Raw genomic sequence first — 41,787 nt, forward strand, 5'->3', positions numbered from 1 at the left:
TAATATAACTTTCAGTGATGAGTTAGCTAGAAAAATTTATGGAGCTTGTGATCTCTTTTTAATGCCATCTCTTTTTGAACCTTGTGGTATTGGTCAACTTATTGCAATGAGATATGGAACGATACCTTTAGTTAGAGAAACAGGTGGTCTTAAAGATACAGTTTCTAATTTTAATCCAGCAACACTTGGTGGTACTGGTTTTGTTTTCCAAAACTATAATGCTCACGATATGCTATTTAAAATGGAATATGCTGCCAAAATTTTCTATGAAGATAAAAAATCATGGACAGCTCTAATGAGATCAGCTATGAAGTATAACTCAGAATGGAAGGAATCTGCTAAAAAATACAAAGCACTTTATGGAGGTCTTTTATGAATTTAAATAAAAACCAATTTAAAGAGGATTATAAAAAAAGACTTATACTTACCTTTGCTCAAACACCTACAGAGGCTTCACCTGAACACAAATACTTAGCTCTAGGAAAACTTATCAGAGATTATCTATCTGAAACTTGGGCTGAAACTAACGCTTATTATACTAAAAAAGAGGTTAAACAGATTTATTACTTCTCTATGGAATTTTTGATTGGAAGACTTTTAAACACATATCTCTTAAATTTAGATATTAGAGAAACTGTCGAAGATGGTCTTAAGGATTTAGGCATTGATTTAAATGAGCTTCTTGCTCTTGAACCAGACCCAGCTCTTGGAAACGGGGGACTTGGAAGACTTGCAGCTTGTTTCATGGATTCTTTGGCTTCATTAGGATTTCCTGGTCACGGATGTGGTATTAGATTTAAGCATGGACTTTTCACTCAAAAAATTGTAAATGGTTATCAGAAAGAGCTTTTAAATAACTGGTTAAAAGAGGATTTTCTTTGGGAGATTAAAAAACCAGAAAAAAGTGTCATCGTAAAATTTGGTGGAAATGTTATTCTTACTAAAACACATGAAGGGCTTGAACCTATCTACTCTGGATGTGAAGAAATTGTAGCTGTTCCTTATGATATGCCTATACTTGGCTCTAACAAAGAGATTGTTAATACTTTAAGACTTTTTAGTGCTGAGCTTCCAGATGAAGATATTGATTTGAGCGGACTTCAAAAAGGTGATTATCAAAAATATATAGATAAAAAATATGCTGTTGAAGCTATATCACAAGTTCTTTATCCAGATGATTCAAGTTTTAGTGGAAAACTTCTTCGTTTAAAACAGGAATATTTCTTTGTGAGTGCTGGACTTCAAACAATTTTAAGAAGATATAAAGAGATGAAACAACCTATTCATAGATTCCCTGATTTTATTGGAGTACATATAAATGATACACATCCAGCAATCGCTGTTGCTGAACTTATGAGATTACTACTTGATGAAGAAGGATTAGATTGGGACACAGCTTGGGACATAACGGTTAAAACTCTTGCTTATACAAATCATACTATCCTAGCAGAAGCAATGGAAAAATGGCCATATGACATGTTCAAAAAAACTGTTCCTAGAATCCTTATGATTATAGAAGAGATTGATAGACGTTTCTGTGAAGAGGTATCTAAAAAATATGATGGTGATTCTAATAAAATCAACTCTATGAAAATAATAAATTATGGTGAAGTTAGAATGGCGAACCTAGCTATAATTGGTTCTCACTCTATAAATGGAGTTGCTAAAATACATACAGAGATCTTAAAAAATCGTGAATTGAGAGATTTCTATCTTCTTTATCCTGAAAAATTTAATAATAAAACAAATGGAATCACTCATAGAAGATGGTTAAAAAATGCAAATCCTGAGCTCTATAAATTGGTAACTGAAAATAGTGGTCCTGAGTGTATTGAAGACACTAATAAATTTATCAATTTTTTAAAGTGTATAAATGATGATGAAGTTTTAGAAAAATTAGATAAAATAAAGCTGAAAAATAAAGAAGAGGTTGTCAAATTTGTTAAAAGAAATTATAACGTTGATATCAATCCGTTTTCTATTTTTGATGTTCAAATAAAAAGATTACATGGGTATAAAAGACAACTACTAAATATTTTCCATATTATATATCTATATAATAAATTAAAAGAAAACCCTGAACTAGATATTGTTCCTAGAACATTTTTCTTTGGAGCTAAAGCAGCACCCTCATATTATTTGGCTAAAAATATCATAAAACTTATAACTTCAGTGGCTCAGGTTGTAAATAATGATTCTAGTATCAGAAATAAAATTAAAGTTGTTTTCCTTGAAAACTACGGTGTCTCTATTGCTGAGCTTATAATCCCTGCAGGAGATGTCAGTGAGCAGATATCTACAGCTTCTAAGGAAGCCTCTGGAACTGGAAATATGAAATTTATGATGAATGGTGCAATCACTTTAGCCACTTTAGATGGTGCTAACGTAGAGATTTACGATGAGGTTGGTGACGATAATATGGTCATCTTTGGACTTACTTCAACTGAAGTTATGGATTTAGAGAAAACTCACAGCTACAACTTTAGAGAGTATCTTGATTCAAATCCAACGCTACAAAAAATCATAGGGCAACTAAAAGATGGAACTTTCTCTCAAAACCATGATGAATTTAAAGATATTTTAAACCATATCTTTGGTGAAGGAGACCCTTATTTTGTGCTTAAAGATTTTTCAGCATACGTTAAAGCTCAAGAGCAAATAAATGCTCTCTATGAAAATAAAAAAGGATGGCTTCAAATGTCTCTTGTCAATATAGCTCATTCTGGTAAATTTTCTTCTGATAACAGCATCAACAAATATGCCGAAGACATCTGGCATATTAAGAGGGTGAAAAGAGATGAATAGTCTTTCATATTCTTTACCTAAAGATTCTATAATTTTTAATTCTCAAGATGAAAAATTTAAATCACCTTTTGGTGCTACTCCCTCTGGAGAAAAAGTTGCATTTAAAATCTTAACAGATACTTCTATAAATTGTTTAGAGGTATCCCTAATTTTAAAAAATGATACAGAATCTCAATTTGAATTTTCTCAAACTGAGATTGAAAAAATTGGAGACCGAGACTATAAAGTCTGGTCTCTTAATTTTATAACTCCTAGTGTCGCTAAAACAATTTTTTATCATTTCAAACTAAAAATTGGAAACGATAATACAATTTTTTATTACGGAAATAACCCTTTGGCTCTTGGAGGTATTGGAGAGATTTATGAAACCTCTCCTCTTGATTATCAAATAACTCTTTTTTATAAAAATAATCCTTCTCCAAACTGGTTTAAAGAGAGTATAGCTTACCAAATTTTTCCAGATAGATTTTTTAATGGAAATCGTGATGGAAAAATTAACTCTCCTAAAGATAATAGTTTTATATATGCTAAATGGAGTGATACTCCTATGTATATAAAAAATAGTAAAAATGAAATTGCTCGTTGGGATTTTTTTGGAGGAAATCTAAAAGGTGTCACTCAAAAAGTAAATTATTTAAAAAGCTTAAATGTTGGTTCTCTTTATCTTAATCCAATATTTGAAGCTACTAGTAACCACAGATACGATACAAATAATTATCATCAAATAGATCCTATTCTTGGAACTTTTAAAGATTTCAAAGAGATGATAAAAGAGTGTAAAAAAAATGGAATCTATACTATTTTAGATGGAGTTTTCAATCATACTGGTAAAAATAGTTTATATTTTAAAGAGGCCACAAAATCGATATCCTCTCCTTTTTATCCTTGGTACAGATTTCATAACTATCCATTTGATTATGACTCTTGGTGGGGAATAAAGGATCTTCCCTGTGTGAATGAGTTAGAACCTAGTTTTTTTAAATATATTGTTCAGGGAGAAAATAGCGTTTTAAGCCATTGGATGAAAACTGGAATTAAAGGCTGGAGACTTGATGTTGCAGATGAACTTCCTAGTTTTTTTATTGAAAGTTTTAGATACAAATGTAAAAGTATTGATTCAGAGGCTGTCATTATTGGTGAGGTTTGGGAAGATGCTAGCAATAAGATTAGCTACGGTCAAAGACGAGAGTATTTTAATGGAAAGCAACTAGACTCTGTTATGAACTACCCACTTAGAACCTATCTTTTAAATTTTTACAATGGTTCTATTGATAGTGAGACTCTATGCAAATATATGAACTCTTTAAAAGAAAATTACCCTAGAGAGAATTACTACTCACTTTATAACCTTTTAGGAAGTCACGATGTTAAAAGGATTAAGACCTCTGTCAAAGAAATTGTTAAAAATTATAGTATTGATCCTAAATATTATAATCCCGCTACTACTAGAATGTTAAAATCTTTAAGCTTAATTCAATTTACCCTTCCTGGAGTTCCTGTTATATATTATGGAGATGAAGTTGGATTAGAAGGAGAAAAGGATCCTGACAATAGAAGAACCTATCCTTGGGGAAATGAGGATAAAGATCTTTTAAAATGGTATCGAAAAATCTCTCTTTTAAGAGATGGATCGAAAGTTTTAAAAGAGGGTGAGATTAAATTTTTCTCACCTCATCCTGACGTTTTTGCTTATGTCAGATTTTTTCCAAATAGCAAAGATTTTATTGGAGTTATAAGTAATAGAAATCCTTATAAATCAAAAATTTTTAAATTAAATTTAAAGGAATTTCTGGGACAGTTTAGTAATAATATTACGACTGACATATATCGTTGGAATGACCCCCTAATCATTCCAACGGATTCATCTACTAATTTCCCAATAAAAATCCCCCCACTAAAGACTCTTTTATTCAGCAGTAAAAGGGTCTGACAAAAGAGCTGAGCACCCCCCCGCTCAGCTTTTTTCCTGAGGGTATATGTGATTGTTTTCTCATAGGTATTTTCAGGAAAAAATTTTCTAAAAAAAAAAGTTTGACAAAATAATTTTCATAGTTTATAATCAATCAAACTTTAGTAGTTAAGAATATTTTAAAGGGGGTCAGGTCATGTTATTCAGAAAAAATAGGAATAGGGTACAAAATAATAAGCAACTCTATATTCTGTTATATTCTTGGTAATTTTGATGCTGACCATCCATTTTCATTTATATATGGTTTTCTTTTTGAAATTATTTATCTTTGTATTTAAAGGTCTGAGAGTATAGTATACTTTTAGACTTTTTTTATATATTAAAATACTAATAAAGGAGATTTTTATGGGAGATTACTTAGCTGTACTTAAAACAATTTTTATCGATGGTTACAGATACCAGTATGTTCTACAAGGTTTAACATTCTCTGTTGGTGTAACTGCCTTTTCAGCCATTTTTGGTGTTATTCTAGGAGTTTTTATCGCACTTTTAAGATTATCAAAATTTAAAATAATCGCAATTTGTTATATTGATTTAATTAGAGGAACTCCTGCAGTTGTTCAACTTCTAATTCTTGCTAATATTGTTTTTGCTGGTTTCCGTGATATACCAATTTTCTTAGTAGCTGGTATTGCATTTGGAATAAACTCTAGTGCTTATGTTGCTGAAATTATCAGAGCTGGTATTGAAGGACTTGATAAAGGCCAAATGGAAGCGTCTCGTGCTTTAGGAATGAGCTATCCTATCGCTATGAAGGAGGTTATTATTCCTCAAGCTATCAGAAAAATTTTACCTGCATTAGTTAGTGAATTTATAACACTTTTAAAAGAAACTTCTATTGTTGGTTTCATTGGTGGAGTTGATCTTTTAAGATCTGCAAATATTATAACTTCTCAAACTTACAGAGGAGTAGAACCACTACTACTAGTTGGATTTATATACCTTATTTTAGTTGGAATATTTACAAAAATTATGAGAGGCGTTGAAAAGGGGTTGAATAAAGCATGATAAAAGTGGATGATCTATTTAAAAGTTTTGGCGATTTAGAAGTTTTAAAAGGAGTTTCAGTTCATATCAATAAAGGTGAGGTTGTTGCAGTTATCGGTCCATCTGGAAGTGGAAAATCAACGTTTTTAAGATGTCTTAATCGTTTAGAAGAGCCTACTCTTGGCCACATATATATAAGTGGAGAGGATATTATGCATCCAAGCACTAATATCAATGCTATGAGAGCTAAGGTTGGAATGGTGTTTCAGCATTTCAATCTATTTCCACATAAAACAGTTTTAGAAAATCTTACTCTTGCACCTTTAAAAGTAAAAGGAATGAGAAAAGAGGATGTCGAAGAAAAAGCTCTTCTTCTTCTAAAAAAAGTTGGATTAAAAGATAAAGCTTTAGCTTATCCAGAGCAACTTTCTGGAGGACAAAAACAAAGAATAGCTATTGCACGAGCTCTTTGTATGGATCCTGAAGTTATTCTTTTCGATGAACCTACTTCGGCTTTAGACCCTGAAATGATTCGTGAAGTTCTTGATGTTATGAGAGATTTAGCTAAGGATGGAATGACTATGGTTGTTGTTACTCACGAAATGGGGTTTGCTAGAAAAGTAGCAGACAGAGTTTTATTTATGGATGGAGGTTCAATTTTAGAGGATACAACTCCAGAAGAACTCTTCGAAGGAGTAAATCATTCAAGAGCAAAAGAGTTTATAGAAAAAGTTTTAAATCATTAATATATTTTATACTAGGAGGAGATTATGAAAAAGATTTCAAAAAAGTTGGTTTTATTTTTAATGTTAATTATGAGTTCTTTCAGTTTTGCTAAGGGGAAGCTTTATGTTGGAACAAATGCTGAGTTTCCACCTTTTGAATACCTTGATAAAGGAGAAGTTGTTGGATTTGATATCGATCTTGTTAAAGCCATTGGAGAAAAAATTGGAATGGATATTGTTATCAAAGACATGTCTTTTGACGGACTTATTCCGGCTTTAGAGATGAACAAAATTGATATTGTTATTGCAGGAATGACTGCAAATGAAGAAAGAAAGAAAACTGTTAATTTCTCAGAGCCATACTATACAGCAAACCAAGTTATAATTCTAAATGAATCTAACGAAGACATTAAAACTTTTGATGACTTAAATGGAAAATTAGTTGGAGTAGTTCTTGGATTCACTGGAGATGTTGTTGTAAGTGAGATGAAAGAGGTTAAAAGTAAAAAATATAATGCATCTTACGCTGCTATAATGGAGCTACAAAGTAAAAAAATTGATGCTATAGTTTTAGATTCAGAAACAGCTTTAAACTATGTGAAGCACAATAAAGCTCTAAAGCTAGCTCAAACTGCTGGTGAAGCAGAGGAATATGCAATCGCTATATCAAAGAAAAATGTTGATCTTTTAGAAAAAATAAACAAAGCTTTAGAAGAGATTAAAGCCGATGGAACTTATGATTCACTATTAAAAAAACATATGTAAAAAAATCCCCCTCTAGATATTTTCTAGAGGGGATATTTTTAATTATAAAAATCTTTTGTTGGTTTTCCTAAATAAAATCCTTGCCCATAATCTACTCCATTATCTCTTAAAAATTCCAACTCACTTTCTTTTTCAATTCCTTCAGAAACTATTTTAAGATTCAAACTCTTCATCATTTTTATAAGCCCTATATAGATTGCTTTTCCTTTTTTCTCATCCTCAATCATTGACAATATTAAAGATCTATCAAACTTAACTGTATCAACAGGAAGAGTTGCTAAAAGACCAGTTGTTGAATAACCAGCGGTAAAATCATCTATTGATACTTTAATATTTTTATTTTTTAAAGAATTTAATTTACCTATTATGTCTTTAATATCACTTATAAACATGCTCTCAGTTATTTCTATCTCTAAATATTTTCCATCAATATTATATTTTTGCAAAAGATTTTCTATATAAGAAACAATATCATCCCGCCTAAAGGTTTCTGGTGAAACATTAAAAGATATCCTAAAATCTTTGATATATATATTTCTATCTAAAATACTTCTAATTTTTTTTACTGCCTCTTCAGCTATTTTATAATCTATTTTAGACACTAAATTTATCTCTTCTGCAAGCGATATAAATTCCACTGGTGAAACAAAACCTAATTCTGAATTCTCCCATCTAGCTAATGCCTCTGCACCCTCTAAAGTATTCGTTTTTAAGTTAAATTTAGGTTGATAAACCGCAAAAAATTCAGTTTCTATTGCCAACTCTAAATTTTTCTTTATCGACTCTTTTCTTTCAATCGTTTTTATAAAATCATTAGTAGCTTCTTTATACCACAGACATCTATTCTTTTTTACAAAATACATCGCCAAATCGGCATTTTTAAATGCCTCCTTAAGTGATATTTTTTCATTCTTGATATAGTATCCCAAACTAAAACTAACACCTAGTCTTCTAAGTAATCTTGAACTTTTAAATGCCTCTTTTAAATTCCATAGTTTTTCTTCTATTTCATATCTCTCATATGAATATATGTAAAATTCATCTCCAGAAATTCTAAACACCTTATCTTTAGAAAAAATACTTTCTAAACATTTACTAGCTTCTACAATTACTTCATCACCCAAATTATGACCATATAAATCATTTATTTTTTTAAAATTATTTAAATCTAAAACTAAAATACTCCCCTCTATATTATTATTCTTATCGCAAAATTCATTGAATACTCTTCTACTTAAAAGACCTGTCAAATCATCCTTTAATAACTCCTTATTTTTATTTTCCTCTTTCATCAATCGATAACTTTGAATGAAAATTATTACAACAGTAAAAATTACAATACCTAAAATTTGACTATATCTTTTTCTTTCTAACTCTAATTTTTCTAGATTCTCTTTTCTACTTTCAAACTTTGCTTTTTCAACTATTTTTTCTTTAAACAATAAATTATCAATAGCCTTATCTAAAATATCCCTCAAGACAACATTTCTTTTCTTTAATCCTATATTCACAGGTACTGCCTCTAATACCTCTATTATATATTTACCAACCTCAAAGTTTTCAGGATTTATAATCACAATTGAGTATATCTTATGAGTTTCAAAATCTCTTATCATTTTATTATAATTATCATAAGTTATGATATCCTCTTCTAGATAATATCTTTTCAATATCTCTTCCTGTCTACTATCTTTTATTACACCAACTCGTTTTTTACCATCAGGCGGTTCTTTTAAACAGTTAACTTTATAGATAACTAAATCAAATAATTTTTTTGTAAATATATAATCTTTTTCTCTTTCTTTAGTTTTCGAAAGTACAATTATATCTAATTTTTCATCTTTAAATCGATTAAAAATACTGCTCCATTCCTCTTTTGGCTTACTTTTGTCATCTAAAATGATATTCATTCTCTCAAATAAAGTTCTCAATACAGCAGGAACTGCTCCCTCATATCTACCTTTTTTCGAAGAGAAATAACTTGTTTCTCCAAGTTCCTCGTATGCAATATTTATCTCTTTTAAATTTTTAAGATACGTTTTTTCTGCAATACTTAAAGAGTTCTCAAAATTCTTTTTAAATTTTTTACATTGTCTAGTTTCAAACCATTTTTCAATCCTCTCAGAATATCTCTCTTTTAATGCGTTATTTATTATTGGAATTAAATCTTTATATTCATTTATAACTGCAATTGAACTCCCTGGAACATTTCCTATTAATAACTTATTTTTTTCTACTGAATCATTTAAATGAGACTCTAATATAAACTCATCACCATAATGAATAATATCATCTACAAAAACTTTCTCAACATTCAAATCATTATTGTCTATAATGATATCTAAAAATTCTGCATAAACCGAACCTTCAACAATAAAAATTTTGCTATTCTCTAAATCTTTTATATTATTAAGTGGTTTACTTTTAGATGTTATACATAAATATTCATCATATACTTTTGTTGAAAATGACGCAAAACTTTGCCTTTCTGAGGTTTGAGTAAAATTTGTTAAAATCTGAATTTTGCCCTCTTCAAAATCAGATATTATATCTCTCCAGTCTTTTAATTGCATCTCTATATTCAAGCCTAAATAATTTTTTAACAAATCATAAATAATGTCATTGAAACTTTCACCATTTATTTTCTCAGCTGTAAAAGAATATGGTTTATCTCCTAAAATTAAAGTTTCTTTTCTATATCTTTCTAACACCTCTAGTTCCGAATTGTTTTTTGGTATATACACATCTTTTGAAAATATAAAATTAAAACTAACTAAAAAAATTAGTAATATTTTTTTCATTTAACCTCCGTTAATTATAAAATCCTTTATTAACTACATTATATATGCAGAAAATAAAGGATTCCTTTAAAATTTTCTAAATTTCATACTCTTTCGGGATAATCCCTTTCATTTTCCAATCTTCAAAAGGAATCTCCATCTCTTTTATCTTTCCATTTCTAATATCTAAGATCCACCCATGAATTTTTGGATATTTCCCTGTTTCAATTCTATTTCTTATCACTGAAAGTTCAAATATATGCTTTAATTGCTCTAATACATTTAACTCTGTAAGTCTATCTAATCTATCTTGCTCATTCTCAAGACTTTCTAACTCCTCTTTATGTTCAACCTCTATCTTTTTTATTGGCATCAACCAACTTGAAATTATAGAAGAGTGTCTACATTTATCATGAGCTGTTTTTATTCCTCCACATTCATAATGACCCGAAACAATTATATGTTCAACTTCTAACTGTTCTACTGCGTATTCTAATGTCGCTAAAAAATTCATATCATTTGAAAAAACTTGATTCGCTATATTTCTATGAATAAAGAAACTCCCAGGCTCACTCTGTGTGAATGTATCTATCGGCATTCTGCTATCTGAACATCCTATATATAAAAATGGGGGATTTTGCCCTTTTGAAAGATTATTAAAATAATCCTTATCTAAATCTAGTTTTTTTTCAACCCATTCTAAATTCTCTCTTAATAAATCGTTATAGTTTTGCATTATTTCCTCCTCAAATAAAATAGAGTCTTATTTTATATTTTACTATATTTTCCACTATATTTCTACTTTATTAGTGGTTTTTTTTGACCAGTTCCATATGTGGAACATTTTTATAAAACTAATATTGTTTATTTATTGCTTTTTTTATAAAATTTGCTTGTTGAATGAACGAAACGAATTCTGAGGAGGTTTCAAATTATGTTAAAAAAACACGAAATTATAGATAGAATTATTAGTACTGGAGTAGTTGCTGTTGTTAGAGCTGAAAATCTAGATGAAGCCAAGCGTATTTCTAACGCTTGTATCGCTGGTGGAGTTAATGCAATAGAAGTTACTTACACTGTTCCTGGAGCAACTGAAGTTATCAGAGAACTTTCTAAAGAGTTCCCTGGAGATGACTTTATTATAGGAGCTGGAACTGTACTTGATAGCGAAACTGCTAGACTTGCTATATTAGCTGGAGCAAAATATATTGTTTCTCCAGGATTTGATGTAGAAACTGCTAAACTTTGTAACAGATACGCTATCCCTTATATGCCTGGATGCATGACTATAACTGAAATGCTTAAAGCTATGGAGTTAGGTTGTGACATTATAAAACTTTTCCCTGGAAGTGCCTTTGGACCAGACTTTATAAAAGCTGTAAAGGCACCTCTACCTCAAGCAAACATAATGCCTACAGGTGGAGTGTCAATAGACAATGTTGACCAATGGATAAAAAATGGAGTAGTTGCTGTTGGTGTTGGTGGTAAATTAGCTACTGGACCAAGTGACGAGATCACTGCTGCTGCTAAAGCTTTCGTTGAGAAAGTTAAAAAGGTTAGAGAGGAGATCTAATTATGAGTAAAATAGTAACTCTTGGAGAGATAATGTTACGTCTTTCTACAGAAAACAACAATAGATTTGTACAAAGTAATACTTTCAGAGCCGATTATGGTGGGGGAGAAGCTAACGTTGCTGTTTCATTAGCTAACTTTGGAATTGAATCTGAGTATGTTACTAAGTTGCCAAACAATCCACTTTCTGATTCAATATTCAGATATTTAAAAGCTAACAATGTAGCTACTGAAAATATAGTTTTAGGTGGAGAAAGACTTGGAACTTACTACCTAGAGGTTGGAACAAGTGTAAGAGCTTCATCTGTAATCTATGATAGAAAATACTCATCATTCTCTACTTTAGATTATACTGAACTTCAAATTGAAAATATTTTAAAAGATTGTAAGATTTTACATCTTTCAGGAATCACTCCTGCTCTTTCAGATAGTTGTAAAGAGTTAATGGATAAAATCATGATAAAAGCAAAAGAGATGGGAGTTTTAATCAGTTTTGATTTCAACTACAGAGGAAAGCTTTGGACTTTAGATGAAGCTGCTCCGGTTTTAACTAGCTACTTGCCATATGTAGATATCTGTTTTGCTGGAGTTTTAGATGCTAAAAACATTATGAAACTGGGAGATCATTTAGATTTAACAGAGTATTATAGAGAAATCACAAAAAACTTCCCTAACATTAAGTTTTTGCTTTCGACAAAGCGTGAGACTCACTCGGTTAATGAGAACTCTTTAACTGGTTTCGTTTTTAAAGATGGTGAGCTTGTAAGCTCACCTAGATATACCTTCCAAATCGTTGACAGAGTTGGTGGAGGAGATGCCTTCGCTGCTGGTGCACTATTTGGAATCTACAACAACCTATCACCTAAGGAGATTGTAGATTTTGCAACTGCTGCTTCTGTATATAAGCATACTGTAAGAGGAGATGCAAACCTAGTTTCAAAAGATGAGATTTATAACATCATCAACAATGGTATTTCAACTGTTTCTAGATAATATATAAAAAAGGTAAGGATACTCACCCCTTACCTTTTTGCTTTTTTATATTTTTAAAACTAATTAGAATCTTTTTAAATCCTCCTCTACACTGCTTATAGTTCCAATGTTGAAGTTATCTATTAAAACTTGTAAAACATTTCCTGATAAAAATGCTGGAATTGTTGGTCCTAAGTTTATATTTTTAACTCCTAAATGTAATAATGCAAGTAAAACGATTACTGCTTTTTGCTCGTACCAAGCTATATTATAAGCTATTGGTAACTCGTTGATATCCTCTAATCCAAATACCTCTTTTAATTTCAGAGCTATAACTGCTAACGAGTATGAATCGTTACATTGTCCCGCATCTAAAACTCTTGGAATCCCTCCGATATCTCCTAAATCTAATTTATTATATTTATATTTTGCACATCCAGCTGTTAATATAACTGTATCTTTTGGTAGGTTTGCAGCAAACTCTGTGTAGTAATCTCTAGATTTCATTCTTCCATCACATCCAGCCATTACATAGAATCTTCTGATTGCTCCAGATTTTACTGCATCGATAACTTTATCAGCCAATTGAAGCACTTGGTTGTGAGCAAATCCTCCAACTATCTTGCCTGTTTCAATCTCTGTTGGAGAGGCACAAGTTTTTGCAAGCTCTATAACTTCACTAAAATCTTTCTTTCCATCTTTTTCAGCTACTCTTTTCCATCCTGGGAATCCAGTTGCATTTGTTGTGAATACTTTTCCTTCATAAGAAGCTCCAGCTTTTGGAGGAACAATACAGTTTGTTGTGAAGATAATTGGACCGTTGAATGTCTCAAACTCCTCTTTTTGTTTCCACCAAGCGTTTCCATAGTTTCCAGCTAAATGTTTATACTTTTTTAGCTCTGGATAGTAGTGAGCTGGTAACATCTCAGAATGAGTATATACATCCACTCCTGTTCCCTCTGTTTGCTCTAGCAATTGAACGATATCATTTAAATCATGTCCTGATATTAAAATTCCTGGATTGTTTCTAACTCCTATATTTACCTCTGTGATTTCTGGATTTCCAAACTTTCCTGTATTAGCTGAATCTAGTAAAGCCATTACATCTACTCCGAACTTTCCAGTTTCTAATGTAAGTCCAACTAAATCTCCTAACTCTAAGCTATTATCCAATGTTGATACTAAAGCTTTTTCTATAAACATCACAATCTCTGAGTTTTCATATCCTAAGTTTACAGAGTGCTCATAATAAGCTGCCATTCCTTTTAATCCATAAGTAATAACTTCTCTTAATGATCTTACATCTTCATTCTCTGTACTTAAAACTCCTATACTTAAAGCTTTTTTATTCATATCAGCTAAAGTTTCAACTCTAAATGTCATTGCATCATGATTAGCTAATCTTTTTATAGTTATTGAGTTCTCTTTTACAAAGTTTTCTAATCTATCTCTTAACTTTAATCCTTTTAAGATCTCTTCCGCTATCATATTATCATCAAAGTTTGCGTTTGTGATAGTTATGAATAGTGCATTTGTTATATAGTAATCTAACTCTGAATTGAATTTTTTATCCTCTAATCTTAATTCTAAAGCTATATTTTCTCTTAATATTGATATTCCTTTTGCTACATAAATTAGTAAATCTTGAAGGTTCGATGTCGTTGGTTGCTTTCCACAAACTCCAACTACTGAGCAGCCTTTATTCCCTGCTGTTTCTTGACATTGAAAACAAAACATTGGTATTTTTTCCATTATGTTAATCTCCTTTAATTTAATTTTTCTAAATAGATTATATCAGTATAGTTTATATTTTTCTGTAACATATGTTACAAAATAACTTTTTTTCTAGTAGATTAGAGATATTTGGGGTATAATTTGATTAATTCTTAAATTAATTTTTATTGGGAGGTTTTTATGAAAAAATATATATCTTTATTAACTTTTTTACTTCTTTTTATAGGATGTAGTAACAAGCAAGAATACAAAGTCTCTGATTTTTTTGTAGCTGGAGATTTTACATATAAAGGAGGCTTTGAAAACGCTGGTTTGAAAACTTCTAGTAAATATATTTATAAAAATGGGTATAGATTTATTGTAGAAGATACAATCGATACTGCAACTAGAGTTCAAAGAGTATACTTAATTACAAAGGATTCTATCGACCTAGTTTTTGTTGGAGAAAATATATCTGCAGATTTAAATGCTCTTGATTTTAATAAAAGAGAAACTATTTTAAAGGCTCCTTTTGAAATTGGAAATAAGTGGAACTCTAGAGGAAATCACTATGAAATTGTTGATTTTATTGATGCTGAATCTGGTCAAGAGGTAACTGTTGAAAAAACATATAGCAATGGAAATATTGAAAGAATCATATATCAAAAAGGTTTTGGTAAAATATCTAGAGTTTTAATTTTAGGGAGTTAAACTATGAAAAAACTTGTCCCCGCTATGGAAAAAATAGATAAAATTTTTAATTATCTATATCTAAAAGAGAGAGCTTCACAAGCTGAGATATCTAGAGATCTATCTATTCCTAAAGCTACTACAAATAGACTTCTTTATACTTTAGTGTCTATTGGGTATGTCAGTCAAAGTGGAAAAGAGTATACTCTTGGAAATAAGTTCGATTATTTTTCAAATAAAAATGAAAATTATAATCTTATTAAAAATGTTTCTTATCCATATTTAGAGGAGCTTTCTTTAAAATTTAAAGAAACATTTAAAGTTAGTGTGTTTGATAAAAATAAAATCAGGGTAATTGCATCTGTTGAGAGTAATGACTATTATAAAATCACGGTACCTGAAAATGCTATTTTTCCACTTCATGCTGGAGCTGCTAGTAAAATATTAATCTGCCAATTAACAGAAAAAAAACTAAACTCGCTTCTTCCAGAAGTTCTTCCGAAGTATACGGAAAATACTATTATAAATAGAGATGCTTTAAAAAAAGAACTTTTTAAAGTTAATATAAAAAAAATAGCTTTTGACAATATGGAACATTCAAATACAATCAGTGCTGTTGCTACACCTATATATGATCAAAATAATAAAATCATTGCTGCTGTTAGTTGTCCTTTTTTTAGTAGCAGTTCAAATGAACCACATATAAATGAAATTATTAAAGCTATGAAAGAAGTTTGTAACAAAATTAGTGAAGCTTTGCAAAAAATGTCCTATTAATTTAACTTTTTTAAAGGAAACATAATTTTTTCTCGAATAATAAAAGCGAAGTTAGTTAAGCTAACAAAAGTTTTTTCTTTAAAGGAGGATTTTTTATGGATAATATGGATTTAGTATTTCAAATGAACAAATTTGTTGGAGATTTACATGTTTTCAAAGCGAAAGTTCACAACTTCCACTGGAATTTGGTTGGAGAGCACTTTTTCGTTATCCATCCTATGCTTGATGGAATAATGTCAGAGATTGATGAACAAATAGATTCAGTTGCAGAAAGACTGCTTATGGCTGGACATAGACCACATGCGTCTCTTGCTATTTATTTAAAACATACAGTTCTTTCTGAGATTGAAAGTAAACCTTATTGTGCTAAAGAAGCTGTTAATCTTATGCTTGCAGATTTTAAAGTTCTTTTAGCTGAAATTAATATTATAATGAAATTAGCTGAAAAAGAGGATAATCAAGCCACTCTTTCTCTTATGACTGATATAGCTGCTCTTTACCAAAAACATATTTGGATGTTTGGAGCTTGGCTTGCATAATTAAGCTAACCACAAAAATAAAACCCCTTGAAATTTCAAGGGGCTTTTTATTATTTATTCTCTAATGCAAATAATCTTTTGTTTAATTTTATCATTTTCTTAATTAATTCTCTTTCAGAAAGAGCTGTCATTAAATGATCTTGTGCATGAACAAAAACGATTGATAAAGGAATCTTTTGTCCTCCCGCTTCTTTTTGAATCATATCTGTTTGAACATGATGAGCTTTTAATACTGCTGCATCACACTCTTTCATACACTCTTCAGCTTCTTCAAACTTACCCTCTTCAGCAAATGCTAGCGCTTGGTGAGCACACCCTTTAGCTTCCCCTGCATATGCAACTATTGAAAATATAATCTCTTCTAATTCATCTTCTGTAAAATCTACCATTTTAACTCCTCCTAAACCAATAATTATTTTTTTATTTTAATTTTGAATTTTTGCCAAGGTTTTACGCTATCTAATAATCCAATATAGTTCTCATCTAATTTCCCTACTACACTTGTCTTTCCTGAGTTTTTCATATCTTTTCTTGCAATATGTAACTCTCCTGCGTATTGACCATAAAGTGATGACTCTATTAAAACATCTCCTTTTTTAATATCTACTGCATTGAACAGTTCAAAGTGAGTTCCTTTATACTTTACTCTTGATTGAGTTGATCTTACAACATACTCTCCAATATCCCCTCTATGATAATGTAACTCTTTTTCTATAATATCCTTTTCAACTGATCCAACACCATCATAAACTTCACATTCAAACTCTAACATCTCTTTATTTATATCTGCAAGTCTTTTTAACTCCTCTTCTGTTGGGAAGCAATTAGAGATTATTACTACATCTATTCCCTCGTTGAATAACTCTCTTCCTTGAACCTCAATTGGTAAATCTCTATGCTCTTCTAAAGTACAAAGTCCATCATTTACTGGCCATGGTCCAAATGTTCCTGTTTGAGAAGTTACAAATGCTGCTGTTGTTAAAGAAAATCCTTTAAATCTCTTATTACAACTTCTAAAGTGCTCTCTTGAAAGTCCTGTATATCTATGAGGGTAGAAGTTGTGACATCCTACTAATTTTTCACTGTTTGGCATATAATCCATTATTGTATTAACGTAGTTTGTATCTTGGCTCATATTTATCTCTACTAATAAACCATGCTCATTGAACGTCATAACACTCTCTTCGTTTCCAGAGAATCCTAAGTCTAATCTAACTCCACAAGCCCCAATCTCTTTAAAGAAAGATAGATCATCATAACTAATATTTAACTTACTAAATATTGATGGAGCAACATCAACCATAACTTCCATTCCAAAGCTATTTGCATGTGCTATTGTTTCTTTAAACTCTTTTAGTATAACCTCTTTATCCCCATCTACTGATAATAAGCAAGTGAAAACTCTTTTATATCCATACTTTGCTGCTAACTCTATATAGTTTTTGTTCTCTTCTAAAGTAGCGTGAAATGGATATATTGAAATTCCTAATTGTTTCATATCGAATACCCTCCTGAAAACCTTTGTTTTACCTATTTTTTACTAGATTTCTCTAAGTAAGTCAAGAGTTTAAATTGTAGGAAAAATTGAATATATTTTTTCGTCTAACGGATGTAATAATATCAACTCTTTTTTAGATTTTTTTATATTTAACGCCTAAATTTATTTTTTTTCTCCAGTAGGATCTTCAGCTATTTTATATATCTCAATTGTACTTTCTCTACCTTTATCTAAATACAAAATATTAATTTTATGTCTTTCATCTTTATACTCTAAACTTTCTCCAACCTTCATGCCTCTTAAAACTTTTAAGAAGTTGTAGTTATAATAGAATTTACATTTTAAAAGTTCCTTATACAATCTTGATTCAAATATAAATCTATTTAAAAATATATCTGATGTTTTACTAATTAAAATATATTTTTCTGTATACTCTATGTTCGGTGTTTCTTTTAATGCTAAACAGATTGCATCATCTAAAGATCCTGAAATCCCTTTATCTAGATGATATAAGTTATTTCTAACAAAATCGACTCCCTCTTTTAATAGTGCTTCCTCTATTACCTTACTAATTTTCGAAATAGAATCCACTCTATCCCTTAGAGGTAATAAGAGTCTGTCTATCTCCTCTGCTAATATAGATGAAAGCTTATGATCAAATGAAAATTCTATCTCCATTATTTTACTTGTAAATCCATCACTATTTTTTATCTTTGTATATTCTATATTATATTTTGTAAGTTGGTTTATGTCATCTAAAGCAGGTTTTAGTATTGTCTTTTCAAAATCATAAAAACGTTCATAGTTTTCTTGTCCAACACCTAAAAGTTCTTTTAAGTTATCTCTACTTATTAAGAATCCACCTTGATTTCTATTTTTTATCATCGCTAAATATAGTTGGAAACTTTTCTTATCTTTAAATAGTAAGATTAGAAGTAAATCTATATCATCAAATATTCCACTCTCTTTTAGAGATTTTAAAGATCTTGAAACAAATAACCTATACTCCTCTCTATTCTTCAAATAAAAATCAAAAATTGGAAATGAAGAAAAAAATATCTCCTCTTCTTTTTCTATCAATTTTAAATAAATTCTTCTTTTGAAAAACTTATCCAAAAATTCTTGGATATTTCCTCTTTCACCAACTAAATTTCTTAACTCTTTTTCTGTAAAAATTATATATTTTTCATTTTTACCCTTATATCTCTCTCTTACAATCTCTAAAAAATCTCTTTCTTTCTTATTTAATTTTTTGTCGGTATCTATAAAAAGATCATTTTTAGAAAAATCAAAAGCCATTTTCTTCATATTTTCACCACCTTTTTTAATCAATTTTAAGTTTTTTTAAAAAAATTTAAAGTTTTTTTGTTTTTTTTTAACAGTTTTAGGTTAAAATTAGACGATTTTTTTTAGTTTTTTTTTCGTTCTTCATAAAGAATACAACATTTACAACTATTTTTCAAGTTTTTTTTTAAAAAAACATTTGTATTTCGACGAAAAAAGTCTTAAACTTGTTAAATTTGACTTTTTTTAAAACATATTCTATAATTATGGTGTCAGGTGAACGAATCACTCAAACAATTAAAAAACTAGTAAATCAAAAATTCAAAATATTTAGATTAAAAGGAGAAACAATTATGAAAAAAATATTATTACTTTGTTCTGCAGGAATGTCAACAAGTATGGTTGTAAAGAAAATGGAAGCTGCTGCTGCTGCTGAAAATATAGAAGTAAAAATCGATGCTGTAGGATTAGAGCAATTCCACGAGTTATTACCTCAATATGATGTATTCCTTTTAGGACCACAAGTTAGATTTAAGAAAGCTGAGTTAGGAGCTATCGCTGCTGCTGCTGGTAAACCATTAGATGTAATCGATACTATGGCTTACGGAACATTAAACGGAAAGAAAATTTTAGACTATGCTTTAAGCTTATCTAAATAGTAATAAAAAATAATACTTTATTTAAAACACGGGAGGGTAACAAAATGAAAAAATCACTTTATTTATTAGCTGCATTATCATTATTAGGTACAAATGTTTTTGCTAAAGAAGTTGTAGCAGAACCAGTTGTGTCTCCAGTTGTTAAAGAAACAGGAATTGTTGAAGAGGTTGTAAACGAAGAAACTGATATCATGACAGAGGTTGTAGTTCCTGCTAACAAATGGGTTGTTTCTGGTAATATTTATTTAGAGTCAGAGGATTTTGATAATGATTCTAGAGCAAATAGAGATATGACTGAATTTGGAGATGCTAACGATGCTGTATTCTGGGGAACTGGAGTTTCTGCAACTAAAGGAAAGTTAACTTTAGGGTTAAATGTTGAAAGAAGATACTTTAACGACTTCTCTTTAGATAAAGGATTCGATAGTTCAGCAACAAGAGTAGATTACAAAGTAAGATATCAACTATTTGAAAAGCAAGCTTTCAGTGCAAAATATAGAAATGAACCTTCTAAAAATAGATATGAAATCGGAACTGATTTTAATCACTTCAATGGATTATTAGCTGGATGGTTAGTAGTTGGAGAAGATAGAATTAAAGGAAATGACGGATGGTACTGGGAGGGTGATTTCGGACCTTCATTCAAATTAACTGATAAGTTATCATTCAATCCAACTGTTTATACTACGGGAGAATTCTATGATTCTTATGAAATGGTTGAAACTCAAATCAGACTTATGTTCCCATACCAAGTTAATGAAAAATTAACTGTTATGCCTAGAGTTAGAATTACTTTAGATAAAACTTGGGATACTAAAGATGCTGCAACAGATTCGTATGTTAGAGATTGGGAAAATTCAGTTGGGGATAGAATCAGATATGAGTTAATGGCTAACTATGTATTCAACGATCAATTATCTACATTTGTAGGAGTTGCTTATGAAGATGCTGATAGAGATATGAAAAATGCTAATGTTTTAGGTGGAAAAGATGGAAAAGAGGGGCTAGATATGATCTGGTCATATGTTGGATTCACTTATAACTTCAATTAATCAAAAACTATTATAAAATTATGGGGAGGGGAAGTTTTTTCCTCCACCCCTTTCTATAAAATTTGATATAATAAAAATACTAAAAAAACGGAGGAAAATATTATGAGTAACTTTATGAACATTATTGAAGAAAAACTAATGCCTGTTGCTGCCAAAGTTGGACAAAACAGATATTTAAATGCAATCAAAGACGGATTTGTTTATACAATGCCGTTCCTTATCATTGGTTCATTTATCCTTTTAATGGTTAACTTACCATTTACTGATCCTAACAACGTACTTTACATGGAATGGTACGCTAATTTAATGGGAGCTTTCAAAGGAGATTTAGTACAACCATTCTATGTAAGTATGGGTATCATGTCTTTATTCGTTTCTTACGGAATTGGAATGTCTTTATCTAATAGCTACGGTCTTAACGGTACAACTGGTGGATTCTTATCAATGTATGCCTTTTTACTGACATCTGCTAAGCTAGATTGGTTACCTGTTGGTCAGGCTGAAGGAGCTAGTGCTTTATTCCTTATCCCTGATGGTGGATGGATGCCAGTTATGGATGCTAGATATCTTGATGCAAAAGGGTTATTTACAGCTATATTAGGTGCTATTATTGCTATCGAAATCTTCAGACTGCTTGTACAAAAGAAGTTTGTTATTAAACTTCCTGATTCTGTACCACCTGCAATCGCTAAATCATTCGAGTTATTAATACCTATCGTATTCGTAACAATTCTTTTCCATGCGGTAAATATTTTCGCAATGAAGAGCTTAAACATCATGGTTCCTGAAATCATCTTAAAAGCGTTTGCTCCACTATTAAATATGTCTGATTCATTAATCTCTGTAATCTTCATTATCATAATCACTCACCTTTTATGGTTTGCTGGATTACACGGAACAAACATCGTTATAGCAATCATTAACTCTATAACTTTATCTAACCTTGCTGCTAACCAAGCTGCACTTCAAGCTGGAGAAGCTTTACCAAAAATATTCGCAGGTGGATTCCTTGATGCTTATGTTTACATAGGAGGAGCTGGAGCAACTTTAGGACTTGCCCTTGCTATGTCTGTGAGTAAAAATGCACACATTAAATCTATTGGAAAACTTTCAGTTATTCCTGCAGTATTTAACATCAACGAGCCTATTATGTTCGGAGCACCAATCGTAATGAACCCATTACTATTCATTCCATTTGTTGGAATTCCAGTATTAAATGCTTGTATAGCATGGTTTGCTACAAAGTTTGATTTAGTAGGAAAAGTTATCACTCTTGTTCCTTGGACAACTCCAGGACCAATCGGAGCTCTACTTGCTACAAACTTCAGTGTTGCTGCATTCATTCTAAGTTGTGCTTTAGTGGCTGTATCATTCTTCTTATACATGCCTTTCTTAAGAGTTTATGAGAAATCATTAAACGAAACTGAAGCTGCTTAATCGAAATAAATCTTTTTAAATAAAGTGCTAATATAAATAAAGAACCCCACGGTTGTATAACCGTGGGGTTTCCCCTTTATAAATATATCTATTTAGTAAATTCTAAAAACTCATCCTCTGTCAAAATCTTAACTGTTCCCAACTCTTCTGCTTTTTTCAATTTACTTCCCGCATCTTCACCAACAATCAAATAATCCAATTTCTTACTTACTGACGAAAGATTCGTTCCTCCTAAAGATTCAATTAAATCTTTGATCTCTTCTCTTTTGAATTTCTGAAGTTTTCCAGTAAATAAAAATGTTTTTCCAGTAAATTTACCTTCTGATACAACCTCACTCTTTTTATCATCAATTATTTTTCCAAAATTAACACCGTGCGCTTTTAATTTTCTAATAATATCTAAAGATGCCTCATCTCTAAAGAAACCATAAACAGATTCTGCAACCTTTTCACCAACACCATCCATAGCTAAAAGTTCATCTTTAGTCATAGTAGCCAATGAATCTATATTTTTACTTTTCTTAGCTAAAACATCTCCTAAGAATTTTCCAACAAAAGGAATTCCTAGAGCATAAAGTGTTTTTGAATATGGTCTAGATTTACTTTTTTCTATCGAAGCTAATAATTTTTCAACGCTCTTCTCTCCCATTTTATCTAAAGTCATCAGTTCATCTTTATATTTATCTAGCTCAAAAATATCTGTTATGTCTTTTATATATCCTAACTGAAGCATTCTTTCTACAATCTTGCTTCCGAATCCACTTATATTCATAGCATCACGAGAAACAAAGTATTCAATTCCTCCTTGAACAATAGCTGGGCAGGCTGGATTTATACATTTTAAATCTACCAATCCTTCCTCTTTTTCTAAAAGTGTCTGGCAGACAGGACAGTTAGTTGGTGCTACAACTTCCTTCTCTTCTCCTGTTCTTATCTCTTTCACAGAACTTACAACTTGAGGAATTATCTCTGCTGCTTTCTCAATAAAAACTCTATCTCCTATTCTTATATCTTTTCTTATTATCTCATCCATATTATGAAGACTTGCTCTTTTCACCTTACTTCCAGATAATTCAACCTCTTTCAATTCCGCTACTGGTGTTACTTTTCCTGTTCTTCCAACCTGCCACGTTATTCCCAATAACTCTGTTGTTACCTGCTTTGCTGGGAATTTGTATGCGATTGCCCACCTTGGGCTTTTCGTTGTATAACCAACCTCTTCCCATAACGTTATATCGTTTAATTTTATAACCAATCCATCTGTTTCAAAATCTAAATTTTCTTTTTCATTTTCCCAGAAGGCAATTCTTTTTTCCATAACTGACATATCACTAATTAAATCAGCAACACCTGTTGTTTTTATTCCAACTTTTTCTAAATACTCTAAACTCTCCTTATGAGTTTTAAATCCATACTGCTCAGCATCTACTACAAAATAAAAATATGCATCTAGTCCTCTTTCTTTAACTATCTCTGAATCAATCTGTCTCAAAGTTCCACTAGCCGCATTTCTTGGATTGGCAAAAATCTCCTCTCCTGCCTGTAATCTTTCTTCGTTTAAAGTTTTAAATCTACTTAAAGGTAATACAATTTCTCCCCTTACCTCTAAACTGACATCTTCTTTTAAAAAATTTGGAATACTTTGAATCGCCAGAATATTTTCTGTTACATCTTCACCCTCTATTCCATCTCCTCTTGTCACCGCTCTAACAAGCTCTCCGTTTTCATATGTCACACTTATACTAGCCCCATCAAGCTTTAGCTCTAATACATATTCTAACTCTTTATAATTCGTTTCTAAATTCTTCTGAACTCTCTCTGTAAAAGCTACAACATCCTCTATATTATAGGAATTATTTAAACTTAACATAGGTTTTTTATGAATTACTTTCTGGAATTTACTCTCTTTTAAATTACTCGCTCCTACAAAACTTGTTGGAGAATTTTCATTTTTGTACTCAGGATATTTTTTTTCTAATTCTTCGAGCTCTTTTAAAAGTTTATCAAACTCAATATCAGATATTAACGATTCATTTTTTGTATAATAATAGTAGTTATAACGTTCTATCTCTTTTCTTAGTTCATCTACTCTATCTTTGGGACTTTTCTCTTCAACTATATCAAATAATTTAAGCACTCTTCCACCATCCTTTTTCCATTCTTTTACCTTAATTATACCATTTTTCCATTTACAAATTAACAAAATAGTGGTAATAAATATATCAGTGAAATCTTTCAACTTAATTTTATGGAGGTTAATAATGGAAAATATTATTTTATCACCTTATAAGTATATTCAAGGTGTTGATGCTTTGAAAAGTATAGCAAAATATGCTAAAAAAAATGCTTTTGTTATTGCTGATGAATTTGTATTAAGTATTACCGAGGAAATAATTAATGAAAGTTTTAAAAAAGAAAATTTAGAGGTTAATTTTGAATTGTTCAATAGAGAATGCTCAAAAGTTGAAGTAAATAGATTAAAAGAGATTTTAAAAATTAAGAAATCTGAAATTGTTATTGGAGTTGGTGGTGGAAAAACTTTAGATACAGCTAAAGCTGTTGCCCACTATTCTAACTTGCCTGTTATGATTGTGCCTACTATCGCTTCTACAGATGCTCCTTGTAGTGCTCTTTCTGTTTTATACACTGAAGATGGTCAATTTGATGAATATCTTCTTTTACCTAATAATCCTGATATTGTTTTAATGGATACTAAAATTATATCTAAAGCACCTGCTAGACTTTTAGCAAGTGGAATGGGTGATGCTCTATCAACTTATTTTGAAGCTAGAGCATGTGAACGATCAAATGCTCTTAATATGGGTGGGGGATTAACTACAAAAGCTGCCATGGCTCTTGCTAAACTTTGCTTTGATATTCTTATAGCTGATGGTGAAAAAGCTATGTTTGCTGCTCAAAGGGGAGTTTGTACTAAAGCAGTAGAAAATATTATTGAAGCTAATACATATTTAAGTGGAATTGGATTTGAAAGTGGTGGACTCGCTGCTGCTCATGCTATTCATAACGGATTAACAATTTTAGAAGAGTGTCATGACTTATATCACGGTGAGAAAGTAGCTTTTGGAACGTTAGTACAACTCTTCTTAGAAAATGCTCCTATGGAAGAGATAGATGAAGTTTTATTCTTCTGTAAAAATATTGGTTTACCTACATCCTTAGAAGAACTAGGTGTTAGTTCACTTGAAACTGATCGACTTTTAGAAGTTGCAAAATTAGCTTGTGCTCCTGGTGAAACAATTCATAATATGCCTTTTGAAGTTACTCCAGAAAAAGTTTTAGCTGCTATTTTAGCTGCTGATAATTATGGTGGCATTTAATTTTTTATAGGACAAATAAAAACCCCTTGATTTTCAAGGGGTTTTTATTATATATCTTACTAGAATGTTACTTTCATAGCTGCGTATGCAACTGGTTGCCATCTCCAATCAGATGCAGAACTTTGAGCTGTATTATCCCAGTTTCTGTACTCTGCTCCAGCTCCTCCATTTATTGAGAAGTTTTCAGTTACTTTATACTCAAGATCTAATGTTAATAAAGTATATAAACTATAATCATTTTTCTCTATTTTAACATCTTTTTCAACATATTTATCATATTGTCCAAATACATATGGATCATATCCACCCTCAAAGTTGAAGTCTAATGCATAATTATCGTTTGCATATAGAGCGAACTTTCTTCTTAAGTAGATTTCCCACTCTGGTTCAAATGCTTTATCTTTATTATTTGTTAAATCAGGATTTGTATGGAAGTCCTCTCCATAGAAGTTTTGATTTAGGTAAATTGTACCATCCCAAGTAAATCCTAACGGTAAGTTACCTGCATAATCAATGTCAGCTCCTACAGTATTTTTGTAGTTTCCTCCATTTTCTGAATCCATTGTATGTTTAAATTTAGGTGCGAATACTAAATCACTTAGTAATCCTCCTTCATTTTTGTAAACATTTAATCTTGCTTGGTACTCAAATGATTGCTTTTCATCTGTTGCATCCTTATATTCTACTCTTGAAGTGAATAGATCATTGTGCTTATAGTAAGCTCTTAATCTTGTTTCAGTTCCATCTTCATTATTTATATATTTTTCATCATTTCTTTCTAAAGAGTTATAGTCTCTTATTCTTCCTTCAATTGAAAACTTTTCAGTTGCTGCAACACCAAATGTTGTTTCTAGTCTTGAGTATCTATTAGAACCGTTGTTCCATTTATCTTTTGAAGATTTTTTATCTCCATGCCCTTCAGTATCTCCATATGCTCTATATTCTAATCCTAAATATCCAGTTGGTCTGAATTCAGGTGTTAATTCTACTACTGCTACCTCTTCAACTACAGGTTCAGCTACAACTACTACCTCTTTTGATACCTCAACTGGAGCTACTACTACCTCTTTCGCTTGTACTGCAGTTCCTACAACAAGTAAAGATCCTAATAAAAGTGCTAATTTTTTCATAAAATCCCCTCCGATTTTAATTTATATTTTTAAAAAATTTATCAAGTAAAAAAAACTCGATTTCATTATATTCTTTATACAATATTTTTTTATTTTTGTAAATAAAATTTTTCTAAGTAAATTTTTTTATTTAACAATTTTTGCTATCTAAGCCTTGATTTTATAGGTTTTATTTGTTTTTAATCACAATTAAAAAAATTTTACTATTTAAAAATTTTTTTAAATAAAAAAGAGATAGGAATTCTATCTCTTCAAATTAATCTTCTAAGTTTTCTGTAAAATGATAATTATAAAATATATAATTTATTGGTAAAAATGATGCAATCAATTCTGACCTCTCAATTTTATCCTCTAATACAATTAAATTCTCATGTACTTCTCCTAATTGGAACTCTTGTAAATACATCTTTAAATAACTTAGAAACAGTGTACTTTTAAACACTCTTCCTGAAAGTAAAAAAGTGTCTAAAGGAAGTAAATTATTGTGATTAATCATTAAAATTGCTATATATTTTGCGACTTTTCTTAATGATTTACACTCCCTAATCTCTCCGCTTTCTGCTCTTTTTAAAAACTCATCTAAAGTCATATTTTTATACAAACTTTCTATTCGTGCTGAATAGTTATTTTCCTTTAAAATTTCTTCAAAAATATATTTTGGAGAAACCATTGTGTCAAAACATCCCTTTTTTTTACAAATTTCACAATAGATATCTGAATTAGGTTCAACTATAAAATGTCTTGTTCCCATTGATCTATAGTGCGTTATTGCTGGATTAACAAGTTTATTATCTATAATTATTGCAGAACCTCTTTTGTCTCCATACTTGATTAAAAAGAAATTTTTATATGATGGTTCTAAAAAAGCTTCGTATAAAGCCTGAGCTCTAATCTCAGTTTCAACAAAAACATATCCACAAAATCTTTCCATAATAGCTTTTTTCAAAGTTAAGAATCTATCCTCTTTAAACATATCTAAAGATTTTTTAACTATAAATTCATTGGTCATAACAATACCTACTCCCAATATTTTCTCTATAGACACCTTACTATTTTCTACAAAATTTTCTATATATTTTAATAAAGCTTTTAAATACTCTTCAAAATTTCCGTTATATCTGTTTTCAAATTCAAACTCACCAATGACTTTATTTTTTAAATTTGTTAATATTACTTTTGTTAAATTCTCTTCTATAAAGACACCAATCGAGAAAAATCTATCATAATTTATAATTAATAAATTTTTTTTTCTTCCGTTTTCATCAACATATTTTTTTTCTAAAAGTATATTATCCCCCAATAATTTTTTTGAAATTTTAGTTAAAGCTGCTGGAGAAACCATTATATTCTCAGCAATCTCTAACTTATTCGACCCTTCACGTTGATCTATAAATTTTAATAAATTCGTGATATTTTTATTTTGACTTTTAAAATCCATCCCCATCTCCTTAATTTTTATATTGACAAACCCTTCTTTTTCATGTATATTTTACCTTGTAAAAGATTTTTACTTAAAAACCAAATTTATTTTTAACTTAGTTGAATATAAATATGTGTTTTTATTTTATTATAACATATATTGATAATAAGGTGCTAAACTTATTATATAAATAACCAACAACCCTCCAGTTGAAGGTTAGAAATACCCGTGTGAAGAAGAGATGTTCCCGTCATCTCTTCTTTTTTATTGATTTTTTATTTTTTTTTAGCTACAATCTTAACAGACACAAATATTTTAGGAGGTAAAAATGAAAATAAAACCAATTGGAAAAAGAGTTCTAGCGGAAATCATCAATTTAGAAGAAAAAACTTCTACTGGTATAATTTTAATTCAAAATAATGAAGAAAAAAATTATAGAACTGGAACTATTATCTCTTTAAGTGATGACCTTGAAATTACTAAACAATTTAAAATTAATGACAAGATTATTTTCTCTAAAAAATCTGGTATAAAAATATCTCACTCATCATCAGAAAAAATGTTACTTGAACTCGATGAAATTTTAGGTATTATTGAGGAGTAAAAAAAGTCCCCACTATTGTAGGGGACTTTTTTATTAAAACTCTTTACCACCAGAAACTTTTACATCCACTTCATACTTTTTTAATGCTTTTACAGCACTCTCTAAAGCTTTCGTTATTGTTCCCACTTCCATATATGGCATATTTTTCTTATCTACAACTTGCTGAGTTATATAAGGAACATGTATAAATCCACCCTTTATATTTAAATTATTTTTAGAAATATAATAAAGTAATGAATACATTATGTGATTACAAACATAAGTTCCTGCTGTATTTGAAACCGATGCAGGAATATTTGCTGCTTTAATCTCTTCTACTATCCCTTTTATAGGAAGCGTTGCAAAATAAGCATTTTCACCATCCTCATAAACCGGCGTATCGATTGGTTGATATCCCTCATTATCAGGAATTCTTCCATCATCCATATTTATAGCAACTCTTTCAACAGACATATCATATCTACCACCAGCTTGTCCTATACACATAACTACATCGGGTTTATGCTCTTCTATTCCTGCAAAAAGTTTTTCTGCTGACTTTCTAAATACTGTTGGAATTTGAAGTTTTACTATTTCAATTCCATCAATCACATCTTGCATAGCATTTACTGCTTCCCAAGCTGGATTTATACTTTCTCCTCCAAAAGGATCAAAACCTGTAATTAAAACTTTCATAAAAACCTCCTAAATTTTAAAATGCTAATAAATACATAAGTATAATATGTATTAGTAAAAGAGGTACCGCCACAGCTATCTGCTTTAAAATAACTCCATTTTTATTTTTCATCTCTAAAATTGATGCTGGAACTATATTGAAATTAGCACCCATAGGTGTTAACAGAGTTCCGCAGAATCCTGCTGTAAGTCCTAACGCTCCAATTATTGCTGGATTTCCACCTTGAACTATAAGGAATGGATATCCTATTCCTGCTGTAATAACAGCAAAAGCAGCAAAACCATTTCCCATAATCATTGTGAATATAGCCATCGCTAAACAATATACTATAACTCCTGCTAAAATATCACCTTCAGTTACAAAACTTCCCATTATTGCAGCTATAACACTTCCCACTCCTGCTTTAGCAAAAACAGATCCTAAAGATCCTAAAAGTTGTGGTAAAATAACTGTTGGTCCCATTTGTTGTAAAATTCTACTTGAATCATAGGGAATATTTTTTAATTTCTCTTTTGTTACTAACATTGTAACTAAAAGAGCTACTAATGCCCCTAATCCAAGACCAATTAATCCACCTAAACTTGTAAACTGAGCAACAGCAAACGCTACAACCCCTATCAATCCAGCTGGAATAAATAATGTGTTACCTATTTTATGTGCTTGTTTTTCTCTAAACTCTTCACTACTTGTTGTAAATGTTGCAAGTGAAACTGACTTAGTTGCACTTAAAGCTCCCATTACTAAAAGTAATCCTCCTACTACTGCCGGACTTACATATGGTCCACCTATAAATAAGAATCCAAATATCATCCAAAATGCTGTCGATCCAAGTCTCTTTGGATTACTTTTATCTAAAAATGAATATACTCCACTAACTAATAAAATAACTCCGCAAAGTATATACATAAACTCTAATAACATTGTTGTATTCACTAAAATTTCCTCCTACTTTGCTCTTAATTTCTTAATTTTTCTATCTAGGTTATAATATTGAATATATGCTAATATCAATGTTATAATCGCTACTGGTATTGAAGCTTTAGCTACATCATAAGCTTCGACTTTTACTCCAAGTTCTTGTAATGTTCCAACTATTAGTAAAACACCCGAAGAAGCCACGAATACATTCTGACCAAAGAAGTTTGCATAGTTTTCCGATGCATTTGTGATTCCTTTTAGGTCCTCATCTAACTCTTCTGTTACAACTCCATCTTTTTCAATAGCTCCTTTTGCCATAGGATAGATTAATGGTCTAATAAATTGTACATGTCCACCTAATCTCATTGATAAAACTGCTGCCAACATTCTTACAGTTACATATATTGATAATACTTTACCTGCTGTAGCACCTTTCAATTTAGATATACAAATTGACGCTCTTTCTCTTAATCCATTTCTTTCTAAAATTCCAACTACAGAAAGTGTTAAAAGTAATAATGTCATGTATCTCGTTTGAATAAACGCTGTTCCTAATATATTTAAAACCTCAACAAAGTCAATTCCAGCAACTAATCCAGTTGCTATTCCAGCCATTAAAACAACAGCTATAGTATCTAGTTTGATTACAAACCCAACTAGAATAATTAATACCCCTATTAATTTAATCACAGTACTTCACCTAAATCCTCTCTTTTGAACGAGTATCTTTTTCCACAGAAGTGACACTCAGCTTCAACTTCTCCCTTTTCTTCTAATATCTCTTCTAATTGAGTTTTTCCTAAAGTTATAACTCCTCTATAGAATTTTTCTCTATCGCAGTTACAGTTATACTTTATCTCTTTATCTTCTAATATCTCATAATTCTCAATTAAAGTTTCTGGATTTTCATCGTTCATGTCATCATATAATAGATGTAGCATTGATTCTAAGTTCATTCCACCTCTAAATAACTCACTAACACTTCTAATTGCTCCAATTTTTCTTTCTAATTCAACTATAAAGCTTTCCTCTGCATCAGGTAGAAGTTGAATCATATATCCACCAGCTGATCTAACTGTAGTTTCGTTCTCTAAATCTACACCTAAAGCTATCACTGTTGGTGTTTGCTCTGAAGTTACAAAGTAGTAAGCTATATCATAAGCTATCTCCCCACTTGTTATTGTAGATATTCCCACGTATGGTTCTTTTAAACCTAAATCTTTTATTACGTTCAGTGTTCCTCTTCCTACTAAATTTTGAACATCTGGTTGTCCATTCTCTTTTGCTGGTAAATCAGCCTCAGGATTTGATACATAACCTTTTACTCCATCTTTATTTATTGTTGCTACCATCGTTGATAATGGTCCATCCGTCATTGTTCTAAGTGTTAATACATCCTCACCTTTCAATGTTGCACCCATCATAACTGAAGCTGATAAAAGTCTTCCAAAAGCTGAAATTGCTGTTGGACTACATTTATGAATATTTAAAGCCTCTTGAACAATATCCTTTGTATCTACAAGAACAAATCTTGCATTTTTACTTACTCCTCTTATTAATCTACTCATCCTTCTTCACCTCTAATAATCTATATAATCTTTTAATTCTTCATATCTTTTATCAGAAATAATCTTTTTCAATTCTAAATTATTTCTGAAAATACTATTCTCATGGTATTTTCTAATATTCTGTATCTCTTTTTTAGTAAAGCCATAATAATTCAATGTTTTATCATCTGCTTTATTTATATTAAATCTCTTCATTCTAAAGCCATTTGGTTCTTTAAATTTCAGTTTTAATTTCTCATAAGTTTTAGTCCCTATTCCTGAAATCTTTGTCATATCTGAAAGTTTTCTAAAACCACCTGTTATTTCTCTATACTCAATTATTTTATCTACATAGCTTTTAGATACGCCACTTTTTAACATCTCTCCTACAGTGGCGCTATTGATATCTAATAGTAAATTATTTGATTCTAAAGTACTTTTACTTTCTATAACTTTAAATTCGCTCTCTACTAGACTATAAGAAGTTAGAGAAAAAATTAACATTAAAATATACAAAAATATTTTTTTCATAAACACCTCTCTCAATATTTTATGAGAAAAACTCTATCTTTTTATTGTGTCTTAACTTCATTTCAGCTATATAAAGAGCTGGATCTTTTGGATTAACTAATCTTTCTATCTGATCATTATATTCTGTATCTTTGTGAATGGATTTACTAATTGCTCCTCCACCTAATCCCATAGTTTGTTGATTCTCTTCAATCATCTCTATATTAAATCTAGATTCTGTTCCAGGAATGCAATAACCTACATTTTCTCCCCAATCTAAACTATTTTTTTGACGATACATATAATAAGGTTCCATTCCTTTTTCTTTCACTAATTTCAGTATAGCACCCTCTACTATTTTTCTTTCAACCTCTGATTCTTCAAAGTTTTCTCGATAAAGTGGAGACCCTTTCTTCTTAGCTAAAGCATGAACAGTTAAATTTTCAATATCATATTTTTTTAGTTCTTCTAAAGTACTTAGTATATCTTCTATACTTTCATCCGGTAGTCCTAAAATTATATCCATATTCAAAATAAATCCTAACTCTTTTATATCTTTATAGACTTCATCAAAATGTGTCCTATCAAAAGTTCTATTTAATGCTTTTAAAGTTGACTCTTTAAAAGTTTGAGGATTCAAGCTAACTCTATCTACTCCATATTTTTTTAGAATATCAAGCTTCTCTCTTGTTATAGCGTCCTCTCTTCCAGCTTCAAAAGTAAACTCTTTCAAATTTGAAAGATCTATATGCTTGTGAACAGCCTCTAAAACTCTTATTGTATCCTCTGCCGTTAAGGTACTTGGAGTTCCTCCACCGATATATAACGATTCATATTTAAATCCTTTTTCTCTTGAAAGTTGACCCACAAGCTCTATCTCCTCTAAAAGAGTCTCTACAAACTTCACATAGAATCTACCTAAGCTACTATTTATTTCATAAGATGCAAACGAGCAATATCTACATTTTGATGGACAAAATGGAATCCCTATATACATATTCATAGCTTCTTTATTTAATAATTTCTCCTCTGTTTCAATTACTCTCATTAGTAAATCTATCTTTTCAAAACTAGCTAAATACATATTATTTAACAATTTTGAAACTCTATCTTTTGAAAATCCCATTTGAAGAAGTCTTCTTGTCATTTTTGTAGGTCTTACACCAATTAAACTACCCCAAGGATAGTTTTTATTATATGCTTTTAAAAGCCCACCTTTCAACATAATTAAAGCTTGATCCTCAATTATGCTTTCAAAGTTTTCCTCTTCAATAAAAGCCTCTTTTCCATCTATTTCAACTTTTACAAGAATTCTATTCTCTGAATAACTCACTTCACCTTTTATATCTTTTTCTACGCCCTCTGGTAGTAGAATTCTTACAAACTCCTCTACACTTTTTATACTTAGAGGAAAGTTAGTAACTATTGACACTTAAATACACCGCTTCCTATTTCATTAATAATAAAACTAATATTCCAATTATGATTCTATATATTCCAAAAACTTTAAATGTTCTCTTTTTTATATAACCCATAAACCAATTTATAACTACATACGCTACCACAAACGATACAATCGATCCAACTATTAATAGTTGCCACTCTAAAGATGTAAAATTAAGTCCATTCTTTAGTAACTTTAATAGTGTAGCTCCTGCCATTGTTGGGATTGCTAAAAAGAATGAATACTCTGCTGCTGCTGCTCTAGATACACCTAATAGTAAAGCTCCTACAATCGTTGCTCCAGAACGTGATGTTCCTGGAATCATAGCTAAACATTGGAAAAATCCTATTCCAAATGCTAATTTGTATGACATCTCTTTTATAGATGTTATATTTCCATTAAGTTGTTTTCTTTCAACTAAGATAAATATAATTCCATAAAGTATAAGCATACTCGCAACTACAGTTGTATTATCCATAAAAAATTCAGATATATAGTCATCTGCTAAAAGTCCAATAACTCCAGCAGGTAAAACTCCAACTATAATTTTACTCCACAATGATAACTTCCCTGTAAACTCCTCTTTTGTTTTTACAAAAGGTGTTAAATCTTTCCAGAAATAAGCTACAACTGATAAAATAGCTCCAAACTGAATTATAACTAAAAAGTTATCCATAAAACCTTTTGATACAAGAGGAGAGTTTATAAATCTCTCCACCAATATCATGTGACCAGTACTACTCACAGGAACAAACTCTGTCATCCCTTCAACAATTCCCAGTATAATAACTAGTAAAAATGGATTCATGTTGTTCCCTCCTATAAGTAGCTATCCTCTTTTTTAAGATACGTTACATAATCTGCAACTCCCTCTTCTAAAGAACAGAATTTCTTTGTATACCCTGCTGCTTTTAACTTATTCATCGAAGCTTCTGTGAAGTATTGATATCTTCCTCTTAAATCTTCTGGCATAGGAACAAACTCGATAACTTCCTCTGTTTTTAATTCAAAATTTCCGCTTGCATTCTTCATTGTTTCCATAGATAAATCATGGAAGCTTCTTGCTTCTCCAGTACCTATGTTGTAAACTCCTGAAGGTACTTCGTTAAACATACAGAAATATAGCATATCTACTACATCTTTTATGTAAACGAAATCTCTTAATTGCTCGCCATCTTTATATCCCTCTTTGTGAGACTTAAATAGTTTTACTCCACCATCTGTATTAAATTGATTAAATGTATGGAATACCATCGATGCCATTCTTCCTTTATGGTACTCTTGTGGTCCATAAACATTGAAGAACTTAGCTCCTATCCATTGCTTTGGTGCTTTTTCCTGTTTAAATGCCCAATCATCAAAGAACTTTTTTGAATATCCATATTTATTTAATGGCATCAGTTTTTTTAACTCTTCAGGTGTCCCCTCATCGCTATATCCTTGCTCTCCAGCTCCATAAGTTGCTGCCGATGATGCATACACGTATGTTATATCTCTTTCTGTACAGAAGTCCCATAACTTTTTAGAATACTCGTAGTTATTTTTCATTAAAAGATCTCCATCTCTTTCTGTAGTTGCAGAGATAGCTCCCATATGTAAAACTGCAGTTACTTTACTTGCATTCTCCTCTTTTTCTAACCAAGCAAAAAGTTCATCTCTATCACACCAGTCAGCATAATCTCTTTTTCTTAAATTTAGCCATTTTTCCTCTGTTCTTAATTTATCTACAGCTAATATATCATTTATTCCCATCTCATTTAGTTTCCAAATATAAGCACTTCCTATAAATCCAGCTGCTCCTGTTACTATAATCATCTCTTTAATCCTCCTTACATTTTCTTTCTAATAATCTCTTTATATCATCTTTAGATATTGAAGAATGAGCTATATCAACTCCTACTCTATTTCCACCATGGAAATCCGAGCCACCAACCATCAAAAGATTATTTTTATTTGCTAATTCTTTATAATATTTTGTTTCTTTTGGAGTATAAGAGCTATATTCTACTTCCAATCCATCTAATCCTGCTTCTATCAAAAGCTTTAAAATTTTTTCTATTTTTTCTTTTGATTCACATATTAAACTAGGATGAGCCAATGCCGAAACTCCTCCACATTTTTTTATCAGTTTAATTATTTCAAATGGGTTTGAGCTTTCTTTTTCTATATATGCAGCTCCTTTTCTTCCTAAATACTGCTTAAAAGCTTCACCTTTCGTATAAACAAATCCTTTTTTCATCATGACATTACATATATGTGCCCTACTTACTATTGCCCCTGTAGCTTCTTTTTCTATTTCATCCAATGTTATTTTCAAACCCAAAGAGTTTAATCTATTTACAATTTTTTCATTTCTATTAGTACGTGCTTTCTTTAACTCTATAAGTTTAGACGATAATTCCTCTGATTTTTCATCTAAAAGATAACCTAAAATATGTATTTCATATCCTTCATAAGAACATGAGAACTCTATTCCAGATACAAAATCTAAATCTAAACTTTTAGCTATTGCTCTAGCTTCAGACACACCTTCCATCGTATCATGATCCGTTATAGCTATTCCTGCCAAACCTATATATTTTGCTCTTTTTAATAACTCTTCTACTGTAAATGTTCCATCTGAATATGTTGTATGAGTGTGAAGATCATACCTTTTCTTCATAAAATCCTCCTACAAGTAAATATGGCCCCTTTATTTCTAAAGGCGCCATAATTTTTTAGTCATCCCACTTTTCTAACTTTGAAAAATACTCTGAATAAGCAAGGTATAATGCCTTTGCATTTATATTATTCTTCTCTATTTTTGTTTTCTCTGTCTTTTTATACATATCGTTCACTTCTATAATTCTTGGTGAAACTTCTACGAAATACCAAGTTTTTGAATCAAAGAATTCTCCTCTTTTTATAAACTTATTTAACAATTTTCTAAATCTTTTAATCTCTTTTTCTGTTAAATCATCTTTTTTAGAGAATGCAACGATTTCAGCCCACTCCTCTTTTGTAGCTACTTCATTAGCTATGTGATTAGAAGGGTTAGCCATTCTAATATATGATTGAGCTACCATGTACTTTGCTAATCCCGCTGGATCTTTAAAGTTTTCATCTTTTAAGTAATATTGTCTTGGAAGTTTTTTTACAGTCTTCTCTAAAATAGCATTAAATTGCTCTTGATCAGCTTCTGTTATATCTCCCTTTGTTTTTAACGAATCTAAAAACTTAACTTGCTTTTGATCTAATTTTTGATTTCTAGCTAAGAAACTTATTGGTTGATCAGCACCGTACCAATCTTCTAATTCTGCTTCTCCTACAATTACCTTTGTAAAAGTTTCTTCCCAGTTTTTCATAGCTACCGTATCAACTTTATACTTCTCTTGTAAACTAGTTTCATTTTTATTAACTGAACTACATGCTGTTAATGCAGTTAAAATTGTTATAAGAATTACAATTTTTTTCATTTTTCCTCCTAAACTCTTCCACAACATTTTCCGTAAATTTTTCCGCTTCCACAGTTACAAGGCGAATCAAATTCTAATTCTTCCCCTTCACCAGGACTTAAAACTTCATCTTCTGGATTTTTTACAACAACTTTAAACATATAAGATGTTGTCTCTGCTTTTATTGTAGAAAGCATTCTTGAATACATATCTCCAGATATAATTTTATATTCTACTAATGGATCTTTTTGTCCATAAGATCTTAAATATATTCCTTCTCTTAGAGCATCTAAGGCTTTTAAGTGTTCTCTCCATCTTGCGTCTACTACTTCAAATAGAACATACTTTTCTACTTTTCTCATAATTTCAGATGAAAGTTCATTTTCTTTAAGTTCATACTCTTTCGCAATATCTGTGTATAATTTTTCTGCATATTCCTCAACTGTTGAAGATTTATATTCTTCTAAATCTGTAATTTCATAACCATATTTTTCTAAAAGAGAATCTTTAACTCCTGCTATATCCCATTCATCTTTAAACTCTCCAACAAATCTTTCAACAATTATATCAGAAATACTTGATTTTAACATTCCTAATACAGTTTCTTTTAGATCATCTTTTTCAAGAGCTTCATTTCTACTAGCATATATAGCTTCTCTCTGTTTATTCATTACATCATCAAATTCAAGTAGATTTTTTCTGATTCCAAAGTTTCTAGACTCAACTTTTTTCTGAGCATTTTCTATCGCTTTGTTTATCATTTTATGTTGAATTGATTCCCCTTCTGGTAATCCTAATTTCTCCATAACTCCTTGAATTCTTTCAGAACCAAATAATCTCATTAAGTCATCCTCTAAGCATAGGTAAAATTCTGATGCTCCAGGGTCTCCCTGTCTTCCGGCTCTTCCTCTTAATTGGTTGTCTATTCTTCTAGATTCATGTCTTTCTGTACCAAGTATAAATAATCCACCCGCTTCAATTACTTTTCTTTTCTCCTCTTCACACTCAATTTTATATTTATCAAGTATTACAGGATATTCTGCAGCATCCCTAGCTCCAATTTCAGCAATTGCTCTAAATTCAGGATTTCCTCCTAGCATGATATCTGTTCCTCTACCTGCCATATTTGTAGCTATAGTAACTGCTCCATATCTACCAGCTTGAGCCACGATTTCAGCCTCTTTAGCATGTAACTTAGCATTAAGTACATTGTGAGGGATTCCTCTCTCTTTTAATAGGTCTGACAGCTCCTCTGAGCTCTTTATTGATACTGTTCCTACTAAAACTGGCTGCCCTTTTTTATAAAGTTCTTCAATTCTTGATATAATTGCATTAATTTTTTCCCTTTTTGTTTTATAAACTAAATCTGGGAAGTCAACTCTTTGAATTGGTCTATTTGTTGGAATTACAATTACCTCTAGTCCATACGTATGCATAAATTCTGCTGCTTCTGTTTCGGCAGTACCAGTCATTCCAGCTAATTTTTCATACATTCTAAAGTAGTTTTGAAGTGTTATTGAAGCCAATGTTTGATTTTCTCCTGCTACATTTACTCCCTCTTTAGCTTCTATTGCTTGATGAAGACCATCAGAGTATCTTCTACCTTCCATTGCTCTTCCAGTAAATTCATCTATTATAACAACTTCTCCTTCTCTGATTAAATAATCTCTATCTTTTATGAATAACTCTTTAGCTTTTAAAGCTTGATTCAGATAGTGAGTTAGTTCAACATGTTCAGGTGAATATAGGTTATCTATATTTAAAAGTTGTTCAACCTTCTTAATTCCTTTATCTGTTAAAACTATATTTCTAGCTTTTTCATCTACTTCATAATCTCCCCACTGTTCATCAGGGATATTCATCTCTTTTTTTGTTTTTGCATCTTTTATCTTTTCAGTTTCTACACTTCTATCAAGTCTAAAAGCAACCTGACAGAATATTGAATACCATTTTGTAGTTTCTGAAGCTGCACCTGATATAATTAACGGAGTTCTAGCTTCATCTATTAGGATAGAGTCAACTTCATCGACAATACAGAAATGTAAAGGTCTTTGAACTTTATCTTCCACTTTATTAACCATATTATCTCTCAGATAATCAAATCCAAATTCAGAATTTGTTCCATAAGTTATATCAGCTTCATACGCTGCTTTTCTTAGATGATTTTCCATTCCATTTACAATTACCCCTGAAGTCAATCCTAAGAAATCATAAACTCTTGCCATTAAATCTCTATCTCTTTGAGCAAGGTAATCATTTACAGTGATAACATGAACACCTTTTCCAGTTAAGGCATTTAAGTAAACCGGAGCTGTTGCAACTAATGTTTTTCCTTCTCCTGTTTTCATCTCTGTAATTTTTCCTTCGTGAAGAACGATTCCACCAACTAATTGAACATCATAGTGTCTCATTCCATGAACTCTTTTTGAAGCTTCTCTTACAACTGCAAATGCTTCAACTAAAAGGTTATCTAATACTTCCCCTTTTTCTAATCTTTCTCTAAATTCATAAGTTTTGCCCTTTAACTCATCATCTGAAAGTTTCTCAATCTCAGGTTCTAATGAGTTTATCATTGCTACTAATTTTTTAATTCTTTTAATCTCTCTGTCGTTTCTTGTACCAAAAATCTTCTTTAATAAATCTCCAAACATTCTTACGTCCTTCCTAGCTTTTTTGTACTTATTTGTTACTAAATATATTACCATAATTAGATTTATTAGTCAATTTATAGCCCCTTATTAAGATTTTTGAACCGCGATTCAAAAAAAGCTATTAAATTATACAAAAATATGTTATATTGTAAATAAAGTAACAATGTATTTTAGGAGGTTTTATTTTGAATAGTATTAAAAAGATTGTTCCTGGTTTATTACTTTGTATTTTTATTGCGCAGCTTGGACTTTTTCTTGGGAAATTTATCCCTAGCATTGGTGGAGCACCTCTTGCTATTTTTTTGGGATTAATTGCTGGAAACACTTTTGCAAAATCTAAAAAATTTGCACCTGGGTCTAAATTTTCAGAAAGTGATTTATTATCATATTCTATTGTTCTTTTGGGTGGAACATTAAGTATAAATACAATTTTACAATTAGGTTTTTCTGGGATATTTTTTATCCTTCTACAAATGGGATTAACTATTTTTTTAACTATGTTTATTGGAAAAAAATTAGGTTTTTCTAAACATTTTAGAGCTCTTATGGCAAGTGGAAATGCAGTTTGTGGATCTTCTGCTATCGGAGCAACTTCTCCTGTTATAAAGGCTGAAGAAAATGACAAAGGAATATCTATTACTATTGTTAATTTGACCGGTACTCTTCTAATGTTTGCATTAATACCTATAGCAAATTCATTATATAACTTTAATACTATAGAAACTTCTGCTCTTTTAGGTGGAATATTACAATCAGTTGGTCAAGTTATTGCTGCTGGAAGCATGGTTAATCACAATGTTCTTGAACTTGCAACAATTTTTAAGATTGTTCGAATTGTCTTTCTGGTTATCGTTGTTCTTTGGTTTTCAAAAGAGTTTAAAAACGAAGAGATTGAAAAAGATACAAAATTTGCTTTAGAAAATGAAGTTTACTCTAAAAAGAAAAAAAATATTTCAATACCTTGGTATATAATTGGATTTTTTATTCTTTGTATCCTATTTACCTTTGGATTAATTCCTGTAGAAATTTCCAAAATTTTTAAATTAATCTCATCAAAATTTGAAATTATAGCTTTGGCTGGAATAGGTATGAGAGTTAATATTTCTGAGCTTATAAAACAAGGGCCTAAAGCTTCTCTTTATGGACTCTTGGTAGGAACTAGTCAAATCTTCATAGCTATAATTCTAATTAAATTTTTTATATAAAAAAAACTGGAATTTTTCCAGTTTTTTATTTTATTAGCTTATATACATCTAAAAGATCTTGTGCTATTAAGTATTCACTTTCTACTTCTTTTTCTACTTTTTTTCCATATCCAGTTAAAATTAATATTGATTTTAATCCTGCATTTTTTCCTGCTTCTAAATCGCTTTTTTTATCTCCTATCATAAATGAATTTTTTACATCGATATTATATTTTTTTATTCCTTCTAATAACATTCCTGGATTTGGCTTTCTGCAATCACAAGATTTTTTATATTCTTCTAATCCCTTCTCAGGATGATGAGGGCAGTAGTAGCATTCCAAAATATCTATATCATATTCATTCAATTTTTTTACCATTTCACTATTTAAAGTTTTTAAATCTTCTTCAGTATAATATCCTCTTGCAATTCCAGATTGATTTGTTACAACTATAAATTCATACCCCAAGCTTTTTAATGCTTTTAATCCTTCTATCACATTTATTTCAAATTCAAAATCTTCCCATTTGTGTAAATATGATTTTTCTATATTTATAGTCCCATCTCTATCTAAAAATATAACTTTTCTCATTTTATAAACTCCTTTTTCTTTATATTATATCATTCAAAAAAGTTATTTCTACATAAAACTTACAAAAAATAAAAAAGATTGGCAACTTCCTATCCTCCCAGGGGGCTGCCCCCCA

At 30.5% G+C, this 41,787-nt stretch carries 38 protein-coding genes (1 of these 38 cut by a window edge); 17 read left to right on the forward strand and 21 right to left on the reverse strand.

The genetic code is table 11. The features are described from left to right. From glgA to L988_RS07200, 6 genes are all read left to right on the forward strand, one after another. Positions 1–376, forward strand: partial view of a glycogen synthase GlgA gene (gene glgA / locus L988_RS07175; protein ID WP_197053953.1) — the 3' end only. Its footprint begins 1,067 nt before the window's first position; only the last 376 of its 1,443 coding nucleotides appear in the window; the start codon falls outside the window, past its left edge; it ends in the stop codon at positions 374–376. Further along, entirely contained in the window at positions 373–2,805 is a 2,433-nt protein-coding gene (locus L988_RS07180; RefSeq protein ID WP_047382942.1) for a glycogen/starch/alpha-glucan phosphorylase, read from the forward strand. Before glgA ends, L988_RS07180 begins: the two co-directional genes overlap by 4 nt. Further along, positions 2,798–4,735: a glycoside hydrolase family 13 protein gene (locus tag L988_RS07185; RefSeq protein ID WP_052191744.1), complete on the forward strand. Its 1,938-nt coding sequence runs from the start codon at positions 2,798–2,800 to the stop codon at positions 4,733–4,735. The genes L988_RS07180 and L988_RS07185 overlap by 8 nt, the downstream gene beginning before the upstream one ends. A 384-nt stretch (positions 4,736–5,119) precedes the next feature. Further along, the gene (locus L988_RS07190) at positions 5,120–5,782 is read left to right on the forward strand and encodes an amino acid ABC transporter permease (protein WP_047382944.1); all 663 of its coding nucleotides are present in this window, start codon (positions 5,120–5,122) and stop codon (positions 5,780–5,782) included. Then, the gene (locus tag L988_RS07195; protein ID WP_047382946.1) at positions 5,779–6,507 is read left to right on the forward strand and encodes an amino acid ABC transporter ATP-binding protein; all 729 of its coding nucleotides are present in this window, start codon (positions 5,779–5,781) and stop codon (positions 6,505–6,507) included. Before L988_RS07190 ends, L988_RS07195 begins: the two co-directional genes overlap by 4 nt. A gap of 24 nt (positions 6,508–6,531) precedes the next feature. After that, entirely contained in the window at positions 6,532–7,251 is a 720-nt protein-coding gene (locus L988_RS07200) for a basic amino acid ABC transporter substrate-binding protein (protein WP_047382947.1), read from the forward strand. Positions 7,252–7,289: 38 nt separating this feature from the next. On the opposite strand, the gene L988_RS07205 is transcribed toward L988_RS07200, so the two are convergent. Beyond that, positions 7,290–10,052, reverse strand: a complete 2,763-nt coding sequence (locus L988_RS07205) for an EAL domain-containing protein (protein ID WP_047382950.1) — start codon at positions 10,050–10,052, stop codon at positions 7,290–7,292. Positions 10,053–10,128: 76 nt separating this feature from the next. After that, the gene (locus tag L988_RS07210; RefSeq protein ID WP_047382952.1) at positions 10,129–10,767 is read right to left on the reverse strand and encodes a carbonic anhydrase; all 639 of its coding nucleotides are present in this window, start codon (positions 10,765–10,767) and stop codon (positions 10,129–10,131) included. 198 nt (positions 10,768–10,965) lie between these two features. Between L988_RS07210 and L988_RS07215 the strand changes: the two genes are divergently transcribed. Both L988_RS07215 and L988_RS07220 read left to right on the forward strand, forming a co-directional pair. Further along, complete coding sequence (locus L988_RS07215) at positions 10,966–11,604, forward strand: bifunctional 2-keto-4-hydroxyglutarate aldolase/2-keto-3-deoxy-6-phosphogluconate aldolase (RefSeq protein ID WP_047382953.1); 639 nt, start codon at positions 10,966–10,968, stop codon at positions 11,602–11,604. Positions 11,605–11,606: 2 nt separating this feature from the next. Further along, complete coding sequence (locus L988_RS07220) at positions 11,607–12,596, forward strand: sugar kinase (protein WP_047382954.1); 990 nt, start codon at positions 11,607–11,609, stop codon at positions 12,594–12,596. A 63-nt stretch (positions 12,597–12,659) separates the two neighbouring features. Here L988_RS07220 and hcp read toward each other — a convergent pair whose 3' ends face one another. Beyond that, complete coding sequence (gene hcp, locus L988_RS07225; protein WP_156111939.1) at positions 12,660–14,327, reverse strand: hydroxylamine reductase; 1,668 nt, start codon at positions 14,325–14,327, stop codon at positions 12,660–12,662. Between the two features lie 162 nt (positions 14,328–14,489). On the opposite strand from hcp, the gene L988_RS07230 reads away from it, so the two are divergent. The 3 genes from L988_RS07230 (at position 14,490) to L988_RS07240 (ending at position 16,294) form a co-directional block, all read left to right on the forward strand. Continuing rightward, on the forward strand, positions 14,490–14,999 hold the full coding sequence (locus L988_RS07230; RefSeq protein ID WP_047382956.1) for a hypothetical protein: 510 nt from the start codon (positions 14,490–14,492) through the stop codon (positions 14,997–14,999). Positions 15,000–15,002: 3 nt separating this feature from the next. Next, positions 15,003–15,755 carry an IclR family transcriptional regulator gene (locus L988_RS07235; RefSeq protein ID WP_047382958.1) on the forward strand — a complete coding sequence of 251 codons (753 nt, stop codon included), beginning with the start codon at positions 15,003–15,005 and terminating at the stop codon, positions 15,753–15,755. A 95-nt stretch (positions 15,756–15,850) separates the two neighbouring features. Next, complete coding sequence (locus tag L988_RS07240; protein ID WP_047382959.1) at positions 15,851–16,294, forward strand: DNA starvation/stationary phase protection protein; 444 nt, start codon at positions 15,851–15,853, stop codon at positions 16,292–16,294. Positions 16,295–16,344: 50 nt separating this feature from the next. On the opposite strand, the gene L988_RS07245 is transcribed toward L988_RS07240, so the two are convergent. From L988_RS07245 to L988_RS07255, 3 genes are all read right to left on the reverse strand, one after another. Continuing rightward, the gene (locus tag L988_RS07245; RefSeq protein ID WP_047382960.1) at positions 16,345–16,683 is read right to left on the reverse strand and encodes a PTS lactose/cellobiose transporter subunit IIA; all 339 of its coding nucleotides are present in this window, start codon (positions 16,681–16,683) and stop codon (positions 16,345–16,347) included. Between the two features lie 23 nt (positions 16,684–16,706). Further along, complete coding sequence (locus L988_RS07250; protein WP_047382962.1) at positions 16,707–17,792, reverse strand: DUF871 domain-containing protein; 1,086 nt, start codon at positions 17,790–17,792, stop codon at positions 16,707–16,709. A 162-nt stretch (positions 17,793–17,954) separates the two neighbouring features. After that, the gene (locus tag L988_RS07255) at positions 17,955–19,100 is read right to left on the reverse strand and encodes a replication initiation protein (protein WP_047382964.1); all 1,146 of its coding nucleotides are present in this window, start codon (positions 19,098–19,100) and stop codon (positions 17,955–17,957) included. 329 nt (positions 19,101–19,429) lie between these two features. Between L988_RS07255 and L988_RS07260 the strand changes: the two genes are divergently transcribed. From L988_RS07260 to celB, 3 genes are all read left to right on the forward strand, one after another. After that, positions 19,430–19,735, forward strand: coding sequence for a PTS sugar transporter subunit IIB (locus tag L988_RS07260; RefSeq protein WP_047382966.1), 306 nt, complete (start codon positions 19,430–19,432; stop codon positions 19,733–19,735). A gap of 44 nt (positions 19,736–19,779) precedes the next feature. Next, the gene (locus L988_RS07265) at positions 19,780–20,787 is read left to right on the forward strand and encodes a hypothetical protein (protein ID WP_047382967.1); all 1,008 of its coding nucleotides are present in this window, start codon (positions 19,780–19,782) and stop codon (positions 20,785–20,787) included. Positions 20,788–20,889: 102 nt separating this feature from the next. Beyond that, entirely contained in the window at positions 20,890–22,224 is a 1,335-nt protein-coding gene (gene celB, locus L988_RS07270) for a PTS cellobiose transporter subunit IIC (protein WP_047382968.1), read from the forward strand. Positions 22,225–22,312: 88 nt separating this feature from the next. On the opposite strand, the gene ligA is transcribed toward celB, so the two are convergent. Then, entirely contained in the window at positions 22,313–24,397 is a 2,085-nt protein-coding gene (ligA, locus tag L988_RS07275; protein WP_052191745.1) for an NAD-dependent DNA ligase LigA, read from the reverse strand. Between the two features lie 88 nt (positions 24,398–24,485). Here ligA and L988_RS07280 point away from each other — a divergent pair, with 88 nt between their 5' ends. Beyond that, positions 24,486–25,562, forward strand: coding sequence for a glycerol dehydrogenase (locus L988_RS07280; RefSeq protein WP_047382970.1), 1,077 nt, complete (start codon positions 24,486–24,488; stop codon positions 25,560–25,562). Between the two features lie 59 nt (positions 25,563–25,621). Here L988_RS07280 and L988_RS07285 read toward each other — a convergent pair whose 3' ends face one another. Together L988_RS07285 and L988_RS07290 are read right to left on the reverse strand one after the other, a co-directional pair. Next, on the reverse strand, positions 25,622–26,692 hold the full coding sequence (locus tag L988_RS07285; protein ID WP_047382972.1) for a hypothetical protein: 1,071 nt from the start codon (positions 26,690–26,692) through the stop codon (positions 25,622–25,624). A 256-nt stretch (positions 26,693–26,948) separates the two neighbouring features. Further along, entirely contained in the window at positions 26,949–28,130 is a 1,182-nt protein-coding gene (locus tag L988_RS07290; RefSeq protein WP_047382974.1) for an ROK family protein, read from the reverse strand. 310 nt (positions 28,131–28,440) lie between these two features. On the opposite strand from L988_RS07290, the gene L988_RS07295 reads away from it, so the two are divergent. Beyond that, positions 28,441–28,716: a co-chaperone GroES family protein gene (locus L988_RS07295; protein WP_047382977.1), complete on the forward strand. Its 276-nt coding sequence runs from the start codon at positions 28,441–28,443 to the stop codon at positions 28,714–28,716. 33 nt (positions 28,717–28,749) lie between these two features. Here the strand turns inward: L988_RS07295 and pcp are convergent, their stop codons facing one another. From pcp to secA, 11 genes are read right to left on the reverse strand one after another with little or no spacing between them, the layout of a single operon-like run. Then, positions 28,750–29,391: a pyroglutamyl-peptidase I gene (pcp, locus tag L988_RS07300; RefSeq protein ID WP_047382978.1), complete on the reverse strand. Its 642-nt coding sequence runs from the start codon at positions 29,389–29,391 to the stop codon at positions 28,750–28,752. A gap of 16 nt (positions 29,392–29,407) precedes the next feature. Further along, on the reverse strand, positions 29,408–30,325 hold the full coding sequence (locus L988_RS07305) for a DUF979 domain-containing protein (RefSeq protein ID WP_366089585.1): 918 nt from the start codon (positions 30,323–30,325) through the stop codon (positions 29,408–29,410). Between the two features lie 12 nt (positions 30,326–30,337). Then, a complete protein-coding gene (locus L988_RS07310; protein ID WP_047382980.1) occupies positions 30,338–31,000 on the reverse strand; it encodes a DUF969 domain-containing protein in 663 nt (220 codons plus the stop codon). After that, positions 30,997–31,878: an Hsp33 family molecular chaperone HslO gene (gene hslO / locus L988_RS07315; RefSeq protein ID WP_047382982.1), complete on the reverse strand. Its 882-nt coding sequence runs from the start codon at positions 31,876–31,878 to the stop codon at positions 30,997–30,999. The genes L988_RS07310 and hslO overlap by 4 nt, the downstream gene beginning before the upstream one ends. A 12-nt stretch (positions 31,879–31,890) precedes the next feature. Next, positions 31,891–32,388, reverse strand: coding sequence for a helix-hairpin-helix domain-containing protein (locus L988_RS07320; protein WP_047382984.1), 498 nt, complete (start codon positions 32,386–32,388; stop codon positions 31,891–31,893). A gap of 19 nt (positions 32,389–32,407) precedes the next feature. Further along, positions 32,408–33,799 carry a coproporphyrinogen III oxidase gene (locus L988_RS07325; protein WP_047382986.1) on the reverse strand — a complete coding sequence of 464 codons (1,392 nt, stop codon included), beginning with the start codon at positions 33,797–33,799 and terminating at the stop codon, positions 32,408–32,410. Between the two features lie 16 nt (positions 33,800–33,815). Beyond that, positions 33,816–34,619, reverse strand: coding sequence for an undecaprenyl-diphosphate phosphatase (locus L988_RS07330; protein WP_047382987.1), 804 nt, complete (start codon positions 34,617–34,619; stop codon positions 33,816–33,818). A gap of 11 nt (positions 34,620–34,630) precedes the next feature. Then, positions 34,631–35,626: an ADP-glyceromanno-heptose 6-epimerase gene (gene rfaD / locus L988_RS07335; protein WP_047382989.1), complete on the reverse strand. Its 996-nt coding sequence runs from the start codon at positions 35,624–35,626 to the stop codon at positions 34,631–34,633. Between the two features lie 4 nt (positions 35,627–35,630). Next, complete coding sequence (locus tag L988_RS07340) at positions 35,631–36,473, reverse strand: PHP domain-containing protein (protein WP_047382991.1); 843 nt, start codon at positions 36,471–36,473, stop codon at positions 35,631–35,633. Between the two features lie 55 nt (positions 36,474–36,528). Continuing rightward, positions 36,529–37,266 carry a membrane lipoprotein lipid attachment site-containing protein gene (locus tag L988_RS07345; RefSeq protein ID WP_047382993.1) on the reverse strand — a complete coding sequence of 246 codons (738 nt, stop codon included), beginning with the start codon at positions 37,264–37,266 and terminating at the stop codon, positions 36,529–36,531. Between the two features lie 8 nt (positions 37,267–37,274). Then, positions 37,275–39,896, reverse strand: a complete 2,622-nt coding sequence (gene secA, locus L988_RS07350) for a preprotein translocase subunit SecA (RefSeq protein WP_047382995.1) — start codon at positions 39,894–39,896, stop codon at positions 37,275–37,277. 185 nt (positions 39,897–40,081) lie between these two features. Between secA and L988_RS07355 the strand changes: the two genes are divergently transcribed. Next, a complete protein-coding gene (locus L988_RS07355; protein WP_156110649.1) occupies positions 40,082–41,101 on the forward strand; it encodes a YeiH family protein in 1,020 nt (339 codons plus the stop codon). Between the two features lie 25 nt (positions 41,102–41,126). Here the strand turns inward: L988_RS07355 and gmhB are convergent, their stop codons facing one another. Then, the gene (gmhB, locus tag L988_RS07360) at positions 41,127–41,672 is read right to left on the reverse strand and encodes a D-glycero-beta-D-manno-heptose 1,7-bisphosphate 7-phosphatase (RefSeq protein ID WP_047382998.1); all 546 of its coding nucleotides are present in this window, start codon (positions 41,670–41,672) and stop codon (positions 41,127–41,129) included. Positions 41,673–41,787: the final 115 nt, after the last annotated feature.

It is taken from the genome of Cetobacterium sp. ZWU0022 (genome assembly GCF_000800875.1).
Lineage (GTDB): Bacteria > Fusobacteriota > Fusobacteriia > Fusobacteriales > Fusobacteriaceae > Cetobacterium_A.

Coding starts and splice junctions, on each gene's coding strand:
- L988_RS07180 (WP_047382942.1), top strand. CDS start 373: ATGAATTTAAATAAAAACCAATTTAAAGAGGATTATAAAAAAAGACTT.
- L988_RS07185 (WP_052191744.1), top strand. CDS start 2,798: ATGAATAGTCTTTCATATTCTTTACCTAAAGATTCTATAATTTTTAAT.
- L988_RS07190 (WP_047382944.1), top strand. CDS start 5,120: ATGGGAGATTACTTAGCTGTACTTAAAACAATTTTTATCGATGGTTAC.
- L988_RS07195 (WP_047382946.1), top strand. CDS start 5,779: ATGATAAAAGTGGATGATCTATTTAAAAGTTTTGGCGATTTAGAAGTT.
- L988_RS07200 (WP_047382947.1), top strand. CDS start 6,532: ATGAAAAAGATTTCAAAAAAGTTGGTTTTATTTTTAATGTTAATTATG.
- L988_RS07205 (WP_047382950.1), bottom strand. CDS start 10,052: ATGAAAAAAATATTACTAATTTTTTTAGTTAGTTTTAATTTTATATTT.
- L988_RS07210 (WP_047382952.1), bottom strand. CDS start 10,767: ATGCAAAACTATAACGATTTATTAAGAGAGAATTTAGAATGGGTTGAA.
- L988_RS07215 (WP_047382953.1), top strand. CDS start 10,966: ATGTTAAAAAAACACGAAATTATAGATAGAATTATTAGTACTGGAGTA.
- L988_RS07220 (WP_047382954.1), top strand. CDS start 11,607: ATGAGTAAAATAGTAACTCTTGGAGAGATAATGTTACGTCTTTCTACA.
- hcp (WP_156111939.1), bottom strand. CDS start 14,327: ATGGAAAAAATACCAATGTTTTGTTTTCAATGTCAAGAAACAGCAGGG.
- L988_RS07230 (WP_047382956.1), top strand. CDS start 14,490: ATGAAAAAATATATATCTTTATTAACTTTTTTACTTCTTTTTATAGGA.
- L988_RS07235 (WP_047382958.1), top strand. CDS start 15,003: ATGAAAAAACTTGTCCCCGCTATGGAAAAAATAGATAAAATTTTTAAT.
- L988_RS07240 (WP_047382959.1), top strand. CDS start 15,851: ATGGATAATATGGATTTAGTATTTCAAATGAACAAATTTGTTGGAGAT.
- L988_RS07245 (WP_047382960.1), bottom strand. CDS start 16,683: ATGGTAGATTTTACAGAAGATGAATTAGAAGAGATTATATTTTCAATA.
- L988_RS07250 (WP_047382962.1), bottom strand. CDS start 17,792: ATGAAACAATTAGGAATTTCAATATATCCATTTCACGCTACTTTAGAA.
- L988_RS07255 (WP_047382964.1), bottom strand. CDS start 19,100: ATGAAGAAAATGGCTTTTGATTTTTCTAAAAATGATCTTTTTATAGAT.
- L988_RS07260 (WP_047382966.1), top strand. CDS start 19,430: ATGAAAAAAATATTATTACTTTGTTCTGCAGGAATGTCAACAAGTATG.
- L988_RS07265 (WP_047382967.1), top strand. CDS start 19,780: ATGAAAAAATCACTTTATTTATTAGCTGCATTATCATTATTAGGTACA.
- celB (WP_047382968.1), top strand. CDS start 20,890: ATGAGTAACTTTATGAACATTATTGAAGAAAAACTAATGCCTGTTGCT.
- L988_RS07280 (WP_047382970.1), top strand. CDS start 24,486: ATGGAAAATATTATTTTATCACCTTATAAGTATATTCAAGGTGTTGAT.
- L988_RS07285 (WP_047382972.1), bottom strand. CDS start 26,692: ATGAAAAAATTAGCACTTTTATTAGGATCTTTACTTGTTGTAGGAACT.
- L988_RS07290 (WP_047382974.1), bottom strand. CDS start 28,130: ATGGATTTTAAAAGTCAAAATAAAAATATCACGAATTTATTAAAATTT.
- L988_RS07295 (WP_047382977.1), top strand. CDS start 28,441: ATGAAAATAAAACCAATTGGAAAAAGAGTTCTAGCGGAAATCATCAAT.
- pcp (WP_047382978.1), bottom strand. CDS start 29,391: ATGAAAGTTTTAATTACAGGTTTTGATCCTTTTGGAGGAGAAAGTATA.
- hslO (WP_047382982.1), bottom strand. CDS start 31,878: ATGAGTAGATTAATAAGAGGAGTAAGTAAAAATGCAAGATTTGTTCTT.
- L988_RS07320 (WP_047382984.1), bottom strand. CDS start 32,388: ATGAAAAAAATATTTTTGTATATTTTAATGTTAATTTTTTCTCTAACT.
- L988_RS07330 (WP_047382987.1), bottom strand. CDS start 34,619: ATGAATCCATTTTTACTAGTTATTATACTGGGAATTGTTGAAGGGATG.
- rfaD (WP_047382989.1), bottom strand. CDS start 35,626: ATGATTATAGTAACAGGAGCAGCTGGATTTATAGGAAGTGCTTATATT.
- L988_RS07340 (WP_047382991.1), bottom strand. CDS start 36,473: ATGAAGAAAAGGTATGATCTTCACACTCATACAACATATTCAGATGGA.
- L988_RS07345 (WP_047382993.1), bottom strand. CDS start 37,266: ATGAAAAAAATTGTAATTCTTATAACAATTTTAACTGCATTAACAGCA.
- secA (WP_047382995.1), bottom strand. CDS start 39,896: ATGTTTGGAGATTTATTAAAGAAGATTTTTGGTACAAGAAACGACAGA.
- gmhB (WP_047382998.1), bottom strand. CDS start 41,672: ATGAGAAAAGTTATATTTTTAGATAGAGATGGGACTATAAATATAGAA.